This window comes from Brevibacterium sp. 50QC2O2, assembly GCF_024580675.1.
GTDB lineage: Bacteria > Actinomycetota > Actinomycetes > Actinomycetales > Brevibacteriaceae > Brevibacterium > Brevibacterium moorei.
Genome location: NZ_JANIJZ010000005.1, coordinates 1 through 57671, shown reverse-complemented (window position 1 = coordinate 57671; position 57671 = coordinate 1). Strand labels below are relative to the sequence as shown.

Annotated in this window: 44 protein-coding genes (1 of these 44 running past the window's edge); 17 read left to right on the top strand and 27 right to left on the bottom strand. The window is 65.5% G+C overall.

Translation table 11 applies throughout. The annotated features are described in order from the left end of the window. The 13 genes from NQ038_RS05730 to NQ038_RS05670 all read right to left on the bottom strand — a co-directional run. A protein-coding gene (locus NQ038_RS05730; RefSeq protein WP_257062031.1) for an ABC transporter substrate-binding protein crosses the window boundary here: on the bottom strand, positions 1-1192 show its 5' portion. It extends 386 nt beyond the left edge of the window; the window shows 1192 of its 1578 coding nt (coding positions 1-1192); the start codon lies at positions 1190-1192; its stop codon lies off the left edge, out of view. A 189-nt stretch (positions 1193-1381) separates the two neighbouring features. Then, positions 1382-2947, bottom strand: coding sequence for an ABC transporter substrate-binding protein (locus tag NQ038_RS05725; RefSeq protein ID WP_257062029.1), 1566 nt, complete (start codon positions 2945-2947; stop codon positions 1382-1384). 14 nt (positions 2948-2961) lie between these two features. After that, entirely contained in the window at positions 2962-4530 is a 1569-nt protein-coding gene (locus NQ038_RS05720; RefSeq protein ID WP_257062028.1) for an ABC transporter substrate-binding protein, read from the bottom strand. A 117-nt stretch (positions 4531-4647) separates the two neighbouring features. Next, positions 4648-4890 (bottom strand): hypothetical protein, encoded by a 243-nt coding sequence (locus NQ038_RS05715; RefSeq protein WP_257062027.1) that lies wholly within the window; start codon positions 4888-4890, stop codon positions 4648-4650. A gap of 377 nt (positions 4891-5267) precedes the next feature. Next, positions 5268-6053 carry an acetoin reductase gene (locus NQ038_RS05710; protein ID WP_257062026.1) on the bottom strand — a complete coding sequence of 262 codons (786 nt, stop codon included), beginning with the start codon at positions 6051-6053 and terminating at the stop codon, positions 5268-5270. Positions 6054-6230: 177 nt separating this feature from the next. Next, the gene (locus NQ038_RS05705; protein WP_257062024.1) at positions 6231-7241 is read right to left on the bottom strand and encodes an ornithine cyclodeaminase family protein; all 1011 of its coding nucleotides are present in this window, start codon (positions 7239-7241) and stop codon (positions 6231-6233) included. Continuing rightward, entirely contained in the window at positions 7238-8449 is a 1212-nt protein-coding gene (locus NQ038_RS05700) for an amidohydrolase family protein (RefSeq protein ID WP_257062023.1), read from the bottom strand. The genes NQ038_RS05705 and NQ038_RS05700 overlap by 4 nt, the downstream gene beginning before the upstream one ends. Then, positions 8446-9912, bottom strand: coding sequence for a chlorohydrolase family protein (locus NQ038_RS05695; RefSeq protein WP_257062021.1), 1467 nt, complete (start codon positions 9910-9912; stop codon positions 8446-8448). Before NQ038_RS05695 ends, NQ038_RS05700 begins: the two co-directional genes overlap by 4 nt. Next, the gene (locus NQ038_RS05690) at positions 9909-11432 is read right to left on the bottom strand and encodes an ABC transporter substrate-binding protein (protein WP_257062020.1); all 1524 of its coding nucleotides are present in this window, start codon (positions 11430-11432) and stop codon (positions 9909-9911) included. The genes NQ038_RS05695 and NQ038_RS05690 overlap by 4 nt, the downstream gene beginning before the upstream one ends. Further along, positions 11429-12271: an ATP-binding cassette domain-containing protein gene (locus tag NQ038_RS05685; protein WP_257062018.1), complete on the bottom strand. Its 843-nt coding sequence runs from the start codon at positions 12269-12271 to the stop codon at positions 11429-11431. Before NQ038_RS05685 ends, NQ038_RS05690 begins: the two co-directional genes overlap by 4 nt. Next, complete coding sequence (locus tag NQ038_RS05680; protein ID WP_257062017.1) at positions 12268-13260, bottom strand: ABC transporter ATP-binding protein; 993 nt, start codon at positions 13258-13260, stop codon at positions 12268-12270. The genes NQ038_RS05685 and NQ038_RS05680 overlap by 4 nt, the downstream gene beginning before the upstream one ends. Positions 13261-13262: 2 nt before the next feature. After that, on the bottom strand, positions 13263-14159 hold the full coding sequence (locus NQ038_RS05675) for an ABC transporter permease (protein ID WP_257062016.1): 897 nt from the start codon (positions 14157-14159) through the stop codon (positions 13263-13265). After that, positions 14156-15076, bottom strand: coding sequence for an ABC transporter permease (locus NQ038_RS05670; RefSeq protein ID WP_257062014.1), 921 nt, complete (start codon positions 15074-15076; stop codon positions 14156-14158). The genes NQ038_RS05675 and NQ038_RS05670 overlap by 4 nt, the downstream gene beginning before the upstream one ends. 207 nt (positions 15077-15283) lie before the next feature. Here NQ038_RS05670 and NQ038_RS05665 point away from each other — a divergent pair, with 207 nt between their 5' ends. Genes NQ038_RS05665 through NQ038_RS05645 form a run of 5 tightly spaced genes read left to right on the top strand, consistent with a single transcriptional unit; the run spans position 15284 to position 20690 of the window. Beyond that, positions 15284-16036: an aspartate/glutamate racemase family protein gene (locus NQ038_RS05665; protein ID WP_257062013.1), complete on the top strand. Its 753-nt coding sequence runs from the start codon at positions 15284-15286 to the stop codon at positions 16034-16036. Between the two features lie 12 nt (positions 16037-16048). Then, positions 16049-16735 carry a GntR family transcriptional regulator gene (locus tag NQ038_RS05660; RefSeq protein WP_257062012.1) on the top strand — a complete coding sequence of 229 codons (687 nt, stop codon included), beginning with the start codon at positions 16049-16051 and terminating at the stop codon, positions 16733-16735. A gap of 36 nt (positions 16736-16771) precedes the next feature. Continuing rightward, positions 16772-18130, top strand: a complete 1359-nt coding sequence (gene allB / locus NQ038_RS05655; protein WP_257062011.1) for an allantoinase AllB — start codon at positions 16772-16774, stop codon at positions 18128-18130. Continuing rightward, positions 18127-19356, top strand: coding sequence for an alanine--glyoxylate aminotransferase family protein (locus NQ038_RS05650; RefSeq protein WP_257062010.1), 1230 nt, complete (start codon positions 18127-18129; stop codon positions 19354-19356). Before allB ends, NQ038_RS05650 begins: the two co-directional genes overlap by 4 nt. Continuing rightward, positions 19353-20690 (top strand): allantoate amidohydrolase, encoded by a 1338-nt coding sequence (locus NQ038_RS05645; RefSeq protein WP_257062008.1) that lies wholly within the window; start codon positions 19353-19355, stop codon positions 20688-20690. Before NQ038_RS05650 ends, NQ038_RS05645 begins: the two co-directional genes overlap by 4 nt. Here NQ038_RS05645 and NQ038_RS05640 read toward each other — a convergent pair. Genes NQ038_RS05640 through NQ038_RS05630 form a run of 3 tightly spaced genes read right to left on the bottom strand, consistent with a single transcriptional unit; the run spans position 20687 to position 24359 of the window. Beyond that, positions 20687-21895: an amidase family protein gene (locus NQ038_RS05640; protein ID WP_257062007.1), complete on the bottom strand. Its 1209-nt coding sequence runs from the start codon at positions 21893-21895 to the stop codon at positions 20687-20689. The two genes, NQ038_RS05645 and NQ038_RS05640, sit on opposite strands and share 4 nt — an antisense overlap. Before the next feature lie 41 nt (positions 21896-21936). Beyond that, the gene (locus tag NQ038_RS05635; protein WP_257062006.1) at positions 21937-22800 is read right to left on the bottom strand and encodes an NUDIX domain-containing protein; all 864 of its coding nucleotides are present in this window, start codon (positions 22798-22800) and stop codon (positions 21937-21939) included. A 2-nt stretch (positions 22801-22802) separates the two neighbouring features. Beyond that, on the bottom strand, positions 22803-24359 hold the full coding sequence (locus NQ038_RS05630) for a class I adenylate-forming enzyme family protein (protein WP_257062005.1): 1557 nt from the start codon (positions 24357-24359) through the stop codon (positions 22803-22805). Positions 24360-24459: 100 nt separating this feature from the next. Between NQ038_RS05630 and NQ038_RS05625 the strand changes: the two genes are divergently transcribed. Then, entirely contained in the window at positions 24460-26184 is a 1725-nt protein-coding gene (locus NQ038_RS05625) for an acyl-CoA dehydrogenase family protein (RefSeq protein WP_257062003.1), read from the top strand. 103 nt (positions 26185-26287) lie between these two features. After that, on the top strand, positions 26288-27352 hold the full coding sequence (locus NQ038_RS05620) for a 2,3-butanediol dehydrogenase (RefSeq protein ID WP_257062002.1): 1065 nt from the start codon (positions 26288-26290) through the stop codon (positions 27350-27352). Between the two features lie 86 nt (positions 27353-27438). On the opposite strand, the gene NQ038_RS05615 is transcribed toward NQ038_RS05620, so the two are convergent. The 3 genes from NQ038_RS05615 to NQ038_RS05605 form a co-directional block, all read right to left on the bottom strand. Next, positions 27439-28791 (bottom strand): MFS transporter, encoded by a 1353-nt coding sequence (locus tag NQ038_RS05615; protein WP_257062001.1) that lies wholly within the window; start codon positions 28789-28791, stop codon positions 27439-27441. Between the two features lie 55 nt (positions 28792-28846). Next, complete coding sequence (locus NQ038_RS05610) at positions 28847-30940, bottom strand: alpha/beta fold hydrolase (RefSeq protein WP_306427776.1); 2094 nt, start codon at positions 30938-30940, stop codon at positions 28847-28849. 111 nt (positions 30941-31051) lie between these two features. Further along, entirely contained in the window at positions 31052-31747 is a 696-nt protein-coding gene (locus NQ038_RS05605; RefSeq protein ID WP_257057013.1) for a response regulator transcription factor, read from the bottom strand. A 111-nt stretch (positions 31748-31858) separates the two neighbouring features. Between NQ038_RS05605 and NQ038_RS05600 the strand changes: the two genes are divergently transcribed. From NQ038_RS05600 to NQ038_RS05575, 6 genes are all read left to right on the top strand, one after another. After that, entirely contained in the window at positions 31859-33739 is a 1881-nt protein-coding gene (locus NQ038_RS05600; RefSeq protein WP_257057014.1) for a sensor histidine kinase, read from the top strand. A gap of 206 nt (positions 33740-33945) precedes the next feature. Then, positions 33946-35400, top strand: coding sequence for a YfcC family protein (locus NQ038_RS05595; protein ID WP_257062000.1), 1455 nt, complete (start codon positions 33946-33948; stop codon positions 35398-35400). A 207-nt stretch (positions 35401-35607) separates the two neighbouring features. Further along, the gene (locus NQ038_RS05590; RefSeq protein WP_257061999.1) at positions 35608-37131 is read left to right on the top strand and encodes a GntP family permease; all 1524 of its coding nucleotides are present in this window, start codon (positions 35608-35610) and stop codon (positions 37129-37131) included. A 2-nt stretch (positions 37132-37133) separates the two neighbouring features. Next, positions 37134-38450, top strand: coding sequence for a four-carbon acid sugar kinase family protein (locus tag NQ038_RS05585; protein WP_257061998.1), 1317 nt, complete (start codon positions 37134-37136; stop codon positions 38448-38450). 11 nt (positions 38451-38461) lie between these two features. Beyond that, positions 38462-39505, top strand: coding sequence for a 4-hydroxythreonine-4-phosphate dehydrogenase PdxA (gene pdxA, locus NQ038_RS05580; RefSeq protein ID WP_257061997.1), 1044 nt, complete (start codon positions 38462-38464; stop codon positions 39503-39505). Further along, positions 39502-40311: a DeoR/GlpR family DNA-binding transcription regulator gene (locus NQ038_RS05575; RefSeq protein WP_257057021.1), complete on the top strand. Its 810-nt coding sequence runs from the start codon at positions 39502-39504 to the stop codon at positions 40309-40311. Before pdxA ends, NQ038_RS05575 begins: the two co-directional genes overlap by 4 nt. 19 nt (positions 40312-40330) lie before the next feature. Here the strand turns inward: NQ038_RS05575 and NQ038_RS05570 are convergent, their stop codons facing one another. Both NQ038_RS05570 and NQ038_RS05565 read right to left on the bottom strand, forming a co-directional pair. Continuing rightward, positions 40331-41923 (bottom strand): AbgT family transporter, encoded by a 1593-nt coding sequence (locus tag NQ038_RS05570; protein ID WP_257057023.1) that lies wholly within the window; start codon positions 41921-41923, stop codon positions 40331-40333. A gap of 194 nt (positions 41924-42117) precedes the next feature. Then, complete coding sequence (locus NQ038_RS05565; protein WP_257061995.1) at positions 42118-45561, bottom strand: DEAD/DEAH box helicase family protein; 3444 nt, start codon at positions 45559-45561, stop codon at positions 42118-42120. An 81-nt stretch (positions 45562-45642) separates the two neighbouring features. Here NQ038_RS05565 and NQ038_RS05560 point away from each other — a divergent pair, with 81 nt between their 5' ends. Together NQ038_RS05560 and NQ038_RS05555 are read left to right on the top strand one after the other, a co-directional pair. Continuing rightward, positions 45643-46590 (top strand): hypothetical protein, encoded by a 948-nt coding sequence (locus tag NQ038_RS05560; protein WP_257061994.1) that lies wholly within the window; start codon positions 45643-45645, stop codon positions 46588-46590. Further along, positions 46587-47120 (top strand): Panacea domain-containing protein, encoded by a 534-nt coding sequence (locus tag NQ038_RS05555; RefSeq protein ID WP_257061989.1) that lies wholly within the window; start codon positions 46587-46589, stop codon positions 47118-47120. The genes NQ038_RS05560 and NQ038_RS05555 overlap by 4 nt, the downstream gene beginning before the upstream one ends. 15 nt (positions 47121-47135) lie before the next feature. On the opposite strand, the gene NQ038_RS05550 is transcribed toward NQ038_RS05555, so the two are convergent. The 6 genes from NQ038_RS05550 to NQ038_RS15370 all read right to left on the bottom strand — a co-directional run bounded on the left by NQ038_RS05550 (position 47136) and on the right by NQ038_RS15370 (position 54141). Continuing rightward, the gene (locus NQ038_RS05550) at positions 47136-48002 is read right to left on the bottom strand and encodes a lysophospholipase (RefSeq protein ID WP_257061987.1); all 867 of its coding nucleotides are present in this window, start codon (positions 48000-48002) and stop codon (positions 47136-47138) included. Between the two features lie 790 nt (positions 48003-48792). Beyond that, positions 48793-49638, bottom strand: a complete 846-nt coding sequence (locus NQ038_RS05545; protein WP_257061986.1) for a hypothetical protein — start codon at positions 49636-49638, stop codon at positions 48793-48795. A 194-nt stretch (positions 49639-49832) separates the two neighbouring features. Next, on the bottom strand, positions 49833-50843 hold the full coding sequence (locus NQ038_RS05540; protein WP_257061985.1) for a restriction endonuclease: 1011 nt from the start codon (positions 50841-50843) through the stop codon (positions 49833-49835). Further along, positions 50840-52030 carry a restriction endonuclease subunit S gene (locus tag NQ038_RS05535; RefSeq protein ID WP_257061984.1) on the bottom strand — a complete coding sequence of 397 codons (1191 nt, stop codon included), beginning with the start codon at positions 52028-52030 and terminating at the stop codon, positions 50840-50842. The genes NQ038_RS05540 and NQ038_RS05535 overlap by 4 nt, the downstream gene beginning before the upstream one ends. Next, the gene (locus tag NQ038_RS05530) at positions 52027-53532 is read right to left on the bottom strand and encodes a class I SAM-dependent DNA methyltransferase (RefSeq protein ID WP_257061983.1); all 1506 of its coding nucleotides are present in this window, start codon (positions 53530-53532) and stop codon (positions 52027-52029) included. The genes NQ038_RS05535 and NQ038_RS05530 overlap by 4 nt, the downstream gene beginning before the upstream one ends. Positions 53533-53580: 48 nt before the next feature. After that, positions 53581-54141: a TetR/AcrR family transcriptional regulator gene (locus tag NQ038_RS15370; protein ID WP_306427774.1), complete on the bottom strand. Its 561-nt coding sequence runs from the start codon at positions 54139-54141 to the stop codon at positions 53581-53583. 205 nt (positions 54142-54346) lie between these two features. On the opposite strand from NQ038_RS15370, the gene NQ038_RS05515 reads away from it, so the two are divergent. Both NQ038_RS05515 and NQ038_RS05510 read left to right on the top strand, forming a co-directional pair. After that, positions 54347-55471 carry a hypothetical protein gene (locus tag NQ038_RS05515; protein ID WP_257061982.1) on the top strand — a complete coding sequence of 375 codons (1125 nt, stop codon included), beginning with the start codon at positions 54347-54349 and terminating at the stop codon, positions 55469-55471. 598 nt (positions 55472-56069) lie between these two features. After that, positions 56070-57296, top strand: coding sequence for a hypothetical protein (locus NQ038_RS05510; RefSeq protein WP_257061981.1), 1227 nt, complete (start codon positions 56070-56072; stop codon positions 57294-57296). Positions 57297-57671 lie beyond the last annotated feature (375 nt).

Genomic DNA, 57671 nt, shown 5'->3' with positions numbered 1-57671 from the left:
GTGAGACCTTGGCTCCGGCGGCCTCCAGGGCCTGGGCGACATAGGAGTTGCCCGCACCGTTGGGACCGGCGGACAGGGTGCCGATCAGGTTGATCTTCTGCCCGGCCAGCACCTTCTTGGCGGCTTCGACGTCCGGCTCGGCAATGGAGGCATCGTCCTTGATCACGCATTCCACGTCATCGCTGGCGAAGCTGTTGATGACATCGCCCAGCCCGCCGGAGACCGCCTGGTTGAAGGTCGTCCGGTTCAGCGCCTGGGCGAAGGCCCTGCGCTTGGCGGGGTCGGTGAACGGCATGCCCTTGCGTTCGTTGAACATGATGTAGAGCGTGGAGACCACATAGCGTTCGGTGGTGAAGTCGTCCTTGCCGTCGAAGCGCTTCATCGCCTCGCCGCTGACATTGGCGACATCGTCGGTGCCGGTCAGCAGGCCGTTGGCGATCGCGTTCTGGTCGTTGTTGACCGCGAAGTTGATCTTCTTGGCGTATTCGCCGTCCGGTTTCGTCTTGTATTCGGGGAAGGTGTAGCCGTCATCGCGGCGGGTCATCGTCAGCGAGGCGCCCGGCTTGTTCTCCGTGAGCGTGTACGGCCCGGAGAACGCGCCTTCGACGGTGCCCTGGGCCAGGCCCTTGGGGTCCTTGAGCCCGGCCGGGCAGATGATCCCGGTTTCGTTCATGGTCAGCCCGCGCCCCACCTCGGCCCAACCGGTTTCCAGGTCGACGGTGACCTTCTTGGCCGCGTCGTCGGCGGCGATCCTCGGTGCCGAGGGCCCGAACACCAGGGCCTTCTGCTGTGAGTTCTTCACGAAGTACTCCAGCGAGTTCTTCACCACGGTGGGTGTGATCGCGGTGCCGTCGGCACAGGTCAGCCCATCGCGGATGGTGAATTCCTGGTGTTTCGGGTCATCGATGTTGTATGCACTGGCGATGCCGGGCGCCAGGGTGTTGTCCTCGTCCTGGTAGACCAGGGTGCCGAACAACAGGGCGCCGGTCTGGTAGGCCGTGACCCCCGAGGCGATAGCCGGATCGAAGGAATTCGGATCCGCCACCGTGGTGGTGCGGATCGTATCCGTCTTGGCTCCCCCGGAGGCCTTCGACCCACCGGTGGTGCACCCGGTCAGGGCCAGGGCCGCGACGACTCCCGCCGCCAGCAATCCCCGTTTGAAGCGTGTCCTGTTGATCATCCGTGTGCTCACCGGTTTCCTCGTACCTGGTACGCGGCCGGTCACCGGATCACACACCATGAGGCGCGGGACCGTCCATGGTGCCTACCGCGAAGTCACACAAATCACTAAGAGTGATATGTGCAACATCTGACAGGACAATGATGTGCAATCATGACACGCATGTCAAAACGGAACGCAACATATGTTGCACCATGACGATCAGTCGGTGATCCGCATGGCCAGAGCCGGTACGCTGCCGTTGATCCGGGGCGAGGAGAACCCCTCCTCGGCCGTCACCTGGGTCATAATCGCCGACAGTGGGACGACCACCGCGTCCTTGTCGATATCGGCCTGGATCTCCCGGTAGATTCCGCATCGCTTGTCCGCGTCTCCGGTGGCCATGGCCTCCAGGTTCTTGTCCACGATCCCCTGGTGCGCGTCTCCGGTGACATTGCGGCCACCGTCGTCGACAGTGACCCCGGTGAACGGATTGAGCCCACCGGGCATCGTCCGGCTCAGGTTCAGATCGGACATCACCGTAACGTCCCAGGAGTCCTTCACGACCTCGGTCTCCCAGGTGGTGTTGTCGACCATTTTCGAGGACACCTTGGCCCCGACGGACTCCATCGCCTGGGCGACATAGGAACTACCGGCCCCATTGGGTCCGATGATCTGGTTGCCGATCGTGCGGATGGTCTTACCCGCCAATGCCTTCTTGGCCGCGGCCGGATCCGGCTTGATGATCGTGGAATCGTCGCCGGCGGCACATTCGACATCATCGGTTGCGAAACTGTTCAGCACCGGGCTCAGGCCCCCACCCACCGTCTGGGCGAAGGTCTTGCGGTTCATCGCCCGAGCGACGGCTACGCGCATATCCCGGTCCGCCATCATCGCGCCCTTGCGCTGGTTGAACACCAGGTAGAGAGTAGCGGCCGGATAACGATCGGTTGCGAAGCCGTCCTTACCGTCGAAGCGCTTCATCGGATCGCCGCTGACGGTGGCGACGTCGTAGGTGTCGCTGAGCAGACCGTTGACCACCGCGTTCTGGTCGCCATTGACGGTGTAGTCGATCTTCTTGGCCGGTCTGCCGGGTAGTTCGGCCGCGTATTCGGGGAAGACGTAGCCGTTATCGCGCAGGGTGAAGTTCACACTGGCCCCAGGTTTGTTCTCCGTGAGTGCGTACGGCCCGGAGAAGGCCCCTTCGACCGTGCCCTGCCCCAGCCCCTCCTTGTCCTTCAGTCCCGCAGGGCACACGATGCCGGCTTCGACCATCGACAGGCCCCGCGGCGCATTCGCCCACCCGGTCTGCAGGTCGACCGTGACCTTCTTGGTGGCGTCATCGGCCGTGAACGTCGGCATGGACGGGCCGAAGGCCAGGGACTTCTGGCGGGAGTTCTGTGCGAAGTTCTCCAGTGAGTCCTTGACGATCGTCGCGGTGATCGGTGTCCCGTCGGCGCAACTCAGGCCATCACGGATCGTGTACTCCTGGTGTTTGGGATCCGTAATATCGAACTCACCGGCGATCCCCGGCGCCAATGCGCCGTCCTCGTCCTGATAGACCAGGGTCCCGAACAGCAGCGAGGCCGCCTGGTATGCGGAGACGCCGGCCAGGCGCACCGGGTCGAAACTATTGGGATCGGCCAGCATCGCCGTGCGGATCGTATCGGTTTCACCCCCGGTACCCGAGGCCCCCGAGCCTCCCGTCGTGCAGGAGCTCAGGGCCAGCACCCCGGCGGCCACCGCGGCCATGGCCGCAACTGCGCGACCCGTCTTGTGCAATCGCATATATTCCGACTTCCCTACTCGGTGATCCGCATCGCCACCACCGGCACGGTGCCGTTGGCGCGGATCGATTTGAAGCCCTCGCGTGAGGTGATCTGAGTCGTCACCGCGGACAGCGGAATGACCACAGCGTCCCGGTTCAAGCTGTGCTGCATCTGTCCGTAGATCTTGCAGCGCTCGCCTGCATCGTCCGTGGCCATCCCGGCCAACTGCTGATCGACGATGTTCTGATGCACGGCACCGGTGATATTGCGCCCGCCGTCGTCGACGCTGAGCCCGACGAAGGGATTGAGTCCACCGGGCATGGTGCGGCTGAGGTTCAGTGAGGCCATTACCGTGACGTCCCACGAGTCCTTATAGGTTTCGGCGGCCCAGGTGGTGTTATCGGCGATCTTCACATCCACCTTGGCGCCGACGGCCTCCAGGGCTTGGGCGACATAGGAATTACCCGCACCGTTGGGTCCCACCGACTGGGTGCCGATCAGTCTGATCTTCTGCCCCGCCAGAACTTTCTTCGCCGCCGCATCGTCTTGTTTGATCACGGACGAATCATCGGTCACCGCGCATTCGACGTCATCGCTGACGAAACTGTTGAACACATCGCTGAGGCCACCACTGGTGGTCTGGGTGAAGGTCTTGCGGTTCAATGCCTGCGCGACCGCCACCCGATTCTCCTTCTTCGCCATCATTCGGCCCGGGCGCTCGTTGAACAGCACGAACAGGGTCGCCGAGGGGTAGCGTTCGGTCAGGAAACCGTCCTTGCCGTCGAAGCGCGTCATGGCCTCACCGCTGACATTCGCCACGTCATAGGTGCCGGTCAACAGGCCGTTGGCCACCGCGTTCTGATCGCCGTTGATCGCATAGTTGATCTTCTTCGGGGGCGTCCCCGCCAGTTCGTTCTTGTATTCGGGGAAGGTGTAGCCGTCCTCGCGCAGGGTGAATTCCAGAGCGGTACCCGGCTTATTGTCGGTGAGCGTGTACGGCCCGGAGAACGCTCCTTCGACCGTGCCCTGCGCCATTCCCTCCGGATCTTCAAGTCCTGCGGGGCACACGATCGCCGACTCCACCATGGTCAGTCCGCGGGCCGCATTGGCCCATCCGACGTCCAGGTCGACGCTGACCTTGCGCGTGTCATCGTCTGCGCTGATCTTCGGCGTCGACGGTCCGAAGGCCAGGAACTTCTGCCCGGACTTCGCGAAATGATCCAATGAGTTCTTGACCACCGTCGCGGTCAGAGGAGTCCCGTCCGCACAGGTCAGGCCCTCGCGGATCGTGTATTCCTGATGTTTCGGTTCACCGTTGAACTCGCTGGCGATACCAGGGGCCAGGGCATCATCCGGGTCCTGGTAGACCAGGGTGCCGTAGAGCAGTGAACCGCTCTGATAGGCGGACACCCCCGACACCTTCGTCGGATCGAAGGTATTGGGGTCGGCCAGCATGGCCGTGCGGATTGTATCGGTTTTGCCCGTCTTACCGGAGGCCCCTGAACCCGTCGTACAGGCGGACAGGCCAAGAGCCGTTGCGGTCAGGGCCGCGGTAAGACCGAACAGGGCACGGTGACCCCGGGAGACTGATTTCGACACCATCGATATTGCTCCTCACACCATTGTGAGTGACGTGTGTAACATCTGACGCACTCATCATGCGAGAGGCGATATCGCAGGTCAAGCGTTTTCCGGGCCTCGGCCCACACTGTAGGGACCCTATTCCTCGTTCGCCGGGCCCGGGCCCTTCTGCGTCTTCGGATCCGTCCACTGGTCCACACCGGAATCCGAAACGCGCGGCGGGTTGTCGTGCGCAACGGCTTCCTCGTTGATGATCAGGTGCGTGCCGTCGGGCTGGACGATGGCCTCGTCACCGTACCGCGCGGCCTCGGTCTGGGTCAGGTCCTGGGTTGCCTGGAAATCTGCTTCACTGCCACGGGCGATCGGCTGTTGCCGCGTCATGACTTGTACCTCCTCGTACGTGTTCATACGCCCATGGAACGCCTACCGACCCCGCAGAATTCCCGCAGGCCCGTATCGTTCAGCCCTATCTTCGCGCGCTCGTCACCCGGTTGCGCAGATTTCGTCCCCACGGTTTCGTCTGGGCGACCAGCTGATGAAGTCTTCCGGCCCATCCCGCTCTGTCAGTTTCCCTTGGCTGCAGGGCTTGAACTCGAAGGTCTCCGATCGATCGAGGCCTTGAGCGGCAGAATCAGACTCGGCGCGCACGGTGCCGAACAAGGGTTGGCTGGAGATTTTGCAGACATAGAACGGGTGCCCCGACCGGATTCCCGCTAGGGGAATCCGGTCGGGGCACCCGGCTACAGGATCGGCTGCGATCAGTTGTAGAGCATGCCGCCGTCGACCAGCAGGGTCTGGCCGGTGACGTAGTCGCCATTGTCGGAGGCGAAGAACGACACGACGCCCGCGACGTCCTCGGGGGTCTCGATACGACCCAGGGCGATGGCCTCGACGTTGTCCTTGAGGTTCTCGCCCTTGGCCTTGCCGTTGAGCTTGCCCATCTCCTCGTCGATGGTGTCCCACATTCCGGTGCCCACGATGCCAGGGGCCCAGGCGTTGACCGTGATGTTACGCGGGGCCAGTTCCTGTGCGGCGACCTGCGTAATACCGCGCACGGCGAACTTGCTGGCGGAGTAGGCACCCAGGATCGGGAAGCCCTTGATGCCGGCGATCGAGGAGGCGGAGATGATCTTGCCCTTCTCCTTGCCCAGTTCCTTGAACTTCGCGGAGGCGGCCTGGATGCCGTAGATGACGGAGAAGACGTTGATGTTGAAGATCTTCTCCAGGTCCTCGGTCGTGATGTCGTCGATCGGCTTGACCTGGACGATGCCGGCGTTGTTCGCGATGACATCGAAGCTGCCCAGCTGTTCGGCGGCCGCATCGACTGCGGCGAAGACCTGATCGCGCTTCGAGACATCGGCGGCGACCCAGATGGCCTTACGGCCCAGGTCCTCGATCTCCTTGACGACCGCGCGGCCCCTCTCCTCCTGGAAGGGGAGGTCGGCGACGGCGATATCGAAGCCGTCGGCGGCCAGCTTCAGCGCGATGCCGCGGCCAATGCCCTGACCTGCACCGGTGACGAGTGCAACCTTGTTTTCAGCCATGATGTTCTCAGACCTTTCAATCTGCTTCGTGCCTTGTGAGTACATGTTCTAAGACAAATCCGAACCGAAGAACATTCCCGCAGAATCAATCGGGAGTCCATCGTTTTCGCACCGCATCGGTGCGCAAACGCGCAGGTTCCGGATCCATAACCAGCCTAACTCAAAAGTGAGGTTGCCCTACTGTCGAAGCGAAACGGTTTGACCGACACCACTTTCCTCCGCCAGTCCCAGCACCAACCTGGCAGCCGCCAAATCCTGGGCCGCAATCCCCACCGAGTTGAACACCCGCAGCGCCGAATCCCCGATCTCCACGGGGCCGGCGAGGACGTCGCCCAGCTCGGTCAACCCGGCCGGATCGAGCACCCCGGCGGCAACGGCGCCGCGCACGTTGCCGGACTCCCGCAGGGCCAACTCCCGCCTGTCCACGACGATCGTGTCCGCCCGGGCGAACACCTCGGGCAGGACCTCGGAGAAGAACGGGCGGGGCGGGGACCCGACGGCGGCCAGAAGCGTCCCAGGGCGCAACCACTCAGCGCGCACGAACGGCTCGACGGCCGGCGTCAGGGTGCACACGACATCGGCCCGTTCGACCGCATCCTCCGCAGTGCCCACCACTTGGACCGGCACCCCCAGATCTCGCAGTTCCAGCGCTGCCCGCTGCGCACGCTCCCGCGTCCGCGACCACATGACGAGCTGTTCGAAATCCGGGCCGCCGTACTCGCGCAGGGCGCACAGCGCCCTGGCGTGTTCCACCGCCAGCGCCCCCGCACCCAACAGGGCCAATGTGCGGGAATCACAGCGGGCCAGGGCCCGGGTGGCGACCGCAGTGGTCGCCGCGGTGCGCAGCCGGGTCAGCGCCCGACCGTCGACCACACCCCGGCACTCCCCCGTCGCGAAATCGATCAGTTGGATGCTCGAGCGCTGGGCCGGCAGCCCCAGGCTCCGGTTCCCCGGAGCATCGGCGAGCACCTTGACCACGACGTCCCCGGAGCCCAGATCACAGGCCAGCATGGGAATCGCGGCCGGCTGGGTGTGCGGATCCCCGTCCTCGGCCGCCAGGGCGTCCGGAACGGGCTGGAGCACCCTGCCGACTGCGATCCCACGGTGGACCTCTTCAAGTACCGTGAACAAATCGGCGGGACCGATGAGCCCTTCGACTTCCTCCGAGGTCAGCAGCCGGGTGCTCAAAGCAGTTCCCCGGCGTCGGCCACCACCGCACCGGCGTGGACGACCGTCCGGCCCGCCGGACGGTCCATCACGGCCTCGGCCGGGTACTGGCCGGGCACCAATACGAAGTCGGCGGCGTCCCCCACGTCGAAGCCGCGTGCCGGGCCGAACCGCAGTCCGGCATCCATCACCCGCGCACCGCCCAGCGTCGCCGTCTCCAGCGCAAGTTCGATATCCGCATCGCGCCGCAGATTGTTGGTGAAGGACAGCTGCCAGGTCCGATCCAACATATCGGTATTGCCATACGGCGACCAGTAATCGCGCTGTCCATCCTGGCCCAGTCCCATCCTCACCCCGGCTTCCCGGATCTCCTTGAGCGGCAGATCGCCGCGGGAACCCGGCGCGATCGTGGTGACCGCCATGTCCAGCTCCCGCATCTCCTCGAGGAAGGCGGCTCGCTGCCCTTCGTCGATCTGTCCCAGGAAGAACGCATGGGCCAGGGTGACCTTGCCCTTGTAATCCAGCGCCCTGACCCGTTTGACGATCTGCCCGGCCGAGAACAGGCCGAGCTCCCCCGGCTCGTGCAGGTGGATGTCGATTCGGGCCTCGTGCTTGAGGGCGAGGTCGAAGACCGTATCCAGCTGACCCTTCGGATCGGCGTCGAGCCCGCACGGATCGATCCCGCCGACGATATCGGCACCGGCGCCCAGAGCCTCGTCGAGCAGAGCGGGCACCCCCGGCTCCAACAGCATGCCGGCCTGGGGAAAGGCGACGATTTCCACGTCCGCCCGCACGTTGTGGGCCCGCCGTGCGGCTGCGACCCCCTCGAACCTCTCCAGCCCGCAATCGGCGTCGATCTGCGCATAGCTCCTGGCCCTGGTCAGCCCGTGTGCGATCGCCCGGCCCAGCGTCTCCGTGGCCCGTTCGGAAACCGGGGCCTCGGCGCTGCGCCAGTGGTCCCGATCGTTCTGGATACTCGACCACAGGTTCTTGCGCTCATAGTCGTTGGGACGGAACGGCAACCCGATCCGCGTCGAATCGAGGTGAACGTGGACATCGGAGAAGGACGGGAAGATCATCCGCCCGCCCCCGTCGAGCCGGGCGGTGTCCACCGGTTCCGGCGGTACGGCCCCACTCGGTTCCACCGCCGCCACCACTCCGGCGGCCACGGTGATGTCAACGGGATCCCCGCCCCAGGGACGGACGTTTTCGATGATCAGGTCTGTCATTTGCCATTGCCCTTCTCGAAGCTGGCCGGGAAGAGCTCCTCGGTCCCCCGGTGTGCGTGATCGCGTTCGGTGTAGGCCGCCCGCATCCTGTCGAACAGGCCCTGCGCCCGGCACTTGAGCCCATCCATGTCCGGCACTCCCAGCACCTGACCGTCGAGCATCACGGTGCGGCCCGCGACGACGGTGCGCACGATGTCGCGCCCCGATCCGTTGACCACCAGAGTGCGCACCGGGTCCTCCACCACGCCCATGGCGAAGTCACCCAGTTCGGCAACGATGAAGTCCGCCTTGGCACCCTGGGACAGTCTGCCCAGATCCGGCCGGCCCAGAGCATCGGCACCCGCCGAGGTCCCCGCCCGGACATAGGAGTCGACCCGGCCGGCGGCCAGGGACCCGCCCAGGATCTTCCCGACCTGGACCCCCACGTCGATGCCCCTGATGAGGTCAGGAGGGAAGGAGTCGGTGCCCAGCACCATGTGCAGCCCTGCGGCCAGATAGGCCTCGAAGGTCAGCAGTCCACTGCCATACCTGGCCGAGGTCAGGGGACAGTGGATGATCGGCACCCCGGCCTCCACCAGTCGGCGCACATCGGGCCCCTGGGCGACCTGCGGATCGCGCAGGTCGCCCAGTTCGCGCCCGTGCGGGATCAACAGCTTGGCCTCCAACAGGCCGGCCTCGGCGAGGGCGTCGACGACGCCAAGCTGCCATTCCCGCTGGGTGAAGCGGACCTCGCCGGCGCCCTGCAGACAGTGCAGGCGGACGAACACATCGCGCTCACGCGCCACCCGGGCGGTCTCACGCATCAGTTCCATGCTCAGGGTCTCGATCCGGCACGGCAGCAGGGTGCCGTGAACCAGATCGGTCTCCAGACCGTCCGCATAGTCCAGGAAGGCCACTGCGTCCTCGAACCCGACACGTCCGCGCTCGGTGGCGTAGTAGACGTCCCCGCCGCCTGCATCGCTGACGTTGACCCCGGAACGGTATGACGGCCCCAGATAGCCGCGCAGACCGATCCGCTGGGAGATCTCAGCCACGTCCACGAAGTCCTGATAGGTCTCCGCCCAGTCCGAGTGCACCTCCGATGCGATCGGCATGAAGGTCGTCACCCCGTGCCGGGCCAGCTGCGCGATCGCGAACTCCCGCACCGTGGCCCGCTCCTCCTGGGTGAAGACCCCGTGGGGTGCCGCAGCGTAGTCCGGCGACCAGTTGTAGCCGCCCGAGGTCGACCTGTCGGCCCAGGAGTCCAGCAGGCAGTGGTCGATGTCCGTCAGAGCGTCCAGGTCGATGAAACCGGGCATCACGAGCGAGGTGGACGCGTCGATCTCCTCGTCGGCCTCTCCGTCCCAGCTCTGTCCGACGTAGACGATCTCCTCGCCCCGGTAGACGAGTTCGGCATCCGCCAGGATGACATGATCGGTTCCGTTCCAGGCCAGAAGATGACCGGCCCTGACCCGCGTCGTCATTTGGCCTCGGCCCCCTTGATCGGGAAGAACAGTGCCAGGTCGTCGGCCCGCGGGGTGAAGTCGACGTTTTCGGACACCGCATAGTTCGATTCGGGCACGAACAGCGGGATCAGCAGCGCATTGTCCGCGTTGTAGCGCATCAGTTCACCGTAGGCCTTGACCCGCTGTTCCCCGGAAGTCCGCCTGGTCTTCATGACCATCTCCTTGGTCTTGTCCTCCTTGGCGTAGTCATTGGCATCTCCGGCGAACATGCTTTCAATCACCGGATCGCCGTCCATCTGCGATGGCGCATAGGTGTTGAGGTAGATGCCGGCCATGTTCTCATCGGTGTAGATCCGCTGGCTCAGGGTCGACTGATCCATGCCCTCCATCTTCACATTGATCCCGGCCTTCTTGAGCATCTCCTGGGTCGCCTGGGCGATCTCCTCGCTCAGCGGGATCCGGCCCGCCGTGGCGTAGGACAGGGTGATCGGCTCATTGTCGTAGCCGGCCGACTTCAGCAGTTCCTTGGCCTTGTCCACATTGTGTTCCCCCGCCTTGATCGAGGCATCGTAACCGGCCACCTTCGGGGCGATCATCTGCGTGGCCTCCGTCGCGTGTCCGTCCAGCACATTGTCCACGAGCGCCTTCTTGTCGATCGCCAGGTCGATCGCCTGGCGCACCTCCTTCTTCGCCAGCGGTCCCTTGGTGCTGTTGATCCCGAAGAAGGTCACACCATTGGATTCCTGCGCTTCGACCTTGGCGGTTCCCGTCACGGATTCCGTCTGGTTCGGGGATATCAGCGCGACGTTCAGACTCGAGGACAGCACCCCGTTGAGGCGGGCGTCCTCATCGGCCACCGTCTGGAACGTCACCTTGTCGTACTCGGCCTGTTCGCCCCAGTAATCCGGGTTGCGCTCCATCACGTAGTCCACGCCCACGGTCCGGCTGACGAACTTGTACGGACCCGAGCCGATGGGCGCCTCGGCGAACTTGGCGCTGCCCAGTTCCTTATAGACCTTCTGCGGCACGATCGAGACCGAGGTGGTGATCGAGGGGAAGGGGGCGAACGGCGTGTGCAGCTTGAACACGACGGTGGCGTCGTCCTTGGCCTCGACGCTCTTGAGCGGCTTCATATAGCTCAGCGGCGAGGAGTCGGGGGTGTTCAGGATCGTGTTGTAGGTGAATGCCACGTCCTGGGCCGTCAGCGGATCCCCATTGCTGAACTTCACGCCGTCGCGTATGTGGAAGGTCCAGGTCTTCAAGTCCTTGGACGACTCCCATTCCGTGGCCAGGCGCGGCACGATCTTGCCGTCGGCGGTGAGGATCGTCAGGGCGTCGAACATCCCGTAGTACAGGCTGTAGCCGACCAGCGAACCGTCCATAATGGGTTCGGCCGTCTTACTGGGTTCGGTCACCTGTGCAACGGTGATCTCGGTCGGCTTATCGCCGGAGGAACCGGAGCCGCCGCAAGCGCTCAGGGCGAGCACGGTGGCGGCCGTCAGTGCGGCGATGAGACCGCGGGTCTTGGGGGCTTTCATGATTGTCTCCTTGGATGGGGCTGGGCTGTGGTCGGTCGGCTGTGCGGGTCTGGTTCGGGCACTGATTCCAGCAGGGTCTTGGTGAAGGGCTGTTGTGGACTGTTGAAGACATCGTCCCGGCTCCCCAGTTCGACGATCCTGCCCTGGTCCATGACCGCGACCCGGGTGGCGATGTGCCTGATCACCGATAGATCGTGGGCGATGAACAGATAGGACAGTCCCAGGTCCCGGCGCAGGTCCTCCAACAGGTTGAGCACCTGCGCCTGCACGGATACGTCCAGGGCGGACACCGGTTCGTCCAGGACGATCACCTCCGGGTCGAGGGCCAGGGCGCGGGCGATGCCGATCCGCTGCCGCTGGCCGCCGGAGAACTCCCGGGGCCGCTTTCCCAGGGCGCTTTCGTCCAGGCCGACCCTGGCCAGGGTGTCGACCACTCTGGCCCTGCTGTAGCAGTGGTTGATGCGCAGGGGTTCTGCGACGATGTCGTGTGCCGTGTGGTTGGGGTTGAGCGAGGAGTACGGATCCTGGAACACCATCTGGATGCGATGGTGCAGGGCCACGCGTTCGCGTCCGTTGATCTTCGCGATGTCGTGGCCGAACAGTTCGATGCGCCCGCCGGCAATGGGATTGAGGCCGAACAGGGTGCGCACCAGGGTGGACTTGCCACAGCCGGATTCCCCCACCAGCGCCAGGGTCTCGCCCCGTCGCAATTCGAGGTCCACTCCGTCCACGGCGCGGTTGACGCTCCTCTTGAGTCCCTTGCGCGTGGAGAACTCGACGCGCAGATCGTGGATCGCCACGGGGGCCGCCCCCACCACGGCTTCGACTACCGCCGTCATGCCGCCTCTTCCTGTGCCACGTGCAGGCAGGCCGCAGTGTGGGTGGGCCCCAGGGTCACGGGCACAGGCCGCCCGGTGCCGCAGGCCTCGTTCTTCAGGGGGTTCTCGCACCGGGGCGCGAATGGGCAGCCGGCCGGCCGGTCCTGCACCGGCGGCGGGGAGCCGGGGATCGCATAGGCCCGCTGGCCCAGTTTGGCCGTGGTCAGCAGACTGCCCAGCAACCCCTGCGTGTAGGGGTGCGTGGGATGGTCGAAGACATCCCAGACCGTCCCTTCCTCTACGATCCGCCCCGCGTACATCACCGCGACCCGGTCGGCGATCTGGGCGACCAGGCCAAGATCGTGGGTGATCATCAACATTGCCGCCCCGGTGGCCCGCCGCCGGGCGGCCAGGGTCTCGATGACCTGGGCCTGCACCGTGACGTCGAGGGCCGTCGTCGGTTCGTCCGCCAGCAGGACGGAGGGATCATTGGCCATGGCCATGCCGATCACCGCGCGCTGGCGCATGCCCCCGGACCACTGGTGCGGGTAGGTCCGCACCCGGTCGTCCACGTCCTTGATCCCGACGCTGTGCAGGATCTCCCTGACGCGGTCGTCGACCTTGGCCTTCGGCAGCTTCGGATCATGGGCCCTGATCGCCCGGCCGACCTGGTCCCCCACCCGTTTGACCGGGTTGAGGCTGGTCATCGGGTCCTGGAACACCATGGCGATGTCCTTGCCACGGATCCTGCGCATCCGGCCCTCGTCCAGTTCCGTCAACTCGGTCCCGCGGTAGCGGATGCTGCCGGAGAGGATCTCCAGAGGCGGGGCCAGCAGGCCCAGCACCGCCAGTGCCGTCACCGACTTGCCACTGCCGGATTCGCCCACCAGGCACAGGGTCTCCCCTTCGTACAGGGCAAAGGACGCGGTCTCGACGATCTGCACGACCTCCCCGTCCCGGTCCCGGTATCCAATGCACAGTTCTTCGACTTCGAGGATGGGCTCTGCCATTGTCATGACCTCCTGATTTTCTTGCGCATCCGGCGGATCGGCCCCTGGCCGTTCTCCCCGGTGAACCGTTGGCTGAACAGATTGACCCCGGAGACGACCAGGAAGATCGCGATGCCCGGGATGATCGCCTGCCAGGGCTGTTCGCGCATGTACTTCTGCGAGTCCCCGATCATCGAGCCCCAGCTGGGCAGTGGTGCCTGGACGCCCAGCCCCAGATAGTCGAAGGCCGACATCAACAGGATCACCGCTCCGATATCGGTGCTTGCCAGGATCAGCATCTGCTTGAACACGCTGGGGATGACATGCGAGCGCAGGATCCGGGTCGTGCTGGCGCCCTGCAGCTTGGGTGCCAGCACGAAGTCACGCTGGCGCAGGCTGCGCGCTGTGGTCCGGGCCACGCGGGCGTATCCGACCCAGTAGGTCAGGGCCAGCACCACGACCATCAATACGACACCGGGGCCCAGGGCCGCGGCAAGCGCCGTGAGGACCAGGATCATCGGCATGGCCAGCTGGACGTCCGCCAGGGCCATCAGGACGTTGTCGATCTTGCCGCCGAAGTACCCGGACACGGTGCCGATGATCATGCCCAGGATGGCATTGGCGATCACCACGATGGCGACGATCAGCAGCGTGACCCGGCCGGCCAGTGCCAGCCTGGATGCTGTGTCGCGGCCCAAGTTGTCGGTGCCCAGCAGGTGTCCTCCCGCTCCGGGTCCCAGCAACTTGGCTGTGAGGTCCTGTCCGTACGGGTCGTAGCCCGGCAGCAGGGGGTAGAGCAGGGCGAAGGCCACGGACACTACGAGCATGGCCGCCCCCAGCAGGTACTGCCAGTCGTCGGCCAGACGGAATCCGGTTCTGCGCCGCGGCCGGGCGGGCGTGGGTGTGTCGATCACTGTCATGAGAGCCTCACTCGCGGGTCGAGGGCAGCTTGGACGAAGTCGACCAGGATGTTCGCCAGGACGAACAGGAGGGCGACCATGATGAGCCCGGACTGGACGACCGGGAAGTCACGGGAGTAGACGCCGTTGACGATCAGCTGGCCCAGGCCGGGCCAGGCGAAGACGTTCTCGATGAGCACCAGGCCGCCGAGGAATGCGCCGAGGTTCATCCCCGCCACCGTCAGGACCGGCAGTACGGCGTTGGGCATGACCTCGCGCAGCATGACGAACCGGGGGTTCTCGCCGCGGGCGTAAGCCGTGCGCACGTAGTCGGCGCCGGATTCCTCCGTCATCGACGAGTCGAGCAGTCGCATGTACACGACGAACTGCGCGGTGGCGATGGTGATGGCCGGCATGATGACCGCCTGCGGGGTCGCATTGCCCAGCGAGGGCAGGAGCCCCAGCTGAACCGACAGGACCAGGACCAGGATCAGGCCGAAGAAGAAGTCGGGGATCGAGGCGCGCAGCGAGCCCACCGTGAGCAGTGCCGAGCGCAGCCAGCGGCTGCGGGAGTACTGCATGACGAGCACCGCGGCGAATGCCAGCAGCAGGCCCAGGGCCAGAGCGGTCAGGCCCAGATGGAGTGAGACGGGTAGCCGTTCGAGTACCAACCCCATCGAGGACCGCCCCGTCATCCGGTAGGAGTCCTGGAAGTCGCCGTGCAGGATCCCTCCCAGGTAGTCCAGGTACTGCACGAAGTAGGGCCGGTCGAAGCCGAGCTTCGAGCTCAGCGCGGCGATCTGTTCTGGGCTGGCGTTCTCCGGCAACATCTGCGCGGCGGGATTGCCCGCGATCCGTCCGAACACGAATGTGATGCTCACGACCGCGAAGATCGTGAAGAGCGCCTGGAGGAGCCGCCGGAGCAGGTAATTCGCCATATGGCCTCCTGGAGGTGAAGAACTCGAGTTGATTTGTATACAACTTAGCCAGGAATTGTTACATGTGAGTTTCGCCTCGTTACCGTCCTGCAAAATGCTCATAGCTTATGTGGCAAGGCCTAGCGCAGGACTCCGGTTAACCGAGCCGTAATCTACCCCTCCTAAGATGGCTCTAGTTGTATACAAATAGGCATAAAGGAGTGACCCATGCGACTACTGGTGGTGAACTGCAATACCTCCGCGGCGACGAGCGCTGCGATCGCAGCGGGAGCGCGGGCCGTGGCCGCCCAGGATGTGGAGGTCCGGGTCGTCGAACCCGACTGGGGCGTTGAATCGGCCGAGGGTTACTACGACAGCTTCATCAGCGCGGCCGCCGTGCTGGACGTGCTCGGCGTCCACGGCGATGACTACGATGCGGTGATTATGGCCGGGTTCGGAGAACACGGACGCGAGGGTGCCCGACAGCTCCTGCGGGCACCGGTCGTCGACATCACCGAGGCTGCGGTGATGGCCGCGCAGCTGCTGGGCCGCAAGTACGGCATCGTCACGACTCTGGCGCCCACTCTTGGCGGAATCGAGGACACCCTGCTGACCACGGGCCAGCTGCAGCGCTGCGTCGGCATCAGGGCCGCCCGGATCCCCGTGCTCGAGGCCCACGGCGATCCCGAATCCACAGCAGCCCGGCTGGCCGTCGAGGCCGAACCGCTCATCGCGGCCGGCGCCGATGTCATCGTCCTGGGCTGCGCTGGCATGGCAGGCCTGGACACCGCTCTGGAGAGCCTGCTGGGCCTGCCGGTGGTCGACGGGGTGGCCGCAGCCGTCGGCTTCGCCGAAGCACTGGTCAGAATGGGCAAACAGACCTCGAAGGCCGGCGTCTACACCCCGCCCCATGCGACCAAGCTCCGCCCCTCCTGGCCGGTGTCGAGTCGACTCGGCGGACCCGCGCCCCTGAGCGTATAGGCTTGGGCGCCTATGAGGGACGAACTGCCACTGTCCGGCACCGAGAAGAACAATCCACGCCTGTCCGCCCAGGTCTACTCGCTACTGCGCCGCAGGATCATCACGGGGGACTTGCCCCAGGGAACCAGGATCACCGAGCAACGGCTCGCCGCCGAACTCGAGGTCTCCCGGATCCCACTGCGCGAGGCCCTGCCCAAGCTGGCCGGCGAGGGCTTCATCAGTTCCCAGCCCCGCCGCGGGGCGATCGTGGAGACGTGGAGTACCAAGGACGTCCACGATCTGTTCGATACGCGCCTGGCCCTCGAACCGGCGGCAGCCGGCTACGCAGCCGAGCTGATCGGCCGCGGCGGCCCGATCGGCGACCTGCGCGAGGCATTTGCGATCACCAGGGAGAAGCTGATCGGCGGGGACGAACTGGAGGTGGCCGAGGCCAACGCCCATTTCCACCAGATCATGGTCGACACCGCCGGCAACGTCCTGCTGTCGAATCTGATGCGCGCGACCAGCGGCCGCATGGCTTGGCTGTTCTACCTCACCAGGAACCGCGATCCCCATCTGGCCAACGCCGAACACCAAGAGCTCACCGAGATCATCGCCTCGGGCAACCGGAAACTCGCGGAGGCTGCCGTCTACGCCCATATCGAACAGGGCCGGATCCCCTCGCTCGAGGCGATGTCCGACGTATTGACGAACAACTGATCCACCGGCGCGGCCGGTGGAGGAAGCGAGGAAGACATGCCAGACCGCCTCATCCCACCCGCATCGATCGCCGCCGAACGCACCTACCTCGACGGGTCCTTCCGACCCGCCACGGTCCGGATCGCCACGGACGGCACCGTCGCCGCCATCGACCCGTTCGATCCGGGCGCCGAGGTCGTGCTCGCCTCCGACGCGGTCCTGCTACCGGGCCTCGTCGACACCCATGTGCACCTGAACGAGCCCGGCCGCACCGCCTGGGAGGGGTTCGCCACAGGGACTGCGGCGGCCCTGGCCGGCGGTGTCACCACTGTCTGCGATATGCCCTTGAACTCCCTGCCGGTGACTACTACACCCCGCGCCCTGGCCGTCAAACGGGAGGCCACCGGCGGACAACTCGCCTGCGATCTGGCCTACTGGGGCGGCGCCGTCCCAGAGAACCTGGGGAGCCTGGCGGAACTGCTCGACGCCGGCGCGGTGGGCGTGAAATGCTTCATGGGGCCCAGCGGAATCGACGAGTTCGGTCACCTGGACCCCGCCCAGATCACCGCCGCCATGACCGAACTCGCGCGGGTGGACGGACTGCTGATCGCACACGCCGAACTCGCGCACCTGCTCGGCGAGGCCTCGGGACCGGACTATCCGGCCTTCGCCGCCAGCCGGCCGCAGCGCGCCGAGGTCGAGGCGATCGAGATCCTGGTCGACGCCGCCCGGCGCACCGGGGCGCGCGTCCACGTGGTCCATCTGGCCGCCGCAGAGGCACTGGACGTGGTCCGCCGCGCCAAACGCGCCGGGGTGCGCATCACTGCGGAGACCTGCCCCCACTATCTGAGCCTGTGCGCCGAGGAGATCCCACCGGGCCAGGGCAGGTTCAAGTGCTGCCCGCCGATCCGCGACGCGGCCAATCGCGACGGACTGTGGGAGGGGGTGCTCGACGGCACCATCGATGCCATCGTCAGCGATCACTCCCCCGCCACGGCGGAACTCAAGGACAATCCCGACCTGGGCCAGGCCTGGGGCGGAATCGCCGGCGTGCAGACGGGCCTATCCGTCGTCTGGACCGCAGCGCGGGACCGCGGCATCGGACTGGAGAGGATTCTGCCGCTATTCACCACCGGCCCCGCAGCCCTCGTCGGCCTCGATGGGACCGGCGAACTGCCGGTGCGCGGCCGGATCGCCGTGGGCGCCGCCGCCCACATGACAGTCTTCTCCCCCGGTAGCCCGTACACCCTGCGCGCAGCCGATCTGCTGTACCGCAACACCATTTCGCCCTGGCTCGGCTCTGACCTGACCGGCAGCTTCCGCGCAACCTACCTCTATGGGGCGCCCGCTTGGGACCCCGCGCACGGCACCGGCCCGGCCGCCGTGCTCACCCGCACTGGAAAGGAACTCATATGACATCGGCACCCATCCCGCCCCTGGACCCGCCCACCCGACTTCTCATGGGCCCCGGACCCATCAACCCCTATCCACGGGTGCTGCGCGCTCTGTCGACCCCGCTGATCGGCCAGTTCGACCCGTTCATGACGGACACCATGTCCGAAACCCAGGAGCTGTACCGGACGGTCTGGGACACTGCCAATGACGCCACCGTGCTCATCGACGGCACCGCCCGTGCCGGGATCGAGGCCGCCCTGGTATCCCTCATCTCCCCCGGCGACCGGGTACTGGTCCCCGTCTTCGGACGCTTCGGCCACCTGCTCGTCGAAATCGCCCAGCGGGCGGGAGCCGAGGTCCACACCCTCGAGGCCGAGTGGGGAACTACGGTGCCCACCTCCCGCCTCGCCGAGGCCCTGCGCAGCGTGCGCCCGAAGCTAGTGGCGACAGTCCAGGGCGACACCTCCACCACGATCAACCAACCACTGGAGGAGTTCGGACGGCTGTGCGAGCGCTTCGGCGCGCTGCTCTACGCCGACGCCACGGCATCCCTGGGCGGCAATGAGTTCCACGCCGACGCCTGGGGGCTCGATGCCGCCACCTGTGGCCTGCAGAAGTGCCTGGGCGGGCCCAGCGGCTCGGCTCCTCTGACCCTGTCCCCGCGTGCGGTCGAAACGATCCGCTCCCGTTCCCGGATCGAGGCCGGAATCCGCGAAGCCGACGATCCCGCAGCCGGCGGGGACGTCATCCGCTCGAACTACTTCGACCTGGGCATGATCCTGGACTACTGGGGACCGCGGCGCCTCAACCACCACACCGAGGCCACCTCGATGCTCTATGCGGCCAGGGAATGCGCTGCGCTCTTCGTCGAGGAGGGGCCTGACGCCGTGGTGGAGCGCCACCGGTTGGCCGGAGGCGCGCTGTGCGCGGGACTGCAGTCCCTGGGACTCGAGCTCTTCGGCGAGGCGGCACACCGGATGAACAACGTGGTGGGCGTCGTGATCCCCGAAACCGTCGACGGCGATGCCGTCCGCGCGGGGCTGCTCGAGGACTTCGGCATCGAGATCGGCACCTCCTTCGGCCCCCTGGCCGGACGTGTCTGGCGCATCGGCACCATGGGCTACAATGCCCGCAAGGACACCGTGCTGACCACCCTCGCAGCGCTCTCCGCGACCCTGGGGGCACACGGGATGCCGAACTCGGCCGATGAGGCAATCGCCGCGGCCCAGGAGGTATTTGCGGGATGAGTGAACAGGATTTCACACACGCGTTCCCACAGGCGGGACGGCTGGGCCTGGACGCCGAGGTGCTGGCCAGGGCCACCACCCGGATCATGGAGCGCTGCGACCGACTGGCACTGATCACCTCGACCCCGGGGTCGATCACCCGCGTCTACCTCTCGCCCGAGCATGCCAAGGTCAATGCCCTGGCCGCCGAGTGGATGCAGCAGGCGGGCATGACCACCTGGCAGGACGCCGCGGGCAACCAGCTGGGCCGACTGCCCGCCCGTGATCCTGAGGCTCCTGCCCTGCTGCTGGGCTCCCACCTGGACACGGTCAAGGACGCTGGGCGCTATGACGGCATCGTCGGGGTGCTCATGGCCATCGAGGTGGTCCGGCTGTTGGCCGTCAAAGAGGGCGGGCGGAGTGTCTCCCCCTTCCCCTTCGCCATTGAAGTCGCCGCCTTCAACGACGAGGAGGGCACCCGGTTCGGCCGTGCGCTGATGGGCTCGGCCGCAGTCGCCGGCCAGTTCGAGGAGTCCTGGCTCGACATGGTCGACGAACAGGGGGTCAGCCTGCGGCAGGCCTATCTGGACTTCGGCCTGGACCCCACTGCGATCGGCCGGGCAGCCCACTCCGCCGATCGCCTGGTGGGCTACCTCGAGGCCCATATCGAACAGGGCCCGTACCTGGACCGCCGCGGCGAGCCCCTGGCCGTGGTGTCCTCGATCGCCTCGGGCAAGCGGTTTGAGATCACCGTCGACGGGGAGGCCAGACACGCCGGTGGCACGCCGTACGACGCCAGGCACGATGCCCTGCTCGGCGCCTCCGAGGCTGCCCTGGCGGTGGAGCGGATCTGCGCGAACGCCCACCACATCATCGGCACCGTCGGGCAGTTGCAACTGTTCCCCGGAGCGGTCAACGTGGTGCCCGGACAGGCGCGGTTCAGCCTGGACCTGCGTGGCGAGTTCGACACGGCCAGGGACGACACCTGGGAGCGCATCCGCTCCGAGTTCGACGCGATCTGCGCCCGGCGCGGCCTGCGCTGGAGCGCCCGCGAATTCTACAGTGCGGCGGCCCTGGAGTGCGCGGCCCCGCTGCAGGACATGATCAGGGAGGGCATCGGATCGACCGTTGCCGACTTCGCCGATGCCTCCGGCCCCGCCGCCCTGTTCAGCCCGGCCGGGCACGATGGGATGACGATCGGCGCGCTGACGGATGTGGCCATGCTGTTCCTGCGCAATCCGGACGGGATCAGCCATGCTCCAGCCGAGGACGTCTCCGCCCCGGACGTGGCACTGGGCCTGCGCGCCTTCGCCGAGGCGGTGGCCCACCTGGGCGCCGAGTCCACCACGGTCTAGCGCGCCAGGGCCGCCAGGGACCGTCCCCGTTCGATCAGCTGCAGGTCGGAACCGCGCGGACCCACCAGGCAGATGCCGACGGGGGTGGGATCGTCCCCGTCCCCAGGGTCCAGAGCCGGTACGCTCAGCCCCGGCAGTCCCCCGAGGCCGGCCAGGCAGGTCAGCCGCAGGGTCGCGGTCCGGTCCGACTCCAGGTCCGCCTCGTCCGCCGAACTCAGCGGGGCGGGCCCCGGGGCGGTGGGCAGGATGAGGACGCCGGTTTCGCTCAGCTCGCGGATTGCGGAGCGAACACCGCTCAGTCGAGCGCGCGCCGCCGCGATGTCAGCGGCCGGCGTGGCCAGGGCCGCAGCAAAACGCCCCGCGATGGTGGGGCCCAGCGCTCCGGGATGCGCCTCGATCCAGCCGTGCCAGTTCTCCGCGGCCTGCCCGGCCTGTACCGTTTTGAACAGCTCCTGGAGTTCGATCGGGTGGGGGATCCCATGGTCGGCCAGGGTGGTCTCCCGGACCGGGACGCCGGCGGCCAGGAGGGCGGCGAAGGCGGCCTGCGTCTCCGGGCTGCACAGTTCCACCAGTTCCCGTGCCACCAGCAGGGGCAGCCCGGCTCCGGTGGTCCCACTCAGCAGTATCCGAGCAGCGGCTTCCAAGGTGTCGGGGTCCCGGGTCAACAGCCCCAGGGTGTCGAACTCCTGGGCCAGCGGCAGCACTCCGGTCTGCGGAACCGTGCCGTGCGTTGTGCGCAGGCCCCACAGACCCTGGTAGGAAGCGGGCACCCTGATCGATCCTGCGGTGTCCGTGCCCAGGCCGATATCCGCCTGATCCAAGGCCACGGCACTGGCGCATCCGGAGCTGGAACCCCCGGAGATCCTGTCGGAGGCAACACCGTTCGGCGGCGCCCCGTAGTGTTCATTGCGCCCGGCGATGCTGTAGGCGAACTCATCGGTCCGCGCCACTCCCCGCAGCCGGGCGCCGGCGTCCAAGAGCGCCGCCACAGCGGGATTGGACACGGTTTCGACCCCAGCCTCGGCCAACCAGGTGGGATTACCGGCCCCGATCTGCTGTCCGGCCACCGCGATGATGTCCTTGACAGCCAGGCGCAATCCGTCCAGCGGGCCCGTACCGGCGGCCGGCGCGGCAGGGTCGGCGAGGACGCGCCAGATCCGCCCGTCCGGCTCGGTGGAAAGGTGTGCGGGAGCATGACCGTGCATGGGGTCACACTACCGTAATCAGCCACGATAAGTATTATGATTTATTCGCTCTGAATCGCCGGCGAAACCTCATCCCAGACCCGGTCCAACTCGGTCCCGAACTCCAGGCGCGGATTGTCCGCGTCCCCACCCAGATGGGGTTGGACCTCGGGCCGGCGGCGTTGCCATCCGGCTTGCACAGCGGCAGCGGCCGAATCGAACTCGAACAGCTCGGCGCACATCAGGATCTGCGGCGGCAGCATCGCGTGGGCCTTCCCTGCCCCGCGCAGGGCATCGGCCACCGTGACCCAGCCGCCGGAGACCGATTCGCCACTGGCGTTGCGCGGCGCCTGGCCGGCAGGGGCTTCGGCAATGAGGAAATGAGCACGGAACCGTTTGGGTTCGAACACCGGGGTGGTCCAGATCCGCCAGGGGGCCAGCAGATCCGAGCGCAACACCAGGCCACGATCCAGCAGGAACTCGCCCATCGAGGTCCGACGCGTCTCAAGCGCACGGCGATCGGACTCCCAAGCCGGATCGGACAGCTCCTGCAGGTTCGCACAACCCGCACCGCCGGCCAACAGCACGCCGGCCTCCTCGAACAGCTCCCGTGCGGCCGCACAGACGATGGCCGCGGCCTCGTCCGCCGTGCAGCCCAGCCACTGCGCCCACGCGGGTGGGAGCGCTCCGAGCGCCAGAGCATCCGAGGCGTCGACACCCCCGCCGGGGAAGACCAACATATCGGGGGCGAAGGCCATGCCGGCCGGGCGCCGCTGCAGGAAGACCTCGAGGGAACCGGGCACCCCCGGCCGCCCGCCGCGCACCAGCACAGTGGTCGCGGCGGCCCGCGGCTCCACAGGTTCAACACCCGTGCGCTCCCGGATGTGCGCCGCGAACCCCACGGGCAGCGCGTGTGGATCGATCATGTCTACCCCACCTGGTCCCGCAGGCGGTGCTTGAGCAGTTTGCCGGAGGGATTGCGTGGCAGGTCCTCCATCGTCTCAACGAAGCGGGGGATCTTGTAACGGGCGATTCGATCGGCCAGGAAGTCGCGCAGCTCCTCCACGCTCAGCTCCTGCCCGTCGGTGGTCGTCACCACGGCCACGACCTGCTGGCCCCAGTCCGGGTCGGACTTCGCCACGACCGCCACATCGGCCACCCTGGGGTGTTCGGAGACCGCCTCCTCGACCTCCAGCGAGTACACGTTCTCCCCGCCGACGATGATGATGTCCTTGAGTCGGTCGACCACATAGTAGTAGCCGTCCTCATCCATCCGCGCGATGTCCCCGGTCTTGTACCAGGGGCCCTCGAACGCCGCAGCGGTCGCCTCGGGGTTCTTGAGGTATTCGAGCATCGCGGTGTCCGTATGGATCCAGATCTCCCCGGTCTCCCCCGGTCCGGCAGGGGTCCCGTCGGCGCGCATCAGCTTCATGTGCCCGCCGTACATCGCCGTCTTGCCGACGGAGCCGGCCTTGACGATCTGCTCCTCGGGCCACAGCAGGCTGCCGGCCGGGCCCAGTTCACTCATCCCGTAGAGCTGCCGGTGTTCGCCCGGCTGGTAGTGCTCCAGGATGATCCGCGTGGTGGGCGCATCGATGGGCGATCCGCCGAACATCCAGTGCCGCATCGTGGAGAAGTCCAGGTCGGCGAAGTCGAGGCCGGCTGCCGGCAGGGCGCGCACGGGCGCCAGGAAGGCGATGTTCGGCCCGAAGAAGGCGGTGATCCGCTGCTGCCCGATCAGTTGGAAGGTCTCGACGGGGTTGAACTCGCGCTGCAGGAAGACGCTGCCGCCCATGAACATGACCGGGGTGATGCACACGTTCAACGGCGCCGAGTGCCACACCGGCATGGCCACCAGCATCCGCTCATCGCGGTCGTAGCCCTGGTTCGTCGACATCAGGAGCATCAGCGTGGACAGCCGCGCATGACTGTGCACGCACCCCTTGGGCGCACTGGTGGTCCCCGAGGTGTAGAGGATGAGCGCCGGCGCCTGATCGTCGGTGTGAGTCTCCCGGGCCCGAGGTGTGGCGGCGATGAGCGCGGTCAGTCCCGTTTCCGGGTCCTCGGCTCCGTTGTGCCCGCCGCCGGCGTGCGCCGTGGTGATCCACTCGATCCCGCCTGCCCCGGCCCGTGCCGTGTCCGCCAGGTCGGGGCTGACCACGCCCAGGCGCGCCTCGGAGTGGTCGATGATATAGGCGACCTCGCGGGCCGGCATCTTGTGGTTGACCGGCACGAACACGGCGCCCAGCTGCCAGACGGCGTAGGCGGTGAGGACGAATTCCGGTTCGTTGAAGGTCATGGCCGCGACCACGTCCCCCGGCCCGATCCCGCGCGCGGCCAGCAGCCCGGCTGTGCGCTCGACATCGGCGACCAGCTGTTCATAGGTCCAGGTTCGGGCGGCCGGGGCCTGGGCCCCGACCTCGGCCAGGGCGATGCGGTCAGGGGTGCGGGCCAGGTCCGCGTGCAGCATGGCGGTAAGCTTCATCGCTCATCCTCCGATGGTTTCGAGTGCCGTGTTTCACACATTCAATCACCCGCGATACCGTTTAAACAATCGTTCGACAAACTTCTGAGGGGAACCAGCAGTGGCGTCCACGCACACCGTCATCAACCAGTCCGCTCCGCGCACCGAGATCGACGAATACGACCTCAACCCGGCCCTGCGCGAGGTCGTCGCAGCCTTCGCACCGGATGCCGACCAGGAGCTGCTCCACGAGCTGGGCCGCACGGTCGGCACGGCCGAATTCCAACACAATGCGGACCTGGTCAACACCCACACCCCGGTCTTCACCGCCCACGACCGCTGGGGCAACCGGGTGGACCAGGTCGAATTCCACCCCGCCTACCACGCGATCATGGCCGCCGACCTGGGCGCCGGCGGTCACTCGCACGCCTGGGCCCACCCAGGGACAGGGGCCAATGTGGAACGCGCCGCGCGCTTCCACCTGTTCGCCCAGGTGGAGCCGGGCCACACCTGCCCCGTGTCGATGACCCATGCCGCCGCGGCCTCGCTCGCCGGCACCCCGCACGCCGAATTCTGGCTGCCCCGCCTGTATTCGACCGACTACGATCCGCGCCTGGCCGACGCGACCGAGAAGACAGCGGTGACCTTCGGCATGGCGATGACGGAGAAGCAGGGCGGCTCGGACGTGCGCGCCAATACGACGTGCGCGGTCCCGGTGAACGCGGCGGCCGATGACGGCACGGGCTTCGGTGCGGTGAGCGCCGGGCACTACCTGCTGACCGGACACAAGTGGTTCTGCTCGGCCCCGCAGTCCGATGCCTTCCTGATGCTCGCGCAGACCGAGGAGGGCATCAGTTGCTTCTTGGTCCCGCGCTTCCTGCCGCGGCGGGCCGACGGCACCCCCGGCGGGCGCAACACCTTCAACATCCAGAAGCTCAAGGACAAACTGGGCAACAAGTCCAATGCCTCCTCGGAGATCGAGCTCGACTCCACCCACGGCTGGCTGGTCGGTGAACCCGGCCGCGGTGTGCGCACCATCATCGAGATGGTCTCGCGCACCCGGCTGGACTGCATCATCGGCTCCGTCTCCGGGATGCGCCAGGGCGTGGCCGAGGCCGCCTGGCACGCCCGCCACCGCGCCGCCTTCGGTGCACAGTTGGTCGACCAGCCGCTGATGCGCGCGGTCCTGGCGGACCTGCAGCTGGAGTACGAGGCGGCCGTATGGACCCTGGGGGAAGTCGCAGCGGCCTACGATTCCGCGGACCCCGAGGCCGCCGAGTTCCGCCGCCTGGCCGTGGCCGTGGCCAAGTACTGGATCTGCAAGCGCGGCCCCGAACACGCCTATGAATCGCTCGAGTGCCTGGGCGGTAACGGCTATACGGAGGTCTGGCCGTTGGCGCGGCGCTACCGCGAACAGCCCGTGCTGGCAGTCTGGGAGGGCTCCGGGAACGTCATAGCGCTCGACGTGCTGCGGGCCCTGACCCGCGATCCGGCCTCGGCCAAGGCATTCCTGGCCGTGCTCGAGGCCGCCCGCGGGCGCGCAGGGGAAACGGGCAGGGTCTACGACGCCGGGTTCGAACAGCTGGCCGGCGATATCACGGACGCGGTGGCGACTATGGCATCGGGCGAGGCCCAGGCGATCGCGGCCTGGCAGGCACGCGGGCGCACCCTGGTCGAGCACATGGCACTGCTGCTACAGGCCGCGGTGCTGCTGACCCGGGCGCCGGCCGGGATCGGCGAGGCCTTCGTCGCAGCCCGCCTGAGTGCTGAGCGCGGGCGCGAATACGGGGCGTTCCCGGCAGCGGTGGAGCCGGAGTGGATCGACTTGTTGGTGGAGCGGGCATAGTACCCGTGTGAAATTCCGGACAAACGTTCAATAAGCCTACTCAGGGTGCCCTAAAACATGCGAGGCTGTTAATACAAGAACCCGAGCATGAAGGAGCACGCCCATGAAGGCAGTCCGCTATTACGGCAAAGAAGACCTGCGCGTCGAAGACATCCCGGAGATGGAGATGCGCGCCGATGCCATCAAGATCGCCCCGAAGTTCGTCGGCCTGTGCGGTTCCGATCTGCACCTGTACTACGACGGCGGCGAGGGCAACGGTGGGAACTCCGCCACGACTCCGCACCCTCTGTCCGGTGAGACCCTGCCCGTGACCTTCGGCCACGAGTTCTCCGGCGTCGTCGAGGAGATCGGCGCCGACGTCACGACCGACATCAAGGTGGGCGATTCCGTTGTCGTCGAACCGCTCATGGTGTGCGGCGAATGCCCCGCTTGCAAGGCCGGGGACTACAACATCTGCGAGAAGATGGGCTTCATCGGCATCAACGGCCGCGGCGGCGGCATGAGCGAACACCTGGTCGTCGAGCCCCGCTGGGTCCACCCGGTGGGCGATCTACCCCTGGACCAGGCCGCACTCATCGAGCCGCTGTCGGTGGCCTACCACGCGGTGCGCAACACCGGCGCCCAGGCCGGACAGACCGCCGTGGTCGGCGGCGCGGGCCCGATCGGCCTGCTGGTCGCCACGGTGCTCAAGGCCGAGGGCCTCAAGGTCATCGTCTCCGAGCTCTCCGAGGCCCGCAAGCAGAAGGCGCTGGACGCCGGCGTCGACGTCGTCGTCGACCCGTCCAAGGAAGACCTGGCGACCCGCGTGCGCGAGGAGACGAACGGCGTGGGCGCCGATGTCGCCTTCGACGCCGCCGGTGTGGGCGTCGTCGTCCACCAGCTGCTCGCCTCGCTCAAGGCCAAGGGCCTGCTGGAGATCGTCGCGATCCACGTCCGCCCGCTGGAGATCGACGTGACCGGCGAGCTGACCTTCTCCGAGAAGTCGGTCCAGGCATCCCTGGGCTACGCCAACGACCACGCCAAGGTCATCGAACTGGTCAGGACCAAGGGCATCGACCTCTCGCAGTTCATCACCGGCAAGATCGCCCCGGAGGACATCGTGGACAAGGGCTTCAAGCAGCTCCACGACGATGCCGAACACCAGGTGAAGATCCTCGTCCAGATGTGACCCTGTAGGACATTTAAGCGATCCCTCCAGATTCCACCGGAGTTCCGGTGAAATCTGGAGGGATCGCTTCATTCTTGCGCAGGGCCCTACTTCACGATGTGCAGATCGATGCCCTTGCGCTCGGGCAGGCGCCACACCGCCCACAGGGCCAGCAGCTCGGCGAACACGATCCACGCATTCGACGCCCAGGGCGCCCCGATGTACACGGCGAACTGGTTGACGTACGGGGTGGTGCCGCCGAACACCGCTGTCGCCAGCGAATACGCGAAGCCGATATAGGCGGTGCGCGCGGCCGTCGGGAAGGTCTCGGCCATCACCGAGGTCAGCAGGCCGGCGCCCGCTGCCAGGAAGAACAGTGCGATCGAGGTCGTCACGAACAGCGTCCACGGGCGCTGGTCGATCAGCGCCATGAGCGGGTACTGGGTCACGGCCACGCCTATCGCGAAGATGTAGAGCACCGGCTTGCGCCCCCACCTATCCGAGGCCCAGCCCCAGAACAGCAGGGAGAGGATGCCGACGGCCAGGGCCGCGGTGAGCGCCCAGTAGGCGCCGTTGGCCTCCATCTTCCGCTGGGTCACGGCAAAGGTCGACACGTACGAGGTCCACGTGTAGTTGCTGGCCGCGACCCCGGAGACCAGGAAGAAGATCGCGACGATCGACACCGCCTTGGGCAGCGGCCGCAGAGCCGCGGCCGGGAAGTGCGAGGCGTCGAGCCCGTTGATCTTGCCGGTGACCCGGCTGTTCTCCACCAGGTCCTTGGACTCGATCATGCCGGCGCGCAGGTACAGCGCGACCAGGGCCAGCACCGCACCCAACAGGAACGGGATGCGCCAGCCCCAGGCTGCGACCTCGGGCTTGGAGAGCACACCGGTGATGGCCCCGCCGAGCACGAAGGCGATGAAGGACCCGCCGAAGATCGTCATGAACACGGTCGAACCCCACAGGCCGCGCCGGCCGGCCGGGGCGATCTCGGCGATATAGGAGTTCGCCGCCGCCGACTCCCCGCCGTGGGCGAAGCCCTGGACCACGCGCGCCAGCAGCAACAGGCCGGACGCCGCGATGCCGATCGTGCCATAGGTCGGGACCAGGCCGATGAGCACGGAGCCGCCTGCCATCATGAGCATGGTCGTCACCAGCACGAACTTGCGTCCCCGGCGGTCGGCGATCCGGCCGAACACGATCCCGCCCAGGGGGCGGAACAGGAAGCCGATCGCGAACACCCCGAAGGTCGACAGCAGGGCCGACACCTGGTTCTGCGTGTGGAACAGGGCGGCTGCGATCTGCGGGGCGAACACCGCGTAGACGCCCCATTCGTACCATTCGAGCAGCTGGCCGATGGTGCTGGCGACGAAGGATTTGCGCTGCTTGCGCCTGTCCAACGGCACCACTGCCACGGGCGCCTGGGATTCCGCGGTGCTCGCGGCGGTAGTCGAAGTCATAGCCCATAGACTCACACGCCACGCCCGGGCGCGTGGGGCGGTTCGACACACCGTGTCATAAATCCGCGGCCCATTCGTCGATCGCCACCGCACCCGCCAAGTGGGCCTCGCGCGGGATCAGATGGCCCACCCCCGGCAGCACCCGCAGGACGGCACCGGGGATCCGGTCCACCAGTTCCAGCTGCCTGCCCACCGGGGCCAGCGCATCGTGCTCCCCGCCGAGGACCAGCACGGGACGGGCGAAGTCCGCACCGGAGTCCCCCACGCAGTGGCGCACCGAGGTGTGGAAGGTCTCCAGCAGTGCCGCGCCGCTGTTGAACGAGTGGGAGTCGCGCATATGTTCCAGCACGATGCCCCCGCGCCGGCGCAGGCCGGTGCCGCTGGCCATCACGATCCCGCTCAACCCCGCCAGGGCGCGCCCGGCCAGCAGCACATCGCCGAACGGACCCAGCCGCGCGGCCAGACCATAATAGGCGCGCAGCCCGGTGATCGCCAGCCGGCATGGATTGTCCCTGGGCGCGGTGACGATCGGATTGACCAGCACGGCACCGCGGTGTGCGGCGCCCTGGGCGATGGCCTCGGCGACGATGACCGAACCCAGCGAGTGCCCCAGCAGCAGCGCGGGCGCGGGCTCCCGGTCCAGCAGCCCGCGCAGCCACCTGCCAAGGTCCTCGATCCCGTGGCCCGCCGGCAGCGGATCGGACTCCCCGCAGCCGGGCAGGTCGGGTGCCAGCACCCGGAAACCACGGGCCGCCAGGTCCTGGGCCAGCGGTTCGAGGGCGCGGTGGGAGCTGCGGAACCCGTGGATGGCCCAGACCACCGGCGCCTCGGGGTCCCCGTAGGAGAACACTGCGGTCCCGCGACCGGCCGGGGTGGGACTCGTGGCCAGCCACACCGCGAGAACCAGCAGGCACACGGCCGCCACGGTGGTGCTGAGGCCTCCCAGGCCGCCCAGCAGGGCGATGACGACTCCGCCGATGGCCGCCACTGCCGAGGCCGCCACGCGCAGCGCGGGCCGGCAGGTCAGGGGCCGCAGGGGCAGGCGCGGCTCCCAGCGTTCGAGTCGGGAGAGCCAAACGGCCGCCGGGATCACGGCGCCGGCGACCAGGGCCAGCCACAGCGGACGGCTCAGCCACCAGGCCGGGCTGTGCAGGGCGGGCAGGGGCGCGCCGGCGGCCCACAGGGCCGCCACCAGGGCCAGGGCGATGGGCATATGCCACAGGTAGACGGTCATCGCCAGGCCACCGGCCCGTTTGATCGGCCCGGCCAGGGCGGGCCCGGTCACCAGGCGTTCCAGCCGGGGGCGGACCAGCCGCAGCAGGCACAGCTCGGCGAGCGCGCCCAGGGCGAACAGCGCGGTGGGCGGGTTGAGCGAGGCGATGAGATCGGGCGACCAGCCGCAGGCCAGCAGCACGAGGATCCCACTCACGGCGGCCAGCAGGCCGGCCCACAGGCCAGAGCGATTCCGGCCGCGCGTATCGGCCAGAACAAAGCCCAATTGCTGGCAGAACAGCCAGACGAAAGCGAGGTTGAGATAGGCCAGTCCCGTGCTCCAGGGCCCGGCCAGTGAGAACTGCCGGACCAGGTCGACGGCCAGCACCGCACCCAGGCCGACCGCCGGCACGCGCGCCCCGAACCGCTCGTGCGCTGCGGCCAGAACGGGCACCAGGGCGGTGGCGCCCAGGTAGACGGCCAGGAACCACAGGGGCTGCGCGGACCGGTAGGCGGCCTCGGCGGCCAGGTCGGCGGGCAGTCCGGCGACTCGGGCGCAGGCCAGCACGGTGCCGACGACGGCGATCATCACTCCGGCCGGCACCGCCAGGCGCTTGATCCGCAGCTCCACGAAACCGACCGCCGTCACGCCGCGGGCGCGCAGACGCCGCCACTGGCTGATGGCCGCGAAGCCGCCGGCGATGAAGAACAGGGGCATCACCTGGGCCAGCCAGGTGATGGGGATGAACCAGGCGTGACCGGCCAGGGCCATGCCGGTGGCCAGGGAGCCATCGGGGTCGCGCCAGGCGCCGACCAACAGTGCGTGCAGGGCCACGACCACCAGCAGGCAGCCGGCGCGGACCGCGTCGATCACGGGATCGCGGCGGGATCTGGGTCGGGGCGCGGCCACCGGGCGCGGCGGCAGGAGCGAAGTCATCGGTCATTCCTCACAGTTCGTTTGCTTGACTGCAAGGAATGTATGAAGCCGCTCGGGATGTCCGCGTCACCCTGCGGAGCGAAAGAGCCGGGCTACTTCCGGGTGAGGGACTCAGCGCCCGGCGTTCACCAGGCCCGACTCATAGGCGGCGACCACGATCTGGGCGCGGTCGCGCAGACCCAGTTTGCGCAGGATCCGCGAGACGTGCGTTTTGACGGTCTGTTCGCCCAGGAACAGTTCGGCGGCGGCCTCGGCATTGGATTTGCCCGCTGCCACCAGGCGCATCACGTCGAGTTCGCGTTCGGTCAGTTCTGCCAGCAGGGTCTTCCCCGGGCCCCGCGGTTCCGGACGGGCGGCGTAGTCGGCGATGAGCTTCGAGGTGATGGCCGGCGCCAGCAGGGCCTCGCCGGCGGCCACCACGTGGACCGCGGTGATGAGCTCCTCGGGGGTGGAGTCCTTGAGTAGGAAGCCGCTGGCGCCGGCGCGCAGGGCCGCGAAGACGTATTCATCGGCGTCGAAGGTGGTCAGGATGATGACCCTGGGCTGTTTGAGCCCCGGCATCGCCATGACCTGCCGGGTCGCGTCCAGGCCGTTGAGGCGGGGCATCCGGATGTCCATCAGCACGACGTCGGGTTGGCTGCGGCGCACCAGCTCGGTCACCTCGGCGCCGTCTGCGGCCGTGCCGACCACCGTGATGTCCGGCTGCGAACCCAGCAGGGCGGCGAAGCCCTCGCGCACCATCGCCTGGTCGTCGACGACGATCACGCGGATCGGGGAATCTTCGGGGTGGGGAGTCTGTGCTGTCATGCCCACGATCCTAGACGCACCCGGCCCCCGGCCCCTCCCCCTGCGGTAGGGTCCGCGCCTCACCCTCCCGGGTGACGCACGGGTGCCGCACGTGGCCCTATCGTCGAGGTCATGGACACGCCACACACGTCACTGCGCAGCTACTTCGATCCGGTCCGGGTGGGCCGCGATCTGGGGTTCGTGCTGCCCGGCTTCTTCCTGTCCCTGCCCGCCTTCATCATCCTGGTGCCGCTGACCGCGCTGTCCGCCGGCACCATCGTGATCTGGATCGGCGCTCTGCTGTTCGCCGTGGCGCTGTCCGTCGCCTCGGCCTTCGCACAGGTGTCGCGGGCCCGGCTGCACTGGTGGACAGGCACGCCCGGCGCACCCGTGCGCTACCGCGCCGCAGCCCCCGGCCGAGCCCGCTGGATCACCGGGCGACTGGCCGACGGACGCCGCTGGCTCGATCTGCTGTTCGAAACGCTCATCGCCTTCCCACTGCACATCTTCACCTTCGTCGTGGCAGTCTCCTGGCTCGGCGGGGCGGCCGGCGGGCTGAGCTATTTCATCTGGGGCTTCTTCCTGCCACACGAGGATTCGACCCTGCCGGGCTATCTGCTGCAGGCCGCATCCCAGGGCACGGTGCCGGTGTCCGTGGCCCATTCGCACGCGATCGACGTGGTGTTCAGCGAGGTGGCGGGCCTGGTCCTGCTGCTCACCCTGCCGATCGTGTTGCGCGGCCTGGCGAACCTGGACGCCCTGGTGATGCGCATGGGCCTGGAGGGCGTGGTCGCGGGGCCGGCAGTCCCGACGAAGCCGGCGGAGCAGGCGAGTGCTGTTCTCCCTGCGAACACCGCCTTCACCCTGCCCGGCCCCGAGGCCTGGACCTGGATCTTCGCGGGGCTGGGGGCCGTGGCCTGCCTGGCGATCGGCTGGCCGCTGTACGCGGTGATCGACGGGCTCGACCCCGTCTACGCCATGCTGGTGGCCGCCGGACAGGCCGTGGCCCTGTTGTGCTGCGCCCGCCTGCCCGCCCTGGTTCCCGTGCTGAGCACGGTGACGGCCCTGGCCCTGGCCTGGCTGAGCGCTGACCAGCAGGGCGCGCCGTGGCCCTGGCCGGTCTTCGCCCTCATCGTCCAGTCCCTGCTGCTGGTGCTGGTGGGTCTGCGCGGTCGCTGGTGGCGCGCCACGCTGACCTGGGCCGTGCCCCTGCTGGGCACTGCCGTGCTCGTCCGGACCCTCGACTGGACCACGGGCGCCCAGATCAACCTCATCGTCGCGGTCTCGGTCACGGCGGCGGCCAATGCGATCGGCCTGGCCGTGCGCACCTGGCTGAACGGGCGGGAGAAACTGCGCGCCGAACGCGAGGCCGCGGCCCGCACCAGCGCCGAACGCGAGGAGCTGGCCGAACGCAATCGCATCGCCCGCGAGCTCCACGACGTGGTGGCCCACAGCATGTCGGTCATCGGGGTGCAGGCCACCACCGCGCCCTACCGGCTGCCGGGGCTCGAGGAGCCGGTCCGCCGCGAGTTCGCCTCGATCGCGGAATCCGCCAGGACCGCGCTGACCGAGATGCGCGGGCTGCTGACCATCCTGCGGGCGGGAGAGGCCCCCACCGCACCCCAGCCCACCCTGGGCGATGTGCCGGAACTGGTCGAGGCGACGCGGCGCTCCGGAGTGGACATCACACTGCACGGGCCGGGCGGCGAGGCCGCGCGGGCGCTGCCGGCCGCGACCTCGCTGACGGCCTACCGGATCGTGCAGGAGGGGCTGAGCAATGCGGTGCGGCACTCTCCGGGCGCGGCCATCACCGTGACCGTCTCCTGCGGCGAGCTCCTGACGATTGATGTGGTCAACGGTCCGGCGGCGCCCCTGGCCGAATCCGTGCCGGCGCCGGGCGCGGGCCTGGGCCTGCGCGGCATCCGGGAGCGGGTGACGGCCCTGGGCGGGCTGATGCACGCCGAGCCGGATGCCGCAGGAGGTTTTGCCCTGCACGCGGAACTGCCGGTGTGAGTGGGGCACGGCCCACTCCGTGGGGAACCGATGGTTTTTCGGTTACTTTGCAGTTGACCGAATAATATGCGGTGGACAGCCGCTGTGACTACATCGGTACCGCCACCGGGTCCGAGTGAGCGGAATGTGACGCAGAACCCAGGCGCCACCGCACTAGACTGGCCCGCGGTCCACATCCCAACCGATCGATCCCACCGAGGTCCCGCATGCCCACAGACACATCCACCCCCGTCACGACCTCGGGCCCGGTGAAGAAACGCAGATTCGCCTTCCCCCACACCTACGCGATCATCTTCGGGATGATCTTCCTGATCGGCCTGGCGACCTACCTCATCCCCTCGGGCTCCTTAGACCGCGCCGAGCAGGACGGGCGCGAGGTCGTGCTGGCCGGCACCTACCACGGCACTGAGAAGACGCCACTGTCCTTCTTCGACTTCTTCACCTCGGTGCCCACCGGCCTGGCCGAGGCCGCGGACATCATCTTCTACATCTTCCTCCTCGGCGGGGCCTTCGGGGTCATCCGTGCCACCGGCGCAATCGACGCCGGCATCAACGCCCTGGTCAAACTGCTGCACGGCCACGGCGCGATCCTGCTGCCGCTGCTCATGGTGGTGTTCTCCGTCCTGGGCTTCACCACCGGCATGGCCGAGGAGACGATCATCTTCGCGCCGATCGGCGTCGGCATCGCGCTGGCCCTGGGTTATGACGCACTGGTGGGCGCCGCCGTCATCTGCCTGGGTGCCGCCGCCGGGTTCACCGGCGGCATGATGAACCCGTTCACGGTGGGCGTGGCCCAGGGCATCGCGCAGCTGCCGCTGTTCTCCGGGATGGGCTTCCGCGCGATCGTCTACGTGTTCATCCTGGCAGCCGGCATCTGGTGGGTCATGCGCTACGCCTCCCGGGTCAAGGCCGACCCGACGAAGTCCCTGCTCTACGGCAAGGTGGGTGCCCCCGAGGTCGGTGCTACGGCCGCGGCCACAGCAGACACCGAGGCCGAGGACGCCGCACCCGGGCTGGACTGGCGCCGTTCCCTGGTGCTCATCATCTTCGTCGCCGGGATCGTGACGAACATGTACGGCATCCTCAAACACGGCTGGTTCCTCAATGAGATGGCCGCGATGTTCGTCCTCATCGCCATCGTCACGGGCCTGATCGGCCGGCTGGGCGTCAACGGGCTGTTCTCGAACATGGTCTCCGGGATGCAGGACGTGGCCTTCGGTGCGCTCATCGTGGGCTTCGCCAGGGCGATCCTGGTGGTGCTGGAGCAGGCGAATGTACTCGACACCGTCATCAACGCGGTCGCCACCTGGATCGGGGACTCCCCCAACTTCCTCGTCGTCATCCTCATGTTCCTGTTCCAGTCGGTGCTCAACCTGGTCATCCCTTCGGGTTCGGGCATGGCAGCGACGACCATGCCGATCATGGTGCCGCTGTCCGATGTGCTGGGCATCGACCGACAGCTGACCGTGCTGGCCTATCAGTACGGAGACGCGATCGCCAACTCGATCATGCCCACCTCGGCCTCGGTCATGGGCCTGCTGGCCGTATGCCGGATCCCGTACGAGACCTGGTGCAGATTCCTGTGGCCGCTCATCGTGTTCTGGTCCCTCATCGCCATCGTGGCGCTGATCCTCGGGTCCCTGGTGGGCGTCGGTTTCTGAGCGGCGACGGGGTTGCGCACGGTGCGCAACCGCGGGAACCGGGACCACTCCGGGGTGACACATATGCTCACACTGCGCAATTAGTGTGAGACTTAGCGCGCATTCATCGGGTTTATCGCGCATTGACGCGCGCCTCGAGCCTATAGTTCTTCGCAGACTGCGCATTTCGCGCATGTGTAAGAACCCTTGACTTGAAGAGGAGCCTCCATGGACGTGCAGTTGCTGATTGCACTGGTGCTCGGCATCGCCACGATCGTGATCCTTGTCCTGCGCACCCGGCTGGACGCATTCGTCGCCTTGCTGATCGCAGCCATCGTCACCGGCGTGGTGGCCGGACAGCCCGTCGTCGAGCTGATCAAATCGATCACCTCCGGCTTCGGATCCACTCTGGCCAGCACCGGCATCGTGATCGGCCTGGGCGTGGGCATCGGCAAGATCCTCGAGGTCTCCGGCGGTGCGGATGCTCTGGCCCGTGCCTTCCTCAAGGCCTTCGGCAAGGGCCGTGAGCCCTGGGCCATGGGCACCGTGGGCTCCCTGGTGTCGATCCCGGTGTTCTGCGACTCCGGCTTCGTCATCATGAACCCGCTGGCCCGCTCCATCGCCAGGGTCAAGCGCGGCGGCTACGTCACCCTGGCACTGGCGCTGGGCTGTGGCATGACGCTGACCCACCACATGGTCCCACCGACCCCCGGCCCGCTGGCCGTGGCCGGCCTACTGGGCACCGACTTGGGCGCGCTCATCCTGACCGGCCTCATTTTCACCGTCATCATGCTGCCGGTAGTCGTGGCCTATGCGAAGTTCATCGGCCCCAAGCTCGAACCGCGCCTGAACAAGGAGGTCGCACTCGACGTCTACGGCGAGGACTACGCAGATGTCATTGCCTCCGGTACCACTGCCGCAGCTGCGGGCTCGGCCAAGGCCTCGGGCTCAGTGGCCACGCAGACCCGCCAGGGCAGCGGCGATGCCACGGCCGAGGTCGTCACCTACGATCCCGAGCAATTCCTGGGCAAGACGCCGGCCGGCAAGAAGCCCCACAAGACCAATGCATGGCTGGGCGCACTGCCGCTGTTCGTGCCCCTGCTGCTCATCGTCGTCAACACCGTCACCGCCGCGATTGACAAGTCCCAACAGAACGCCCTATCCGGCGACGACTACACGCCCAGCGCCTGGGTCCAGCCCTTCACGTTCCTGGGCGACCCGGTGGTCGCGCTCATCATCGGCATGATCCTGGCCGTCTACGTCCTGCTGCCCCGCTGGACGCCGCGCACCAAGGTCCATGGCTGGCTGTCCGAGGGCGCCGCGAGCGCGGGACTGATCCTGCTCATCACCGGAGCAGGCGGCGGTCTGGGCCAGGTACTGCGCGATTCCGGGGTCGGCGATGCGCTGGCCCAGGCCGTCGCTGCCACCCCACTGCCGGCCTTCCTGGTGCCCTTCATCATCGCCACCGTCGTGCGTGTGGCACAGGGTTCCGGCACCGTCGCGATGATCACCGCGGCCTCCGTCACCGCCCCGCTGGTCGGCACCCTGGGCGTCTCCCCGCTGATCGCCGCGATGGCGTGCGTGTGCGGTTCGATGGTCTTCAGCTACTTCAACGACTCCTATTTCTGGGTCGTCACCCGCTTCACCGGCCTGGACGGGGTCGACGCAATGAAGGGCTGGTCCGGTATCACGACGTGCGTCTGGGCTGCCTCGATCCCGCTGCTCATCGTGGCAAATCTGCTGGTTGGTTGAGCATGGCCGACGTCCTCATCGCCGCAGACGACCTGACCGGGGCCAATGCCGCAGCCGTCGGCCTGCGCCGGCTGGGAGCCGTGACCCTGCACGCCACGGTGGACCCGGAGCAGATCGCCGAGTTCGCCGCCAACTACCGGGTGGTCTCCGTAACCACCGACTCCCGCCACATGCCGGCGATCGCGGCAGCCGCAGCGACCTCGGCCGTAGTGGAGGCCGGTTGGCCCGCCCGCCTGCTGTCTTCGCGCTGCGATTCGACCCTGCGCGGCAATCTGGGCGCCGAGGCCGCCGCCGTCCTGGCGAGCGCGCGTCGGCTGCTCGACGAGCACGGCTCGGACACCCCGGTGGTCGGCCTGTGCATGCCGGCCTTCCCCGGTGCCGACAGGCAGACCATCCACGGCTTGCAGACCATGGGCGGGGTGCCCCTGGAGGACACCGAGCTGGCCCACGACGTCCGCTCCCCCATCACCGATTCCTCCGTGGACACGGCGCTGCGTTCCGGCGCGGCCGAAGTTCTGGGTCATGAACCGCGCATCGTCCACGTCGACGTTGACGATATCGACGCCGGACCCGAGGCCCTGGCCCAGCGCCTGCGCGATCTGCTCACACCGGGTGCCCTACCCGATTTCATCGTCGCCGATGCGCGGACAGACGCGGACCTGCTGGCCGTGGCGCGCGCTGCCGTGGCGGCCGCTCCCGAGGCCCTGTTCGTCGGCGTCGACCCCGGACCGGGCACCCGGGCGCTGGCCCAGGCGCTGGGACTGCTGCGGACCTCGGGCACGGTACTGGCGGTTTCGGGTTCGGCCACCGACCTCACCCGCGCCCAGTTGGCCAGACTGGCCGAGCACCGCTCGACTGCGGTGCGCCGACCCGTCTACCTGCCCGGCAGGCCGGCCCGGGACCCACGGATCGATGTGGCGGCCACTGCAGCGGCCGTGCTCGAGGCATGGCGGGAACGCCCCGAGGTGCTGCTGCTGGCCACCGTGCTCGACGAATCCGATCTGCTCGACATGAACACCCGCGCCTCCGACGCCCTGACCGAGGCCCTGGGCGCGGTGACCGCGCAGGTGTTGGCCGAGGTCCAGGGCGCCCTGGGCCTCTACACCACCGGCGGGGACGTCACCACCGCAGTGCTCGGCGCGATCGACGGCGCCGGAATCGCCGTGGACTTCGAGGTCCTGCCGCTGGCCACTGCCGGGCGGATCGTGGGTGGACCCCACGCCGGCCTGCCGATCGTCACCAAGGGAGGGCTGGTGGGCGACGAGTCCGCCGCGGGCATGTGCATCGACGCCCTCTATTCTTTGAACACACACCGATGAAGGGACACACCGTGACAGCACCCATCCTCGCCCTGACCCCCGGAGATCCGAACGGCATCGGCCCGGAGATCACCGCCCAGGTCCTCAGCGAATACGCCGAGGACGACTCGCAGCACGGCATCGCCGTCGCCGATGCCACCGCGATGCGCAGGGCCGTGGCGGCCCTGGGCCTGGACGTCGAGGTCCGCACCGTAGACTCCTGGGACGTGCCCAAGGCCGGCGCGGGCGTCATCGACGTCTTCGACATCGGTGTGCTCGGCGATGATCTGCCCGAATGGGGCACCGTGGACGCGCGCGCCGGCCGGGCAGCAGTGACCGCGATCGAGGTCGCCACCCAGGCCGCGATGGACCAGCGGGTGGCCGGCATCGTGACGGGGCCGATCAACAAGGAGGCCATCTGGGCCGCCGGCTCCGAACACCTGGGGCACACGGAGATGCTGGGCGCCCTGACCGGGGTGACCAAGCAGGACACGATGTTCGTCGTGGAACGGTCATTGAAGCCGGGCCACCATGCGCACATCTTCTTCGCCACCCGCCACATGTCGCTGCGCAATGCCCTGAACAGCATCGATGTGGACAATCAGGCCGATTCGATCCGCCGGGCCCACCGCGCCCTGCAGGTCTACGGGATCGATCAGCCGCGCCTGGCCACCGCCGCGATCAACCCCCACGGCGGGGAGAACGGTCACTTCGGCGATGAGGAGATCGAGATCCTGCGCCCGGCCGTCGAACGGGTGAACGCCGAGGGCCTGCAGGTCGCCGGTCCCATCCCATCGGACTCCGTGTTCCACCAGGCGCTGCAGGGCCGCTACGACGGTGTGCTCTCGCAGTACCACGATCAGGGCCACATCGCGGCGAAGACCTTCGACTTCGACGGCACGATCAGCGTCACGGTGGGCCTGCCGATCCTGCGCACCAGCGTGGACCACGGCACGGCCTTCGACATCGCCGGCCAGGGAATCGCCGATGCCGGCACCATGCGCTCGGCCTACCGGGCCGCGCTGGACTACGCGCCCTTCGCCGATCGGATCCGCGCGGAGTACCTGCCCAGGTGACGTCCGCCCCGCGCACCACCCATCAGGGCACCAGGCTGCGCAGGCAGGACCTGGTGCGCCTGGTGGGTGCCGGCACCACACGCGTGGACCGGCTGGCCCAGGTCCTGCACGTCTCCGAATCCACGATCCGGCGGGATCTGGCCGCCCTGGCCGCATCCGGCGATCTGGCCCGGACCTACGGCGGGGCGATCACCGCCGTGCCCTTCACCGAACGTTCCCTGGCGGAGCGGGTGGCGACGAATACCGAGTCGAAGAACGGAATCGGTCGCGTGGCGGCGGGCCTGATCCATCAGGGGGCGACGGTCTTCGTAGACGCGGGGTCCACCACCCTGGCGCTGATCGATGCGCTGACCGAACAGGCGGATCTGCACGACGGCGCCCCCACGGGAATCACCGTGGTCACCCGTGGGCTGGAGACCGCATTGCTGCTGAGCACCATCCCCCAGGTCACCGTCGAGGTCATCGGCGGGACCCTGACCACCGGGTCCCACGGCACCGTCGGGCCACTGGCGATCGACGGGCTCTCGCGTTTCAGGTTCGATCTGTGCTTCCTGGGCTGCGACGGGGTCGATGCGCAGGCGGGGCTGGGCGAACCCACCCTGGACGAGGCCTATGTCAAGGAGTATGTGGCGCGCAGGTCGGGCCGCTCCGTGGTGCTGGCCGACCGCTCGAAGTTCCGCTCCGAGGGCATCCCCGCCTGGGCCCATCTGCCCGCGGGGTGGACCCTGATAACGGACTGCCCCGATGACGACCCCGCCACCGCTCCCTTCGAAGCGGTGGGGGTGGACGTCATCGGGGCAGGCTGAGCCGCTCCGAGCCGGGCGATCAGGGCAGGAAGATGCCGTTGCCCGGGCCCAGGGGCAGGTCCGCGAAGAACCAGATGGCCAGCAGGATCAGCCAGACGATCCAGAACACGATCGTGAACGGCAGCATGCGCGCCATCAGGGTGCCCAGGCCGGCGCTGGGCTCATAGCGGCGCAGCATGCCCAGCAGGACCACCATGTAGGGGTTCATGGGCGTCATCACCTGGGTCGCGGAGTCGCCCACGCGGAAGGCCGCCTGGGTGAAGGCCGGCTCGTAGCCGATCAGCGCGAACAGGGGCACGAACACCGCGGCCATGATCGACCACATGGACGAGCCAGACGTGATGAACAGGTTGAGCACGCTGGCCAGCAGGATGAAGCCCACGATGGCGGCGAAGCCGGTCAGGTGAATGCTCTCGAGGAAGTTCGCGCCGGTCACGGCGATCCAGGCACCGATGCCCGACCAGTTGAACAGGGCGATGAACTGGCCCAGGATGAAGGCCAGGATCAGGAAGCCCAGCATCTCCTTGATGGATTCGCCCATCATCTTCGTCGCATCGTTGATATTGCGGATCTTCCCGACGGTCCAGCCGTAAACCAGGCCGGGCACGATGAAGAACAGGAAGACCAGGAAGACGATCGAATCCAGCAGCGGGGACTTCGGCAGGAAGCCGCCGCCCTCATTGCGCCACGGGGAGTTCGGGATGAGAACAGCCCACAGCACGACCGCAGCGACGACCACGGTGACCAGGCCGGCGTAAAACAGCCCCTTCTTCTCCTTGGGCTCCAGCTTGGCGTTCATGGTCTCAGCGTCGTCTTCGGTGCTGACATTGCCATCGGGGTCCATCTCATCGCGGCTCACGCCCAGGCGCACGATGCGTGGTTCGATGATCTTGTCGATCAGCAGACCGGCCAGCAGACCCAGGATGATCGAGGCGACTATGTTGAAGAACCAGTTCGACACGGGGTTGACCGGGGCGAAGTCGGTACCCGGCAGGGTGCCCATGACCGAGGTGGTGATGCCGGCGAACAGGGCGTCCAGGCTGGTCGGCACGAAGTTCGTGGAGTAACCGGCACCGGCCGCGGCGAAGCCGCCCAGCAGACCGGCCACCGGGTGGCGCCCTGCGGCCTTGAACACCAGGGCCGCCAGCGGCGGGATGACGATGTTCGAGGTGTCGGCCATGATCGAGGAGAACACGCCGACGATGCCCACGACGTAGGGCAGCAGCCAGCGCGGGGCAGCGCCGAACATCGAACGCATCAGGGCGGCCAACATGCCCGAGTGCAGGGCGATGCCGATCGCCAGCAGGATCGGCAGCACCGTCTTCAGGGGCGGGAAGCCCACATAGTTCTCGCCGATGTTCTGCGTCAGCCAGGACAGGCCCTCACCGGTCAGCAGGCCCTTGATGACGGTGGGCTTGTCGGTGCCGGGCACCGTGACCTCGACATTGCCCATGGCCATGAAGGTGGTGACCAGAGCAGTAACCGCGAACAGGATGAGGAACAGCATGAACGGTTCGGGCAGTTTATTGCCCACGCGTTCGATCCAGTTGAGGATCTTGTCCGACTTGGGTGCCTTGGGCGGCTTCGGTGATTTGGGCACGGCTGTGCTCATGGCGTCTTCCTTGTCTTCGGGGCGTTGTGTCAGCGTCCCGCATATACGGCGGGCGATGATCAAGGGATCCTGGAAGCCACCCGGCTCACAGGGAGCCTCATAGATCACACAGTGTTCGGGCCAACATTACACAAGGTTTCTCCAGCTACGAAAGTTCCCATAACACAGTTCTATATACCAGTGGCGCAGGCCACTCAGGCGGGGCGGGCAGCAGCCGTGACCTGCTCCAATGAGTCCATGATGAAGGTGATGTCCGTGCGTTCGGGGAACATGTCCAGCACTCCCCTGCTGCCGAAATCCGTATAGGGATCCTGAAACAACCTTGAACCGGCCATCGAACCATTCTCCGTGAGCTCATCGATGACCAATTCAACGAAGTCGATCTGATCGCGACTGTAACCGCCCCCGCTGAGGAACCGAGCAAACAGGGCAACGGCCTCGGATCGGTCGAGGCCCACGAGGGACCGGATGAACAGGCCCAGCCCACCGGACTCGGTCTGGGCCCGCTCCAGCGCGGATTCGTCCCCACCGGCGGCGATCAGCAGCCTTTCCAATTCGCCGATGTCCGAATCAGTGATCTGCCGACCGCGCTGCAGCTTGCGCAGGGCCAGGTTGTCCGCGTGCTCGCGCAGATAGGACCGAGCCTTCTGCTTGAACCGTTCGAAGTCCACACCCGGAGTCATCCCGGCGACCTCGATTTCGACCGGAGCGATCACCTCGTCGGCGAAATCGGTGTAGACGGGGCTGCGCCGGCTTCGGTCGGCAAGCCGGGCCAGGGACCGCAGGCGGATACGCACCGCTTCCAGCTGCTCGACCGTCACGTCGACCCACCAGGAATCATCCACGAGGTCTTCCAATAACGGCGCCTGAGCTGCGACCACGGGGATATTCGTCTTGCCCAGCAGGTCCTGGGCCACCTGCTGCACCCCGGCGCGCAGTCGCTCGAGGGCCTTGGGATCGCCGCCATCATCGTCCAGGACGACCAGCTGCCCGTTGAGGATCAACAGGTCGAAGCGCTTGGCCTGTTCCTGCTCCCCGCCGTCTTCGGTGCTGCGTATGGAGCTGGGCAACCCACCCAGTTCGGCCACCTGGTCCATATCGTGCGGATTCGCGGCGTCCAGGCCATCCCATGCGCTGCGTTCGGCGAACCGCTCCACCGTCCGCAGGTGGGGACGGATGAGCAGATTGTCGCGGTTCATCCCGCCCACATAGGAGCACAGCAGATCCCGCAGACCGGAGCCGAGGCCATTGCCGGGTCCCAGCGCGACCGCCAGCGCCACCCGCGCGTCGAAGATCCGGTGGCTCAGGGATTTCTGCACCGGCGCCGAGGCCTCCGGCGGGTTCTGACCGAAGTACTCCAAGTTGCCGCAGAAGTCGAAGATCAGGAAGTCCGTCTTATCCTGGCCGGGCCCGTACAGATCGGGGCGCAGGCGGGTGCCGCGGCCCACCATCTGCCAGAACTTTGTCTTGGAGTGAACCTCCTTGAAGAACACCAGGTTCACCAGTTCGGGCACGTCGATGCCGGTGTCGAGCATGTCCACGCTGATGGCCACATGCGGAGCATGATCCGGGTCTTTGAAATCGTCGATGAGCGACCCCGCATAGGGCGTGTTGTGGGTGATGACAGCTGCGAAGGCTCCGTGGTATTCGGGGTAGACGGCGTTGAACCGCCTCAGGATGAAGTCGGCGTGCTTCTGGTTCTTCGCGAAGATAATCGTCTTGCCCAGCCGGTCGCCGCCGGCCACCTTGTGCCCATCGCGCATGAGCTGGGCCAGCACCAGGTCTACGGTCTCCGTATTGAACAGCCACCTGTTGATATCACCCTGGCGAACCTGGTCCGGGGCATCGGCATCGGACTCCCAGCCGCCCCAGTCCAGGGCGTCCCAGCGTTCGCGCTCCTCAGGCGTCAGCCGATCGTATTCGAGGCCCTCGTGCAGGATCTTCGTGCCGGTGGCAATCCCCCGGTAGGGCACCAGGAAGCCGTCGGCGATCGCCTGGGGCAGATCGTAGGCGTCAGTGGGGACGTCTGGTTCCAGATTGAACAACCGGTAGGTGCTGCGGTCGATCTGGTCGACGGGGGTGGCGGTCAAGCCCACGCGCAGGCCGTCGAAGTAGCGCAGCAGGTGGCCGTACTTCGCATAGACGGAACGGTGGGCCTCGTCGATGATGACCAGGTCGAAGGCCCCTGGGCCGAACCGCTCGGTCAGCCCCAACATGGTGGGGTAAGTGGAGACGTAGACGCGGCCGGTCTCCTCCTTGTCCTCAACCAGGTTGACCGTCGTGACCTGTGGCAGGTGGGCCTTGAAAGCGCCGACGGCCTGTTTGACCAGTTCGCGGCGGTCGGCCAAGAACAGCGCGCGCTTGACCCAGCCGGCCTTCATCAGCTGGTCGACCAGGGCCACAGCCGTCCGCGTCTTGCCGGTGCCGGTGGCCATAACCAGCAGCGCCCCGCGCTGCCAGTCGTCGAATGCCCGGTCGACCGAGCGGATCGCGCGGGTCTGGTAGGGACGATCGGCACCGGCGATTTCACCGTTGATCGCAGCCTGAGCCAGGAGCTTGCGGGTGGTGCGCCGGGCGATGAGGAGTTCGAGTTCTTCGGCCGTGTAGTAACCGGCGACCGTGCGCGGCGGATAGCCCCGGCCGGTGTCCCCGGCTGTGGGGCGGGCCCAGTTGTCGAACAACCAGATCTCGAAGCCGTTGGTGTAGAAAATGGCCGGGCGCGTACCGAATCGGTCTTCTAGGGCATTGGCGTAGAGCACGGCCTGCGTCTGACCCTTGTCGGAGCTGTACTGAGTGGCCTTGGCCTCGACCACCGCCAGGGGCTTGCCACCGGCACCCCACAGGACGTAGTCGACCCGGCCCGTGCCGGACTTGTTGGGCATGCCCGTGACCGGGTATTCACGGACCTGCGGGGCATCCGGGTCCCAGCCAGCGGCGCGTAGATCCGCGTCGATCAGATCCGCGCGGGTCCGGGCCTCGTCGTAGTCGTGGACGTCGGCCGAGGTCTTGGCCGCTTGGGCCGCATCGACCTGGGCCCGGTATTCGGCCAGCTGGCTCTCCAGGGCGGATATCCGGTCCTGGCTCTCAGCCAGCTGTTCCCGGCTTTCGGTCAGCTGGGCGTCCAGGTCGTCCAGACTGGACTGGTGCGCGGCCTCGTCGTCTTTGATCTTGGCGGCCAGGGCCTGCAGTTGACCGGGGCTCAGCGGGCCCGATTTACTGGCACGCGCCTGGTCGAAAGCCTGCCCGGTGGGCACTGCGTCCGGCACCGAGGAGAAGCGGTAGGCGGCCCAGATGACCACGTGGAACAGTTCTTCGACGATCCGCCGGGAGGCGTCGGGACGGATGGGGCGGTCCCCGTGCACCGCGGTGTTACCGGTCCGGCGGATCAGGGTCAGTTTGTTGACGATGGTGGTGCCGGCCAGATTGCGGAAGTCAGGGGCGTTGATCCGCGCGGCCAGGTCCGGGTTGTACGGTTCGGGCAGCGAGCGCAGGTGATAGAGCAGCGCGACCAGGCTTTCGGCCCCGCGGCGGGCGTAGATGCAAGCGGTCCGGGGATCGGCCGCGATGTAGTACTCCGCGCGCCGGCAGTCCGCGAAGACCTGCGGCCATTCCTCTTTGATGAAGGCGAAGTTGCTCACCTGCTCATCGTATAAGAGGGGATGGACACAGGGCCCGGTACACTTCTGTGCAACTGTCCTGGTTCCCCGAAGAAGTGACACATGGCCGACAAAACAGATTCTGCTGATGAAACACCCTATGAGCCGGGTTGGTTCCTTGGTGTTACTGCGCAGGTGCTTGCCACTGTCCTCATTGGCCTTGCAACCTCTGGGCTCTTCGCTTTCCACGGATGGTGGAAACTGGGAGCCGGCCTCGGACTCCTGGCGGCAGTTCTCTGGCTGGTCCGGTGCATGAGAGCATCTCACCAATCAGATCGATCGCACAAGAGCAGAATCGCCCAGCTCGAAGCCGAACTGAAGCAGGCACGAACGGCCGCGCAGACGGCTGGGAATGAAGCCGCGAAAGAGCATAGGTCCGCGGTCGCGAACGCGGTGGGGTCCATGTTCTGGAGGCTTCAGGACATCGTCAAGGATCCACAAGAAGATCCCGATGGCAAGATCATCGTCAGGGAGACTCTCGAGGCCCTGGCAAAGTTGATGGGAGGAAAAGATCCCCGAACGATTCTGTACAAGCCCGTATTCATAGACGACGATGGTGATCCCGACAGCGGGAAACCCGGCGCTACAACCCGGGGTTACGGCCCACCGAGCAAGCTGCAGAGCTTCGACTATCGCGGCAGGACCAGCGACCCGCCCCGACGGGAATTCCTACGTGAGGACGACCCGGACCACGGGATGATCAGCGTCTTCGACACCGGCAAACCACAGAAGGTTCGCGACACGTCTGAGCCCAAGTACAGGATCGTGCTGAAGGACAAGCAGTACAAGACGTTCATCAACGTCAGAACGGATATGGGCGATGTCCCCTACGGTGTGTTGTCCGTGGACTCATGCGAAGCCAACAGCCTGGACGAGGGCCATGAGAACCTCATGCAGGTCTTCGGCAGGCTGCTGGCCGTTGGGATCTACCGTCAAGAACAAGTCGAGGACAAGCGCTCCGACAAGCCGCTCTTGGACGTACGTGCTCGCCTCAAACCGGGGGACCTATGACGGACTACATCTACCCGGTGTCCGTGCTGTCTACTACAATTGGACACCAAAGAGACGAGGTGATCACCATGCCGGTAACCGCTCACGACGTTGCTCAGTACGTCCTCCAGAAGACCGGACGCATCCAAGCGATCAAGCTGCAGAAGCTGTGCTATCTGGCTGATGGCTGGCATCTCACCTGGCTTAACGACCCGCTCTTCCCCAACACGATCAAGGCCTGGAAATACGGCCCTGTGATCACTGATCTGTATAGATTCCACAAGGGTGAGATCTACATCGACTCGTGGGATTTTGGCGAAGCAGACGCCGGGAAGTTGAACGATAACCAGAAGTTGATCATCGATGCGGTGATTGAAAAGAACCAGTACAAGGACGGGTTCGATCTGGTCCGTGAGACCCACACACATCAGATTTGGAAAGACAAGTTCGAAAATGCACCCGACAACCTCCGGGGGCACCAAGAACTGACTGTCGAAGACATCAGGAAACAGTTCGACGTGCTCGATCAGGAGCTCATCGAGCAGTCCTGAGGAGCACAGTACGGTTTACTCCCTCGTGCGCGCGTCTATCCAAGAGATCAGATCCTCGATCACCTCGGCGCGGTTCGTCTCGTTGAGGATTTCGTGTCGGGCGCCGGGGTAGATCCGCAGTTCCACGTCCTGCACCCCTCGGGCACGATAGGCGGTGGCCAAGCGCTCCAGGCCATCGCCTCGGCTCAGGGGATCGTCGGAACCCGCAGTGATGAGGATCGGAACCTCGGCGGCCAGGCCCCGCCGCGGTCGGCCCAACAGCCGCAGGGTGTCCAACGGGCCCAGCAGCTTAGGCGTCTTTGCGTCGAAGCACAGCGGATCGGCCGCGAAGGCCCGGTCCGTGGCAGGGTCCCGGCTGAGCCATTCGAAACCCGAGGCCGGGGTGCCGTCGGCACGGGTCCCGGCCCACTGCGCATTGAGTTCGCCGGATTCCATGTGCCGCAGGGTCCGGTAGGCGGTGCCGGAGAGCGCCAGCGAATCCCATACGCGCGGCGTCCGGTTCAGAATGCGCTGGGCCATCAGAGATCCCCAGGAGTGGGCGAACATGATTACCGGCAGGCCCGGATGCGCACGGCGGGCAATGCCGGTCAGCTGACAGCTCGCGTCCTCGGCTGCCAGGAGCCCGCCGGCACCGGGACGGCCCAAACGTGCGGGGTCCTGCGCGTATTGCCCCAGGCCTGTGGCCCCGTGGCCGCGATGATCATCGGCATAGACCGTGTAGCCGGCCGCGTTCAGAGCCTGGGCGAAGGCATCATAGCGCAGGGCGTGCTCGCCAATCCCATGGGAGATCTGCACGATGCCCCGGGGCTCGTGCGCGGGCCAGCGGTAGGCATGGATCGTGACACCGTGACGGTCTGCATAGGTGAAGGATTCCGGCTTCATGTGGCCAGAGTACAAGCCATGAAAGCGCCCAGTCGGTATGCCCCGGTACATGTACCGTGGAACCCTGATCCCCTCACCTAGACCGAGGACGCGGCACGGCGGGCGGCCAGGGGATCCCTAACGGCTGAGACTCACGGGCGCCAGTGTGCGCACCAGGGGCGAATGCGAGCAGGTCTGGTACCAGGTCGAGCAGGGCCTACGTCTGGACGCGTATTCGGCCGGCTGCATCCGCAAGCTACCAACTACACCCGGACCTGGTTCGAACCGGTCGCCATCATCACGCTGACCGTGCCGCCGGATCCCGAGTTCCCCACTATCGCCCCGTCCGGCCCCAGGGCAAAGCTGTCCCGCAACATGCTGACGAACATCGTAGCGGCGATGCGGTTGCCTGCAGGGTACCTGTACTAGACGCCTGCGAGCACTACGTCGGCTCCTCCGATACAGCAGGTTCGAGCACAGCTGCACCACAATGACGGGTACGCCTGGACTGTGCAGCTGCGTGACACAGGTGGCGAGACGGCCAAGGCGTTCATGCGGCAGATTCCTGCTGCCGCAGAGGAATCCAGGGTGCGGAAAGAATGTTCTCAACTGGTTGTTCATAGAAATATCGATATGAGGAACCGTGGTTCGCAAGAACTTCTCGCACGCTTCGCCTTCGATCCGGTCGGTATGCCTACTGGCGACCACAAGCACAGGGCGTTCACGGTGCAATAACCACTTGACACCTAACACGATTCCTATTTATCTATTCATAGAGTGCGGTCACTCAGAGATTAGGAGTAGATGTGCTCTAAGCCTCCTCGTTAATTTTCAAGCGTAACTGGCTAACTCCGAATGTTATCACTAATATAGTTAAAACGTTCGCAAACCACCCGAGCCCCAGAGCTGTTGGAATAAAAGATAATGATACTGTTAAGAGACCCCAAGCAACCTCAGCCGCAGTCGCTTGAGACTTGCCCAATATCGCACGCTCCGATGATTCTTTCGCGAATTCAGATTCACTCGACAAATATATGCGGTGTAAACCAAACGAACATGTGGACCCGACAGCTGTCAATACCACTAATTGCCAGTACGGATCCACGCCCCAAGCGCCGACATTTACACCAAAATACTGCGGAACAAGCAGCATGAGCACACATAATACGACAAGCGCTACTCGCCATAACAAAAGCCGTCGGCGCGACGCTTTAGCGCACTTTAAAATAACTCGGTCGCCCAGTGATCCGGTGCCGAGCGGGTGCCCGAACGACACAAACAACACCATGGCCGCAAAGAGAGCAAAGCCTACCGGTGACGCTCCTGATTCAATTCCGCCAAACTTGTACTCGAAAATAATGGTCAGCGATAGAATAAGTATGACTCGACTCCGAGTTATCCACTTTAGAAATGAAACATCGATGCGCTTAGATGGGGAGTACCCGAAATCTTCTAATGAATCCCTGTTCCTCAAATCTATCTCTCCGAGAACCCAGCCGCAGACGAACACGAAAACAGTGACGGCAGTACCAGCGAAAGTAGGTCGTTCAACAGGGTCCCCTTCGGGATGAATTCCGGACGTCCTAAACATCCACTCCTCCACGCCAGCAAGAGCTAAATTTACCAATTCCGCCAAGACGTACGTTAAAACCATCATTACAGCGATAATTAGTAGTCCGATTTTTCCTCGTTGAGTTATCGCAGAACCACCAAAATATGCGGAAACCAGAATGAGTGGACAAATTTGCACCAGAAATTCGCCTGTATCAAACTTCTCTCCTTCCCCCTCGGGTCCACAATACCAACACTGGAGACATACAAAATTGGTTGAAGTGGCAATCAGGCTGGAAGCTACTCGAAGAAATCTTCGTCGATTTCTACTACTTCGTAGGTGTTTGCGACCTGGACGCCCACCTTGTACTTGATCATCAGGTCGGTCAGTCGGGCACCGTTGATCAAGACGATGTGGGTGGACACCATGCGGGCGTATTCTCGGGCCCCACTAGTGAAGTCGCTGGTCGTAATGAACACACCACTATCAGCGGACCTACCCGTCAGCGCACCCACGAAAGCCTGAATCGTCTCACGCCCCACATTGTTCCCCGTCGCATAACGCTTGGCCTGGACATAGATCTGGTCCAGGCCCAGTGGATCCTGGTCGATGACACCGTCCACTCCGCCATCACCGGTTCCACCGATCCGGCGACCTCTCTGCTCCGCTCCGCCATAGCCCATGGCCAGGAGCAGTTTGACGACGGCCTCTTCGAAGAAAGTGGGATCGGATTCCTGTAAGCGCGTTAGAAGAGCTTCCGCAACGTCGGCTTCAATCCTGGCAATACCGGACTGAATTTCTTCTTCCGGAGACGCCGAAGTCATCGGCACCACGATTGCTCCCGCGGTTGGCACCACGTTTCCGGGAGACAGCGTTTCCAGCGGAGCTGCCGACTTCTTGGCCGTGCGTTCCGAGGGGATGTACTCGTGGAGCGCGGAGTGAGAGTGCACGGGTTCAGATTCTGCCAACCAGGCATCGAACTGCTTCTCCGTAACGCCCTGCGGGAACGCCGCCAGCAGTTGCCGGCCACCCTCGGCTATTTGATACCGACCCCGGGAAGGACGGACTACTGCACCAACCCGCGTCAAGAACGACAGTGCCCAGCCGATCCTGTTCCAATACCGCGTCTGGCCCGAACTAATCACCTCAGCCCGTTGTTCCGCCGTAAGCCCGGTCAGATCAGCCACCAACGTGTATATTGCACCGTTCTTCCTGACTTCGCCGTCCTCTAGAACCCGCAGCGCAGGTACGACGAATCCCTCCCACACTGGCATCTCGCTAGCGCGGGAGGACAAAGAGTCGAGAGTCATAGTTCTCCTTTGAAGGCTCGGGACTGGAGGGAGGCAAAGAGGGTGTCGTCCTGTTGCAGTAACTCAATAAAGCGACCCCTTCTATGCTCAATCGCAATCGATATATTGGAGAATTTCACTTGTTCATCCATCGAAGGAACAGGAACGGGCATAGCTTTAATAATCGACATATTCAACCCGCTCATGATCGACCCTTTAGTCTGGCGAAGCAAATGTCGCCTGGAATCAGGATGCCACAGAAAAACCGCCCTCAGAAATTCTGGGACCACAGAAGTTAGGTCAACAGTAATGGCGCAAATATGCTTAGTATTTATTGAGGTCGGAATCCCCTCTGGAACCACTACACATCTACCGGTCGTTCCCATGATACTGACGAGCACGTCTCCAGGATAAACTGTGTACCGTTTCAGCTCGCTATACTTGTCTTGTGTTATATATCGCTCTTTACCTGGCAGGAATCTATTTCCCACAACGTTGTCGAGTCCAAGAACAGAAATCCCTGACGATACAAATTCATCATGCAGCAGCTGACTTCCAAAAGGACCAGTTCGTATATCACTTTTCTGATTTACGATCTCTGCAACAGTAGCATTTGCCGGCATATGTCCGAACATGTCGTGGAAGATGGATTGGGTGAGGGAGTCCAGGTGGGCCAGGGCGGCTCGGCGCTTCTGGCAGATCGCATCGGCCTTGTCCAGGATACTGGCGATCCGCTTCTGCTCAGACAAGCTTGGAAGCGGAATTTCAAGGTTATCGAGGTCAGAGTTTCTTAAATTATTAATGTTTGCGCCTGCCGCGATGCTTGATATCTTATTTCGATATTTAGGAGTCTTAAAGTAATGAAAGAAATAGCGGGGATTCACGCCAGCCTTTGGCCTCAATACTTTGAGGAACGCTCCGAAAGATGCTTCCACTGGATGGACAACGGCCGCTGCTTTTCCTACTATTTCTCGACTTCCGCTCGACGTCGCGATAACAACATCGTTTGGGCGAAGCATCTGACGTTCATGCACCAGTCTTTGAGTAACATACACAAGGCCTGAATCTGTGACCAGCTCTTCTTGAATATTTCCAGCCCGGAGCACCGCAACAAGACCATCGCCAGGTTTCTCCACAGATTGACCTTTTTTGAATGTCACACCGCGGATTTGTTCGGAGACATCGCCGATATGGGAAACCTTGCTCATTTGAGCATCTCCTTCAGTTGCGCCAGGTCCGCTTCGATCTCCTTGTTCAACGCCTCAACGTCAGCGATGATATCCAGCGGCTCCCGGTACTCGACCTCTTCGTAGACGATTTCCTTATACCGATTGATCGACAGATCGTAGTCCTGGCCGGCAATTTCCGCCTTCGGAACCACGAACGAACGTTCCGTGCGCGCTCTGGTGCGCTCGGCCTCGGCTGCGGCCTGATCATCGCCATGCAGAGCCCGCCAGCGCTCCACCACCTGTGGCAGGTCGTTCGCATCCACAGGATTGCGCTTATCGTCCAAGCTGAATCCATCGGCCTGCACATCGTAGAACCACACGTCGTCCGTGCCGCCGGCATCGGTCCGGGTGAAGAACAGGATCGCGGTGGACACCCCCGCATAGGGCTTGAACACACCACTGGGCAGTTTCACCACCGCATCCAGTTTGTGGTCCTCGACCAGCATTGTGCGCAGTGTCTTATGCACCTTGCTCGACCCGAACAGCACTCCATCCGGCACAATCACCGCAGCCCGGCCACCGGGTTTCAACAGTTTCAGGAACAGAGCCAGGAACAGCAGTTCCGTCTTCTTCGTCTTCACTGTCCGCAGCAGATCAGCACTGGTCTGCTCATAATCCAGCGACCCTGCGAAGGGCGGATTCGCCAGGATCAGGCTGTAGCGGTCCCGGTCCCCGGAAGCGTCTTCGGACAGCGAATCGCGGTAGCGAATATCGGGCCTGTCCACCCCGTGCAGCAACATGTTCATCGAACCGATGCGCAGCATGGTCGAATCGAAGTCGAAGCCATGGAACATATCCCGGTGGAAGTGTTCCCGGTCCCGCTTATTGCGCAGGGCCTCGGGGTGGTTCGCACGGATGTACTCGCTGGCCTCCATTAGGAAGCCCGCTGTGCCGCAGGCAGGATCGCAGATCGTGTCCTGCGCGGTGGGCTCCATCATGTCGACCATCGTGCTGATGATGTGCCGCGGGGTCCTGAACTGCCCGTTGACACCGGCACTGGCGATCTTGGACAGTAGGTATTCATATAGATCGCCATTCGTATCCCGGTTGTCCAGGTCGATCTCGTCCAGCATGTCCACGACCTTGGACAGCAGAGCCGGACTGGGAATGGTGAACCGTGCACCTGACAAGTGTTCGGCGTAGGTCGATTCCTCATCATCGGTCACCGCCACTGTGGTGTGTTCGCCCAGCCCGCGCAGGAACGGGAAGATATCATCGCGTACCACGGTGAACATATCGTCTGCGTCCACGTTCTTGAAGTTCGACCACCGCAGGTGTGCATCACCGGGACCGAATACGGGGTTGGCGACCTCTCCGGTGAACTGCGCGGCGGCCTCCGCCGCTTGCTGCTTCATGTCCAGCCGGCGAATGAACAGCAGATAGGTGATCTGTTCGATCACCTCCAGCGGATTGGAAATACCGCCCGACCAGAAGGCGTCCCAGACGCGGTCGATCTTGCTCTTCAAAGTGCCTGTGATCATGTGCCCAGTCTATTCAAGGAGACGGACACAAATGGCCCTACCGTTTGCTCAGGGACGCAAACCCTTGAGGAACACGTCCACCAGCCAGGCCTGGTGTTCGGCGATGGCCGGCGCCGCAACGTCCGGCAGCGGACGGGTGATCGAGGCGATCCCCATCTGGAACTTCGCGGCCGTCAGGTCCGGCGCCACCAGGCCGGCCTCCCGAGCCCGGTCCAACACGCCCTGCACGGCCTCCATCGAATGCGAGCGCTGCGCCTCGATGCTGGCCGGGATGTGGTCGTCGCGGACGAACTGCGCCGCGAACACCGAGGTCAGGGCCCCCGGCCGCAATCGCGCGACCGCATGGACGAAGTCCCGCCAGCCGGTCTGCGGGTCCCGGTCCAGCGCGGCCAGAGCCCGTGCGACTATCCCCCGGAGCACTTCCGACATATCCCCGAGCACCGCCCGGATCAGCGCATCGCGGGTCGGGAAGTTGCGGTAGAGCGTCGCGATCCCCACCCCCGCGGCCTCGGCGACGGCGGACAGCGGCACATCGGCGCCGTGCGCGGCCAGCTGGGCGTGCGCCGCCCTGATGATCGCATCGTGATTGGCCTTCGCATCCGCTCGCATCGTCTCCCCGTCCTCCGCTTCCCCGGGCCGCCTCCAGCACAGCCCTGCATCCGTCCAATTCTCAGGTCCACGGGCTTGAAACCCTAATGTGGAGGACTATACTCCATTTATGTGGAGGGTATTCCTCCACTCAAGCCGATGCGGCCACCCGGCCGGAACCTCGGCAAGGGAACCGGCGAAGGCCGGAAGCACAAGAGGAGGCACCATGTCCGAACTCGCCTACACCGTCACCATCGACGGGGAGAACTGGAGCGAATCCCAGCTGCGTCGCGTCGAATACGATCGCACCCTGCACGTCCTGCACGAACTCAAGGCGCTGGGCGTACAGCTCAAGGACGGCGACCGGGAGCTGTCCCATCTGGACCTCAACTGGCTCGACCCCGAACGGGCCGAGCAGATCTCCCTGGAGGCACGCAGCGACCTGGGCGAAGACGGATTCCTGGAGGTCTACAAGGACGTTCTGGCCGATTCCGAGGCCCGCTGGCGCGGCTGGGCTGCAGACTACGACCCCTCGAATCTGCACACCGCGGAGATCGTCATCGAAGCCACCGGCGTGGAATTCCAGGAGACCATGGCGATCATCGGCGGCGCGGCATCGCAGTACGACGCCCTGGCGACCAACCCGGAGCACTTCATCATCATCGGCGATATCGAATCGGGCCAGCGCGGTGCGGAGACCTTCGGCATGTTCGGCGGCCCCGTCTATATGCACGGCGTCGCCCACGACACGGTCCCGGACTACCTGGCGGACAAGCGCGACGAGTCCTACCCGGTAGCAGTGTTCGGCGAAATGGCGTTCAAGAGCGACGATACGAACTTCCATGTGGGCGCCCTGCACCAGTTCCGCCCGAGTGATAACCGGGTCGAGGTGAAGTCGATCTTCATCGCCCCCGGTTCCTCCCCGCGCGCCATCGCCGACGGCCACAAACTCCACTTCGCCCTCGAGGTCGTCAACTCCATGAAGATCGCCTATGCCAAGAGGCAGGCCGATGCGGCAGAAGAGGCCGCACTGATGGACCCGGAGGCCGGCACCGGCGCGGCAACGGGCACGGTGGACGGAACCTGGAACGTCGAGGCCCGCGGCCGGCAGGGCGTGATCACCCTGCACACCGACGGCTCAACCCTGACAGGCGGGGTCGATGTCGTGGGCATCAATGCCGAAATCCAGGACGGCAGGGTCAACGGCGCGAACTTCACCGGCGCGATCGAGGCCGATGGTCCCGTCGGACACGTCAAGGCCAAGCTGGCGGGCACCGTGGACGGCGATGCGCTGAGCGGCACCCTCAAGGTGGGCATCGTCAAGACCAAACTGACCGGCACGCGCGCTTGATACATCCAGGGAAAGGACCGAACGATGACCACCGGAAACGCCATTCAGGACGCCATCGCCACCTGAGCGAAAGTCTCCGGCACGGCCACCACGCCCACAGATACCGTGGACGATGCCGGCATCGACGCGTGAGAGCTCGAGGCCTCCCGCAGGGCCCTGAACGCACTGTTCGCGGCGAGCCCGGAACACTACGGAATGCCGGGCGACGGCACCCCAGGGGTCATCGAGACGATGGGCGGACTGCCCACGCAAAGCCGCCATGCCTTCACAATCCCCGAAACCGTCCCGGACTTCGTCTCCGATCTCATCGATTCCTCCTAGCGAATGTCGGGGTTGTAACACTCGTGCAGTGGATTTCTCTCACCGCCATCGCGTGCAGGCACGACCCCTGTCAAATTGCTCCCGATGACGTGAGTGTTGCACGAGACGTGGAGCTGGCTGGGCTTCTACCCCATGGCGCTTCTGCGTTCCACTACTCACAGTGTTGTATTCGATGCCGAACCGCATCACGGCACTGGGCAACGGTTAAGGTATGGACGCTGGCACTTTCTCGCAGGTCTGAGCGTCTCCAACTGCGAGCAATAGTAGGCTTCATACCATGGACGATGAAAAGGCGGAGAGTCCTGAGGAGTCCGACATGCCCGAGGAGGCAGAGGGCGGCGAGAAAGACGAAAGGAACCAGGAATCTTCGTCGGATACAACAAGCGAGACGCTTAGAAAATCCCTTCAGAACCGACGATCGAAGACCTCAGATGTGCTGCAGGACGAGTTGGCTCCAAACGACCAGGAGGAGCTCCGGAAGTTCGTCGAGAAGATCCGCCCTTCAATCGTCAACCCGCTTGCCAACTACAAGATCCCGAAATTCGCCCTACCCCAGAGGCCACAGATCGGGATCTCACCCGAAGTGATCAAGAGGTTCACGGGTGCGCTCGGTGTCTACGACCAGATCGCGAAGTCTGCCTTCTCTGCCGCCCAGACACAAAGCGCTTGGACCAAGAACTTGGCCATCATCAACAGTGATGCCATCAGGCGATTCAGCGCCACACAGCTCCAAGCACAGTCAATCATTGAGCAACTCGCGAAAAACGTTGACCTCGGTGCGATCAGCCATTATACGAAACTCGCGGAACAGTTCCGCGTACAGCAGGCGTCTTGGTTCAAGAACATCATCCCGAACCTCGACACGCTGAAGGCGGCCTTCTGGCCACCGAACCTTCGGGATATCGAGGGCCTCGACCTTGACGGCGTGGAGGCTGTGGTCATGCTCGACGGCATCGGTCTCTACAACGTTCCTCGTCAGAGCATTGCGACTGCGCTCATCCGTGCCGACAGCGCGCAGAAGCGACGGGAAACACTGGGTCGAAGATGGAAGGCGATCTCATCTGACTGCCGTGAGGCACTGGAGTCTTGCGAATCAGAGGCTCTCGCCACCTACGTATCGACTGCGATTGCCGCTCTCGACGCCCTTGACGCTGGGCACAGTCGCGCGGCCCAAGCTCTCGTTGGCTCACTCACGGATGCTCTCTTGATCGATTATCTCGGGGACAAACGCTATCTCTACACGCCCAATAAGAAAACACCGAATTCGGACGCTTACAAGAAATTCGGAATCCGAAAATTCATTGCCCTTGCTCCCATGTGGCAAGCCTACCAGCAGTTCTGGGCGAAGAATGGTGACACCGTGCCGTCAACTTTTAACCGCAACGCGACGGCACACACGATCAGTGGCCGGCAGTTCAATCGACGTAACACTGTGCAGGGCCTGCTCTTCGTCTGCGGGCTCATCACTTTCCTGGAGGAGTTGCTGCAACGCCGTCAGGGGTAGGTATTGCCTTGGCGCACTGACTCCATATGCCGCAGCGATTTCCTGTTCCAGATGCATCGGCTCTCGAGCGGGCTCAGACGGCGATAAAGAGAAACTCATTCTCTAAGTCGTCTTCAACATGGGATTGGGGGGCAGGCACTTCAAGATTCTCAACCGCGGCAACGGCGAATCCGCCAATCCTCGCTCACTATTTCCAGCCAAACGGCTTCGTAACGTGTTGTATGACATTCGAGATGAGGGATGTACAACTAGCCTCGATTTTTCACGGGTTGGGGTTTGTGCTTGATCGCGGCGTCGTTGTCTCATGTTGTAGGTGATTGTACTGTTCGGGTGTGATGTGCCTGCGCGTGTCGCCGCGGTGGTCGGGCCGTTCCA

What these genes read in the sequence shown, in the direction of transcription:
- NQ038_RS05725 (WP_257062029.1), bottom strand. Translation starts at nt 2,947, where the DNA reads ATGCGATTGCACAAGACGGGTCGCGCAGTTGCGGCCATGGCCGCGGTG.
- NQ038_RS05720 (WP_257062028.1), bottom strand. Translation starts at nt 4,530, where the DNA reads ATGGTGTCGAAATCAGTCTCCCGGGGTCACCGTGCCCTGTTCGGTCTT.
- NQ038_RS05715 (WP_257062027.1), bottom strand. Translation starts at nt 4,890, where the DNA reads ATGACGCGGCAACAGCCGATCGCCCGTGGCAGTGAAGCAGATTTCCAG.
- NQ038_RS05710 (WP_257062026.1), bottom strand. Translation starts at nt 6,053, where the DNA reads ATGGCTGAAAACAAGGTTGCACTCGTCACCGGTGCAGGTCAGGGCATT.
- NQ038_RS05700 (WP_257062023.1), bottom strand. Translation starts at nt 8,449, where the DNA reads ATGACAGACCTGATCATCGAAAACGTCCGTCCCTGGGGCGGGGATCCC.
- NQ038_RS05695 (WP_257062021.1), bottom strand. Translation starts at nt 9,912, where the DNA reads ATGACGACGCGGGTCAGGGCCGGTCATCTTCTGGCCTGGAACGGAACC.
- NQ038_RS05690 (WP_257062020.1), bottom strand. Translation starts at nt 11,432, where the DNA reads ATGAAAGCCCCCAAGACCCGCGGTCTCATCGCCGCACTGACGGCCGCC.
- NQ038_RS05685 (WP_257062018.1), bottom strand. Translation starts at nt 12,271, where the DNA reads ATGACGGCGGTAGTCGAAGCCGTGGTGGGGGCGGCCCCCGTGGCGATC.
- NQ038_RS05680 (WP_257062017.1), bottom strand. Translation starts at nt 13,260, where the DNA reads ATGGCAGAGCCCATCCTCGAAGTCGAAGAACTGTGCATTGGATACCGG.
- NQ038_RS05675 (WP_257062016.1), bottom strand. Translation starts at nt 14,159, where the DNA reads ATGACAGTGATCGACACACCCACGCCCGCCCGGCCGCGGCGCAGAACC.
- NQ038_RS05670 (WP_257062014.1), bottom strand. Translation starts at nt 15,076, where the DNA reads ATGGCGAATTACCTGCTCCGGCGGCTCCTCCAGGCGCTCTTCACGATC.
- NQ038_RS05665 (WP_257062013.1), top strand. Translation starts at nt 15,284, where the DNA reads ATGCGACTACTGGTGGTGAACTGCAATACCTCCGCGGCGACGAGCGCT.
- NQ038_RS05660 (WP_257062012.1), top strand. Translation starts at nt 16,049, where the DNA reads ATGAGGGACGAACTGCCACTGTCCGGCACCGAGAAGAACAATCCACGC.
- allB (WP_257062011.1), top strand. Translation starts at nt 16,772, where the DNA reads ATGCCAGACCGCCTCATCCCACCCGCATCGATCGCCGCCGAACGCACC.
- NQ038_RS05650 (WP_257062010.1), top strand. Translation starts at nt 18,127, where the DNA reads ATGACATCGGCACCCATCCCGCCCCTGGACCCGCCCACCCGACTTCTC.
- NQ038_RS05645 (WP_257062008.1), top strand. Translation starts at nt 19,353, where the DNA reads ATGAGTGAACAGGATTTCACACACGCGTTCCCACAGGCGGGACGGCTG.
- NQ038_RS05640 (WP_257062007.1), bottom strand. Translation starts at nt 21,895, where the DNA reads ATGCACGGTCATGCTCCCGCACACCTTTCCACCGAGCCGGACGGGCGG.
- NQ038_RS05635 (WP_257062006.1), bottom strand. Translation starts at nt 22,800, where the DNA reads ATGATCGATCCACACGCGCTGCCCGTGGGGTTCGCGGCGCACATCCGG.
- NQ038_RS05630 (WP_257062005.1), bottom strand. Translation starts at nt 24,359, where the DNA reads ATGAAGCTTACCGCCATGCTGCACGCGGACCTGGCCCGCACCCCTGAC.
- NQ038_RS05620 (WP_257062002.1), top strand. Translation starts at nt 26,288, where the DNA reads ATGAAGGCAGTCCGCTATTACGGCAAAGAAGACCTGCGCGTCGAAGAC.
- NQ038_RS05615 (WP_257062001.1), bottom strand. Translation starts at nt 28,791, where the DNA reads ATGACTTCGACTACCGCCGCGAGCACCGCGGAATCCCAGGCGCCCGTG.
- NQ038_RS05610 (WP_306427776.1), bottom strand. Translation starts at nt 30,940, where the DNA reads ATGACTTCGCTCCTGCCGCCGCGCCCGGTGGCCGCGCCCCGACCCAGA.
- NQ038_RS05605 (WP_257057013.1), bottom strand. Translation starts at nt 31,747, where the DNA reads ATGACAGCACAGACTCCCCACCCCGAAGATTCCCCGATCCGCGTGATC.
- NQ038_RS05600 (WP_257057014.1), top strand. Translation starts at nt 31,859, where the DNA reads ATGGACACGCCACACACGTCACTGCGCAGCTACTTCGATCCGGTCCGG.
- NQ038_RS05595 (WP_257062000.1), top strand. Translation starts at nt 33,946, where the DNA reads ATGCCCACAGACACATCCACCCCCGTCACGACCTCGGGCCCGGTGAAG.
- NQ038_RS05590 (WP_257061999.1), top strand. Translation starts at nt 35,608, where the DNA reads ATGGACGTGCAGTTGCTGATTGCACTGGTGCTCGGCATCGCCACGATC.
- NQ038_RS05585 (WP_257061998.1), top strand. Translation starts at nt 37,134, where the DNA reads ATGGCCGACGTCCTCATCGCCGCAGACGACCTGACCGGGGCCAATGCC.
- NQ038_RS05570 (WP_257057023.1), bottom strand. Translation starts at nt 41,923, where the DNA reads ATGAGCACAGCCGTGCCCAAATCACCGAAGCCGCCCAAGGCACCCAAG.
- NQ038_RS05560 (WP_257061994.1), top strand. Translation starts at nt 45,643, where the DNA reads ATGGCCGACAAAACAGATTCTGCTGATGAAACACCCTATGAGCCGGGT.
- NQ038_RS05555 (WP_257061989.1), top strand. Translation starts at nt 46,587, where the DNA reads ATGACGGACTACATCTACCCGGTGTCCGTGCTGTCTACTACAATTGGA.
- NQ038_RS05550 (WP_257061987.1), bottom strand. Translation starts at nt 48,002, where the DNA reads ATGAAGCCGGAATCCTTCACCTATGCAGACCGTCACGGTGTCACGATC.
- NQ038_RS05545 (WP_257061986.1), bottom strand. Translation starts at nt 49,638, where the DNA reads ATGATGGTTTTAACGTACGTCTTGGCGGAATTGGTAAATTTAGCTCTT.
- NQ038_RS05540 (WP_257061985.1), bottom strand. Translation starts at nt 50,843, where the DNA reads ATGACTCTCGACTCTTTGTCCTCCCGCGCTAGCGAGATGCCAGTGTGG.
- NQ038_RS05535 (WP_257061984.1), bottom strand. Translation starts at nt 52,030, where the DNA reads ATGAGCAAGGTTTCCCATATCGGCGATGTCTCCGAACAAATCCGCGGT.
- NQ038_RS05530 (WP_257061983.1), bottom strand. Translation starts at nt 53,532, where the DNA reads ATGATCACAGGCACTTTGAAGAGCAAGATCGACCGCGTCTGGGACGCC.
- NQ038_RS15370 (WP_306427774.1), bottom strand. Translation starts at nt 54,141, where the DNA reads ATGCGAGCGGATGCGAAGGCCAATCACGATGCGATCATCAGGGCGGCG.
- NQ038_RS05515 (WP_257061982.1), top strand. Translation starts at nt 54,347, where the DNA reads ATGTCCGAACTCGCCTACACCGTCACCATCGACGGGGAGAACTGGAGC.
- NQ038_RS05510 (WP_257061981.1), top strand. Translation starts at nt 56,070, where the DNA reads ATGGACGATGAAAAGGCGGAGAGTCCTGAGGAGTCCGACATGCCCGAG.